Here is a 57,671-nt window from a genome sequence, read left to right as displayed (position 1 = left end):
CCATCGACGCGCGCCTCTCTAAAATCTCCTCCGACGGATATATAGACCGCGCCACCTCCGACCTGCGCTCGTTCTACACCTCTGCGGCCTACATTTCGCGGAAAACAGCTATCCGCCTCAACGTTTTTTCCGGTAAAGAAAAAACCTACCAGGCGTGGAACGGCGTGCCGGAAGCACTGCTCAAAACAAACCGTACCTACAACTCCGCCGGCACCGAAAAACCCGGCACACCCTATAACAACGAAACAGACAACTACCAACAGGACCACTACCAACTGTTCCTGAACCAGGAAATCAATTCCAGCCTTAATTTCAACGTAGCCCTCCATCTCACCCGCGGCCGTGGCTACTACGAAAACTACAAAGCCAATAAAGCCCTCGCGGATTACGGTCTGCCTCCGTACCAACACAACGGCGTTACTATAGATACCACCGACCTCGTGCAACAACTATGGCTCGACAACTACTTCTACGGCAGCGTATTCTCCGTCAACCGTACCGGCAACAAATTCAACTGGAGCCTGGGCGGCGGCTGGAACCGCTACACCGGCGACCACTACGGCAAAGTGATATGGGCCAAAGCCGGCATCGACAAAGACCATGAATACTACCGTTACCCCGCCGATAAAAACGATTTCAATATCTACTGGAAAGGAGAATATAAAATCACCGAAGCACTGCGCGCCTTCGCCGAACTGCAATACCGCAATATCGCGTACAACATGGACGGCTTCGAAGCTGCACCCACCTACATGCCGCACGTGAACTACAACTTCTTCAATCCCAAAGCCGGTATATCTTATTACCTCACACCGCTCAGCCGTGTGTTCGCTTCTATCGCCATCGCGCACAAAGAGCCTAACCGCGTGGACTTCGAATCCAACTACGGCGTAGCCCAGCCCAAACCGGAAATACTCCGCGACGTAGAAGCCGGTTACTCCTGGAGCAACAACATCGCTTCCCTGCAGGCCAACGTGTACTATATGAACTACAAAAACCAATTGGTACAAACCGGTATGCTCACCGATGTAGGCGCCTACGTCCGCACCAATATCCCTAAGAGTTATCGTGCAGGCGTGGAAGTGAGTGGCAACGTGAAACTAAACGAGATCTTCACTGTCGGCGCCAACGCCGCCTTCAGCCAGAACAAAGTGCTGGACTACAACGCCGTTGCCTACGACGACAACAGTGTTGCCCATACCCAAACCTACAATAAAACAGATATCTCCTTCTCCCCTTCTTTCGTAGGCGGCTATACGCTGACTGCCCGTCCGCTGAAAGGACTGACCGTAGACCTGATCGGCAAATACGTCAGCCGTCAGTATATGGACAATACTTCCAGCAAAACCGCCAGCCTGAACCCCTACTATGTGAACAACCTGCGCTTCAATTACGTAGTGCCGCAGCCGTTGTTCCGTGAGTTAGGTGTGCAGCTGTTGCTCAATAATATATTTGATGCGAAATATGAACCGAATGGTAGTACTTACAGCAGCTATGACCTGCAGCAGAACAAGGTGGTGTATAGCAATTATTATTATCCGATGGCAGGGTTTAATTTCTTTGTGGGGGTGAATGTAGGGTTTTAAGTAACAAATTTCTATCAAAACATAAGGCCAGCTTGCGGAACAAGCTGGCCTTGTGTTTTGTACAAAAGGTAAGTCACTCCAATAACGTCTTTAGCGTTCTTTGGGCTTTTGCCATGTCCATTTGGGTTTCTTTGACATCCAATCATATAGGAAAGTATGCTTTACGAGCGTTGAAAATTCACTCATCATCTGATCATCTTTCCTATTGATGTTCCATCTCGATTTCGAGTTGAATGCCAGCGCATATCTGGGATTGTCGTATGGCATATTCGCCTCATACGAAGTTTCAATACTCAGAATACTATCGGCAGCTTTCGTTAAGCTCTCCCATTGACTTGAATCGACATAAAAACTAAATCCTTCGAAATACTGAGGCTTAGATATCGGTTTATTGATTTCGGTCTCCATTTGATAGTATGGTAAGGCTACCTGATATACAATACCATAGATATCTTTTGTACGTTTCTTAATATGTACCAGCATAGAAGTATCGAATCTATTACTATAAAAGAATACCAATTCATTACTGTCGGCTACAATAGGTTCGAATGGCATTGAAAACAGCTCCGCTTCAGCCTTCATGTAATAAAACACGGAGTCTATAGCTGGCTGTTTATGCTTATCGCTTTTAGCAGGTGCTTGTGGTCGGCAGGAAATAATGAAAATACTTGACAATAACAAAAATAAAAGTCTCATTATTTTTTAAAGCTTTTATATACAGGTAACTATTGGCTGATGGTGTGACATCATTTTCAAGAATAGGGCGGCGAGCGTTATATGGATTAGGCGTAATTGAGGTGGCTGTGCCATAAACAGTGAATCCATATATAGTTGTTATAACCGCAGGAGACGCACTTTTTGTTTCAGCATTTCCATCTTTGGACAGTGCTGGCTTTTCCTGTTTGCGGTCTCTTTTTTATAAGTTTTATTGAGATTTTCTTCTGTCGATACATTTTATCAGGAGTATTCATCAATACAGTCGTCCTTCTGGTTATCTGAGTCTAACCATCAAATTCATTATTGTTGTTTCGTCAGGATTCACATTAGGAACCTTCTTTATTTTGACTTTTCTTTTTAAATACTCAGATATAAAAGGATAATATCGCCTAACACTCTCATTCATAGGCTGTGCTTTATAGTAATTAATTACACTTTGACCATTATGACTTGTTAACAACTTTACAATCACAAAGCTATCAATTACAGCGTTCCTATTTATATACAAATTCAACATAGCCAATCCTTTCCTATTATTTTCTCCTAAGCTGTCCGGCAGTCTTACATACATATTTTGTCGATAAACATGAAAAGGTAGCACTTCTATCGGATCCGTTATAATACTATTGGTATCCCTCGTCTTATTATTTATTGATTGACTGACACAAACGTCCATGAAAAAGACGCTCAGTAAAGCAGCTAATATTAATCCATATCTCATATCTATCTTATTAAAGGAAAGATTTTTTTAATAACAGGATTAGTGTCGTTTTCCCACCTCAACATTAATCGTCGCTCCACTTTCACCATACTCATCCTGATAACCATGGTATAATTCGTGAGGAACTTTTTCCACTTTTTGTGATTCTGCAATTGTATTATTCATTAACATACCAGCATTTATATCACCACCTCCGCCTTCTGAAGGTCTATAAGTTAGTATCCTTAACATCCTTTCGGTTTCTTTCTATTGTCGTTCCTCTAGCGGCAGAATCAATACCACTTAACAGATGTACCATCAAGAGGCATAATTTTTCGATATTTAATCTCCTGTACTCCTATTTCCTTCAACCTCATATACCAGCTGCGGTATGCCTCAAACGCTTTATCTATTATCTCACCTGATACTGAAGCCTCCAAATTGTTGACTTTATTAACTAAAACAGGATATGAGGAATAAACAAAAGGGCGCTCAAATATCAATTGATTTATTATAAAAAGGGCCTCAACTTGTATTGAGTAATTTTTATTTGGCCCCATATAAATTTGTGACCTCAAAGGGTTGTAACTCATAATTGGAAGGGTACATATTCTTTCATTTCCTTTCAGAGATAGTAACTCCTCTATTGCCCCAAGTGTATCAATATGATATTTTTCAGTTATAAGCGGATAAGAAAAGTTTTTATCAAGACTATCATTAACTAATACTATTTTATAGTATTTATCCGCATTATCGAATACCGTGGCTTCCCCACTATTTCTACCTTTGGCTTCAACAAGCTTAAAAATAGTCTGAGCCAGTGAATCGCTGAAATTTAGTACGGTGATAATTAAAAGTAGAACCGCCTTCATCTTTATTAGGGTACCTGCCATATAAACTTTTTCATTTCAGGTTTGGTTATTTCGCGTACATCATCACTATTTACAGGTTCAGGTTTGACATCAAACACCCTTTCTACAACTTTGTGTTGCTATTACCGGGTTACATCGGCTAACTAGCAAATTAAGCACGAATTGCCCATTAATTAGGCGAATTTTCGGGTACGGCTTCCTTAACTCTAAGCTTATCACTTTCTCTAACTGGTACAATAGATAATATTTGTCTATCATCGTAAATCTTGTAGATAAGATCAACATCCTTATTTGAAAACGTATACTTAATATTGACTTTCTGTCCATTCTTAGTTGCCTTCCGCAATTTCCAACCTTCTCCCCAAAAAAATTTAATATTTACGGGAAGTAACTTTACCACTTCCTCAACTTGAATAGAATGATCATCTTGTAGTATATTCTTTGTTATTTTTTGGCCAATCGCCAACTCCTTTATATATTGAAGATCTTTTATGCTTCTATCGATCCTGTATCCATCCATATGATTTCTAGCTAGAAACCGGACATCAATTGTATCTGCCCACGGAAAAAAAAGAGCTTCTTCATTTTCATAATAAAAAACAATGTACCCCTTTTGATTTCGGATTACGTCTTTTTGAGGAACAAGTAGTGCCCTATTGCAGGACATCAATGCAAACAGAAAAATTATATAGACTTTCATAAACGGCGTTTATTCCGAAAAATGGTTCAAAATAAAGTTATTACCTTGTTGCTGTTGTCTGTTTCTAATCTCCTTCACCCAACTATTCCAATGCGTCTGATGAATAATCGGAGTGGTAGAATTAGAGTTGTTCATAACATCATTAGGCCCTACTATTCGTTGTGCAGCAGCACTTTTATACCAATCTTTTAGTCCAAATAGATGCATTACTTCATGAAAGGCCGTGTGGGGAGATCCATAGTAGCGGCCAGCAGCTGTATGTGAGTTTCCCATTCTTAATTTATAGTCAGTAAATGATTCGATACCTATCCTATCCCACTTTCCAGTTTCAGGGTTCTTTTCTTTAGCATATACCTCTTTAGTATATCCTCCTGAGGCCGACCGATATTCATTATCTTCTAATCTTATCAAATTATCTCCGTTACGCGTGTCTTCATCTTCGACCCGCTTTATATCTTCATCTGAAGCCATGACGTATTTAAAATCCAAATTAACGCTAGTTGTAGTACCATCTCCATTCTTAACGCTATTTTTCATTAAATCCGGATGATCTTTTAGATATTTATTATATTCTCCCACGCGTTCGCCTGCCTCATAGCCAGTCACGTAAATAGTTGAGGAAAGTGTAATAGTAACATTACCATCTTTGTCCTGCTGAACACTTATCCGTACATCCCTCCCGTCAGGATCCACATAATTCAATGGACTATTAAGTGTATAATTATAAGGAGAATAATTATGCCATTTATCAGCGAGGGGGTCAATGTTATGCCATCTTCCAATTTGTCCATCATACATCCTCGCTCCGTAATCATACCATTCTAATCCACTTCCATCTCTAAACTCCTTACTCTGCAACTCCTTTCCATTGTACCTTATCTTATTCTCCTGATACTTCGTTCCCATCAAAGCACTTGAAGAGATGCCGGCCATCGTCAACCCAAACGGATAATAATGCGTTTCCTCTACCACTGGGCCTCCATTGTGTGCCACCACCAGGTTATCAAAAAACACTTCCTGCTGGCTTTCATTACTTGTATAAACATACAAAAATCCGCTCTTTTTGATGACCATTTTACCCTGTGAAAGTGTCTGCAACTGATCTGGCTCTGCCTTCACTTGCTTCACTCCACTGTTTTCATTCACCATTTTAAACTGATCATCAAACAACACATAGTTCAGGTAGGCTTTTGGTTTTCCAGGCTGCTGGTCAGGGTTCTTTTCTTTTAACTGACGATAGTCATTATTGTAGAAATTGGTGTTAAATGGAGTATTGCCTACTAGCGCGGCATTACCGTGTGTGGCATCTGCGGAACCAGTACCACCGAATGCTGCAATCAGGTCAGCTACCATATTTTCCGCAGGTACGGCCGGGTTATTTTTATTAGCCGGGCCATTGGATTTATAAAACGCCTTGCTGCTGACTTGAATCGTATCACCGGCCATAACCCGTAATACCAAGGACGGTCCAATTTTCTTATCGGTGCCTGTTGCCGTTAATTTAGCCACGGATTCATTTTTACCCGCACTTTCATCTGCAGGATATCCCACGGGCTTGTTACTCCGGGTGTTGTCTATATTACTGAACAACAGATTTTCCTTAGCGGCACTGGGTGTTTCCATTGTAGCGGTATATAGAGCCGAGTTCGATCTGTCCGTCAGCACCAGTCTTGTATTGCCCAAATGGTCCTTCACAAAATAGTCAAACGCAAAATCAAGCGGCTGACCAGTTTGATAAACAGGCCTTATCCGCCCTTCTTCATGTCCCACAAAACGAAGACTGTCATTTTCATATACAAAACTACCCAAATAGTCAGTGGTGGTAATTTTTGTCATACCACCCGTATTATCGGTAACCGTTTTGCGGACTTTTTTACCGCCGGCATCATAACTGAAGCGGATATTTCCCTTGCCTGTAATGGTAATCAGCTCAGGTAAGTTAAGGTGGTTATAACTAATGAAGGTAATCTGTTTATTTTCGTCTTTGATAAGATTCCCAGCCCCATCGTAATTATAGTCAACGCCATCTGCCTGACTGTCTGTAAAATCACCCAGACCGGTATTAGCTAATCCGGCATCATACACAGACATCAACTGATTACTGTTGTCATTATAGCGATAGCGCAGCTTATCCACATCAGCGCGGGCGTTGTTGACCATGCCACGATGATTCATGCTTAATAGATTCCCATTGGCATCATAGGAAATATTGTTTGTTGTGAAATCCACCTCGCTATCTGACCAATTGCCGGATTTGATCTGAGAGAAAGCTGCGCCTGTCAGACGATTCCCCGGGTCATAAGTATATCCATATGCCCGTTGAGTAGTATCATTCCAGCCTTTCCAGCGTATTCCGGCAATATTACCGTTGAATGCCGGATTAGTAAAACCATAGTCGTAGTTCAGCTCCTGGCCAAAATGTGCTCCGCCTGTGCCATTATTCACGTATTCCTTGCTGATGCTGCGCAGCCAGCCGCGAAGATTATAATCATAAGTCTGCTTCTCCAACGGAGTACCATTGGAGACAATCCCCAACTCTTTTGTGGTCAGCTGCCCAATCTCGTCATAGGAATGACGGGATACCGTCCGCACAGTACCGGTATCGTTCAGTTGTTTATTTACCTCTTTCAGCCGCCCCTGGGCATTATATAACATAGCCGTTAAAACCGTTGTCTGTGGCGTGGCACCGCTCCGGTTGTTTTTATGGGCTTGATAAGTACTTATTAACTTACCATTAAAATCATAACGGTTCGTTATTACATCGGTGCCGCCGACAGCGTTATCCGATATTACCTGGCTTACCCTGCCTTTATTATCATAATGAGTCGTTGATGTCAGCCAGGTATCTGTACCCAAAATACGGATACGCGTTCCTGTAACCAGCCCTTGGGTAGGGCCACCCACACTCACCAGCTCAGCATATAGGTTTCCCCCTGTGGTAGGCTTATTAAAATACCCGCTCTCTGCTAACCGCGCACCTGAGAAACTATAATCATCATAAAAAGTAAAAGTTAATGGTGTAAGTGTGCCATTGTTGAAGATATCCGGTAACGGATTACTAACCGGTACATTGACACTTCCACCGGTCAGAGAGGTATTAATAACGATATCAACATCTGGATCTACGCCTGTGTCAAAACCGCCATCCAGTGTTACGCTGTTGGTAGCCTGATAAAGGGAATGAGGCGCATCATGAACGGCCACCACCAGATCAGCAATACCAGGGAAAGTATAGCTGCTGGTGCCGCTGTTATTCGCGGCTCCGTTCAACAATGCCTGCAGGCTTTCTCTGGAAATATCCCTGCTATACAGTGCTGTTTCTACCGGCCGGTTCAACTGGTCATAAAACATGGTAAGCCAGAGGTTCTGCGCTCGTTGATTAGCATCTCTGGTAAACACCAACCGGTCACGCACATCATATACCATTTCCACCACGCCGGCGCCAGGCACCTTCTTGGTTATCATCCTTCCTCTTCCGTCATACGTATATTGAAAACAAAGTCCATCGGCAATAGCAGCAAGGTTCCAGCTACCGGTGATCTTCTCCACACCCAGCGGCGGAATGACAAAACGAAGATTGTTCAGGTCATCATATACATAATAGGTACACAGCCATCCCATATGTGCAGGCCCCGCCGTAGGCGACATCCGTACTTTTTTGAGCACCACCTGTCCTGACTTATTTTTATATTCCACTACTTGCCCACCGTCTTCATCAATGGTAATATTGACCAATAATTGTCCGGCCCCATAAATCCTGGGACTTACTGGCAAACCGGTAGTGCCTATGCTCCACATCCTTACTGAATCCTGTACCGTATTCACCAGATACTGATGATTTACCGGCCGCGTTGCCCAGCTATTGCCCGGAGCGAAGGTCTTCAAAACCTGGTTTAAAGGGGAAGCTTCAAACTCAGTCTGGCTATAGAAGATCTTCTCATTGGGATAATTGCCGGAATTCTGATAAAACTGTTGCTGCTCACTGAAAGGAGATGTTTTAAACTTGCCATCGCTGGCTTCATGCTTATAGGGCAGGTACTTATACTGTTCCCGGCCAAAAGCGTCATAGACCACGGGAGCAACAATATCTTTCCCCATATCACTCATTCCTTTGGCCACCGTTTGTAACGGGCGTCCAAGACCATCAAAATATTGGGTTGTCTGCTTCACCTCAGCAACCTGTCCGCTTGTGATAACGGCAGCTGGGTCTGTCAGGGGCGCGGAAGGTTCCCAGGTACGAACATAGTTCACAACAGGGGTTGTATACGCAGGAGGCAAATTTACCGGCGTCGCAGTGGGCAACGGAGAACCTCCGGGTTGCTGGGCCAACACCGGTTTTCCAGCCAGTAAAAGAATAACAGCTAATAAAGTCGGGCAAAAACTGGCAAGGGTAACTCGTTTATCTTCACTCATAGGTTCATTTTTAGGTAACAACCAGGCTTCTAACAGGGATAACACTATCTGTACAGGAAATTTTAAGCTTGCTTATACAGTATACAGCAGATTAATCAGGGCACCACATTCGTAAATATAAGCAATTAACATTATTATTCACAGGCTGATGACTAGAAATCTTTCCGGGGATCACCACCAGTCATCAAAAAAAACTTTCTATATTTAGGGGCGTTGCATTCAAAATAATACGTCGAATCGACGCTTGAAATAGTAAAAAAAGATCCGGCATTTATTCTGTACCTGTAAATGCAGCTATCTATTTGGACTATGCCCTTGATATCACATGGGAACACATAATACAGATAGTGAAAATCATGCATATTTATTGGCTTACCATGCTTTAGTATCATCGTAATAGATTCATTCGAAAGATTCCATTCCCTACACTTTGAAATCAGTTCCTCGTATTTTGCCCCTTCTATGGTCTTTTGTGCGGATACTATTGTAATAGCGGATTGAGGTTTAATCTCTATTTTCTCAGGAATCAATTTCCCTACAGCAGCCTTATTGCCAAATTGAAATAAAGAATCAGCTATTGTTCTTTGAGAGTCTACTCTATTAGAACCGCCTCGCTTAGTCTCACCTGGTCCACTCTCGCAGGAAAGAAGAAAGCATGCTATTATTGTAAAGATGATATGATTCACAATTCTCATTTTACCTGGTTTATACTGCGACCTAAAAGCTATCATCTGCACAATATCTCGAAAACCATATCGCTTGGTCTTATTTCTAAAAAATCTATCGCCTTTCTATACACGTTTCCTTCAAGAAATAAAGATGAAAAATCGATACTATCCGCCATACTGGGTTGAATACTATTATCAATCAAAGAGAAGCCATCTATCCCTAACAAATCTATATTTTCCTTTCTGCACGCTTTTACAAATTCCAAGGCTGTTTCTCTGGAATAAAGAAATAGCCCTCCGCGCTCTAACACTTTTTCTATGAATATTTGTTCGACTTTATTCACAAGCAATAATTTTTGTTTATAGGTAGAGAGCATTAAATACATGCGGCTGGCTACATCCAGCGGGACATCAGCACTTTAAAATCGCCATAGCGAAGCCCGGTAACATCATCTACGTTGACAAAACTATACATGCTGGTATCTGATTTATACATCCCTACAACAGGATAGTACATCACTCTGCAGAAAAGACCGCTGCATTCATCGGGAGGACCTGCTTCCAATACAACAAAAGAAGATTGACCATACATGATTTTTCCTTCCTCCAGATAGCGGAACTCCTGCCTGTAATCAAAGGTATCTTTAACAAAAAATTTGCGCCCCAGCATCAGTAAGCTGTAGCGTGGCCACCAGTAAGCTTTTTCTTTAGTTGGAACATGTTGATAATATTGACGGACCAACCCCATATCACGTATACGGTCCCATCTGCCGCCACCTGGCAGGACGTACAATTTTTCTTTCCTGGATATTCCAAGTGCCTTTTTAACCACAGCATCTGGTTGATAGCAAAGACTATCCAGGAAATGGTCAAAAGACCCTCCGGGAGGCCGTTCCGGGCGGTTAAAGCCCGCAATCACCATCAATAACAGAGAAGTAAAGAGTATTTTCATGGCAGGGAAGCTTTTCATTCTATGTCAACGTTCATAAAAAAGCCATTGCTTCGTTCCGCCTTAGATAACGCCACACGTTTTAGCATTTGTGCATTTACCTGCGTGGAGCAAATAGTCAGCAACGCAGGAATTAATATGCTCCAACAAATCGTTGGTAACCATCCTACTCTATTTAATAGATGACTATTCATATCCACTAAAATAAAAAACCCTCTCCGCCTAATCGCGAAGAGGGCCAATATTTCTCATCAAGACAACTTTAACTCGCCAGCAACTGCTTTATCGCCTTCTCCACCGCGTCAAAAGGAAACCCTTTGATCACGCTGTCCATCTGCGCTGCAATCTCTGCTGTGCACAGGTTACCGATGCTACCGGCGTGGGTATGTTTCACTTCTTTTGAAGGGGCAAAAGTTCCATGCTCGATGTCCATGCCGACTTGCTTGTACGCTTCACGGAACGGGGTGCCTTGTAGTACCAGGTTGTTCACCACTTCCACGCTGAAGAGGTACTGGTATTTTTCATCATCGAGGATGTTCTCTTTGATGCGGATATTTTCCAGCATGAGGCGGCTCATATCGATGCAGTCACGCAGCGTCTGGAAAGCGGGGAACAGGTTCTCTTTCAGCAGCTGCAGATCGCGATGGTAGCCGGAAGGCAGGTTAGTGATCATCATGGCGATTTCATTGGGCAACGCCTGCAACTTATTACCATGAGAGCGGATCAGTTCCCATACATCGGGATTCTTTTTGTGCGGCATGATACTGGAACCGGTGGTCAGTTCATCCGGGAAACTGATAAAGCCGAAATTCTGGTTCATGAACAAACACGCGTCCATGGCCATTTTAGCGATGGTGGCGGCGATGCCGGCCAGCGCAAAGGCGACTATCTTTTCCGTTTTACCGCGGCCCATCTGGGCGTATACCACGTTGTAATTAAGCGCATCAAATCCAAGCAAACGGGTGGTCATCTCACGGTCAAGGGGGAACGAAGAACCGTAACCGGCAGCAGAGCCGAGCGGGTTTTTGTTCACCACTTTGTAAGCGCCTTGCAGCATGGTGAGGTCATCGACCAGACTTTCTGCATACGCGCCAAACCACAGCCCGAAAGAGGAAGGCATGGCGATTTGCAGGTGGGTATATCCGGGGATGAGATGATCTTTATATGCTTCACTTTTCTGTTGCAGCAGGTCAAACAGGGCTTTTACGGAAGACACCATCGTCTGCAACTCGTGACGGAGAAACAGTTTCAGGTCCACCAGCACCTGGTCGTTACGGGAACGGCCGCTGTGTATCTTTTTACCGACTTCGCCCAAACGACGTGTCAGCAATAATTCTACCTGTGAATGAATATCTTCCACCCCATCTTCCAGCACAAAGTTGCCATCCTGGATATCCTGGTATATCTTTTTCAGCTCCTGCTTCAGGACGGTCAGCTCATCAGCTTCTAGCAGCCCGATGCTTTGCAGCATGGTGATGTGCGCCATAGAGCCCAGCACATCAAACGGCGCCAGGAAAGCATCCATCTCACGGTCTTTGCCGACGGTGAATTTCTCTACGGCATCCAGCGATGCCTTGTCTTTTTGCCACAGTTTCATAAAAAGTATTTTATCAACAAATTACTGGATCATTTCAAGGATGCGGATATAACTATCGATACCGGCCCTGATTTCTTCCAGGTAGATGAATTCATCTGCTGTATGGGAACGGGCGGAATCACCAGGCCCCATCTTCACGGAGGTGGCCGGTATCAGCGCCTGGTCCGACGTGGTGGGTGAACCATACCACGTTTTACCCAGCGTGATGCCCGCCTGTACAAAAGGATGCTCCATCGGGATAAAGGAAGGCCGCATCCGCATGGAACGGGGCTTCACTTCACATTGCACATTCGCACGGATGATATCGAGCAGCTCCTCCAGCGTGTACTGGTCGGTAGCGCGTACGTCTACGACAAAACTGCAATCGGCCGGCACTACGTTGTGCGCTTTGTTGGAAGTATTGATAACGGTGACGCTCATCTTCACCGGACCTAACGTCTCTGATACTTTCGGGTAACGGAAATCGCGGAACCACGTAATATCGGGCAATGCCTTGTACAACGCGTTTTCGCCCTCTTCACGGGCAGCATGGCCCGCCTTGCCGTAAACGATGCAATCCAGCACCATCAGCCCCTTTTCAGCGATGGCCAGCTGTGTCAGCGTAGGCTCTCCCACTACTGCAAAATCGATAGCAGGCAGTTTGTCGAGGATGCTTTCGATACCGTTAGCACCACTAATTTCTTCTTCTGCGGTAGCCGCCAGCACAAAGTTGTATTCCAAGTCTGTGCGGTGATAGAAATGCAGGAAAGTGGCGATCAGGCTGACGAGGCAGCCGCCGGCGTCATTGCTGCCCAGGCCAAACAGTTTGCCGTCTTCCACATCCGGACTGAAAGGGTCGCGGGTATACTGCGGGTTAGGCTTCACGGTGTCGTGGTGGGAATTCAGCAGGATATTACGTTTGGACGGATCAAAATGTTTATTGACAGCCCACACGTTGTTAAGGTGCCGTTCGTGTGGTATGTCCATGGCGGTCAGGAAGTCACTGATCACCTGGGCGGTACCGTCTTCCTCCCGGCTTAAAGAAGGCGTGGCTATGAGCTGTTTTAACAGCGCCACAGCCACGTCATATAATTTTTCGTTCCACATAGACTAGCATATTAAAGTGCCCGCCACTGTATCAGTGGTATTGCTCAGCACATCATCGGCGTGTCCTATCAGCACTTCCTTCACACCGTTATCGATGGCGGAGAAGGCGTTCTGTAACTTAGGCAGGATGCCGTCCGTCAATACTTTTTCGTCGAGCAGCTGCTGGTAGATTTCTTTGTTGATCAGGTTGATGACTGCGTTGTCGTCCTGCGGATCACGCAGCACGCCTTTTTTCTCGAAGCAGTAGATCAGCCTTACCTGGTAACTGGCAGACAAGGCAATGGCCAGCGAAGCGGCGATCGTGTCTGCATTGGTGTTCAGCATCTGACCGTTACCATCATGAGTAAGCGGTGCAAACACCGGCGTAAGGCCGGCTTCCAGCAACGCCTTGAGCGCAGTGGCCTGTACCATCTCCGGTTTTACGTCGCCTACAAAACCGTAGTCGATTTCTTTCACCGGTCTTTTGGTGGCAGGAATGATATTGGCATCTGCGCCGGTAAGCCCGATGGCGTTACATTGCGCGGCCTGCAGTTTGGCGACCAGTTGTTTGTTCACCAGCCCGCCATATACCATGGTCACTACATCGATGGTGGCAGCATCGGTGATGCGGCGGCCATCTACATATTTGGATTCGATGCCCAGTTGGTCACCGATACGGGTAGCGATTTTACCACCACCATGTATCAGTATTTTTTTACCGGGTATCGTTGCAAACTTTTCTAAGAAAGCCTGCAACAATACCGGGTTATCGATGACGTTTCCGCCTACTTTGATAATAAACAGATCAATCATGATTATCCTTTCAATATTTCGCTTAATACCGCCTGTGCAGCCCATACGCGGTTGCCCGCTTCAGGGATCACAATGGATTGAGGCCCGTCCAGCACTTCGTCTGCGATCACCACATTTCTTCTCACCGGCAGACAGTGCATTACCTTGGCGGTATTGGTATGTTTGAGTTTATCATTGGTCACCATCCAGCTGGGGTCTGTGCAGGTGATCTTACCGTAATCCCTATACGAAGACCAGTTTTTCACATACACAAAGTCAGCGCCTTCCAGTGCCTTGTCCTGGTTGTGTTCTATGCGGGCGTTGCCGGAGAACTTCTCGTCCAGTTCATAGCCTTCAGGATGCGCGATCACAAAATCCACCTCTCCCCAGGCATTCATCCATTGTGCGAAAGAGTTGGGAACAGCCTGTGGCAGCGACTTTACGTGCGGTGCCCAGGTCATCACCACTTTCGGTTTGCGGGGCTGCTGCCAGTTTTCCTTGATGGTGATCACATCGGTCAGGCTCTGCAAAGGGTGCAGGGTAGCGCTTTCCAGGCTCACCACCGGTACGCCGGCGTATTTAATGAACTGGTTGATATATTTTTCGGTATAATCTTCCTCTTTGTTTTTCAACCCCGGAAAGGTGCGGATAGCCAATATGTCAAAGTATTGCCCCATCACAGCGGCAGCTTCTTTTACGTGTTCGGTGGTATTACCATTCATCACTACACCATCATTCATCTCCAGTGCCCATCCCTCTTTGTCGATATTGAACACCACTGCTTCCATGCCCAGGTTTTTAGCAGCTACCTGTGTACTTAAGCGTGTTCGCAAACTGGGATTCAGGAAAATCATTCCCAACGTTTTGTTTTTTCCCAATTCCTTATCGATAAAAGGATCTTTCTTGTAGTTCATGGCAATGTCCACCAACCGCGGGACACTGGGCACATCTGCTGTTGAAATAAACTGCTTCATTATTGCTATTTGACTTCTTTTCTAAACGCTTCCAAAAACTGATCTGCATGGGCTTTGGTCAATGCCAGGGAAGGCAGCAGCCGTATTACGTTCGGCTTGGCTTCTCCGGTAAAGATCTTATGAACGCCGAGCAGGTTCTTTCTAACATGGGCCAGTTCTTCCGGCATCTCGATACCGATCATCAGACCACGTCCCCTTACTTCTTTTACCTGGGAGAACTTCCGCAGCTCATCCATCAGGTACGCGCCTACGCTGGCGGCGTTGTCGATCAGCTTTTCGCTTTCGATTACTTCCAGTACGGCGAGGGCTGCTGCGCAGGCCAGGTGGTTACCACCAAAAGTGGTGCCCAGCATACCATGCACTGCTTTGAATTTCGGGGAGATGATAATGCCACCTATCGGGAAACCGTTACCCATGCCTTTTGCCATGGAGTAGATATCAGCGTCTACACCTGCAAAATCGTGAGAGAAAAATTTACCGCTTCTGCCGTAACCACATTGCACGGAGTCAGCGATAAATACGGCGTTGTGCGCGTCGCACAGGCTTCTGATCTTCCGCAGGAAAGATTCGCTGGCCACGTTGATACCGCCTACGCCCTGAATACCTTCAATGATAACAGAAGATACTTCATGTTGTTTGAAAGCGGCTTCCAGCGCAGCTTCGTCTTCCCATGGCAGAAACACGATGTTGCCGGTTTCATTCACAGGCGCTACTATCTTCGGATTGTCTGTGGCTGCTACAGCGAGGGAAGTCCTTCCGTGGAAAGATTTGCGGAAAGCGATCACTTTCTTTCTGCCATTGTAGAAAGATGCCAGTTTCAGGGCGTTTTCATTGGCTTCGGCGCCGGAGTTGCAAAGGAACAGCTGATAGTCTGCTTTGCCGGAAACCTTGCCCAGCAAAGCGGCCAGCTCTTCCTGCAGCGGCATCTTCACAGAATTGGAATAGAAGCCTACTTTATGCAGCTGGTCTGTCAGTCTTTTTACATAGTGCGGATTCGTATGGCCGATAGAAATAACGGCATGGCCACCATACAGGTCCAGGTATTCGGTGCCTTTATCGTCCCATACGTTGGAACCGGCAGCTTTATCTATAACGATGTCGTTTACTGGATAAACGTCGAAAAGTTTCATGATGTCAGGTAAAATTGAAAATGATAAAAACGGTTAGAACACGATGGACTTCAGTTTCAGTCCGGCCGTTTCATCCAGCCCGCACATAAGGTTCATGTTCTGTACAGCCTGACCGGAAGCGCCTTTTACCAGGTTGTCTTCAATAGAGTGGATCACGAGTTTGTCGCCCACTTTCTCGAGTTGCAGCAATACCTTGTTGGTATTCACCACCTGCTTCAGGTCTATCTGTTTTTCGCTCACATGCGTAAAAGGATGACCGGCATAGTAGTTTTTGTATAGCTGCACTGCTTCTTCCAGTGTCAGGTCGCATTGCAGGTAAGAGGTTACCCAGATGCCTCTGGGGAAATCACCGCGTACCGGTACAAAATTGACCGCTTCTCCGAAGCCGGGCTGCAACTGCACCAGGCTTCGTCGTATTTCTTTCAGGTGCTGATGGTTCAGCACTTTGTAAGTGGAGATATTGTTAGCCCTCCAGGTGAAGTGGGAAGTGGCCTGCAGGCTCTGGCCGGCGCCGGTGGAGCCGGTGATGCCAGTGGTATGTACTTCTTTCAGCAGACCGGCTTTGGCCAGCGGCAGGATGCCCAGCTGGATAGCCGTGGCAAAACAACCGGGATTGGCCACGTTGCTGGCTTGTTTGATCTGCTCACGCTGCAGTTCCGGCAGCCCGTACACAAATTCCCTTCCCTTAACGCTTTCGCCTAAACGAAAATCCTGGCTCAGGTCTATGATTTTTATGTGAGGAGCGACATCGGTCGCTTCCAGGAATTTTTTGGATTCACCATGCCCAAGGCACAGGAACATCACGTCAATATCGTTGCTCAGCTCGGCGGTGAAAGACCGTTCTGTTTCGCCCAGCAGGTCGGCATGTACTGCGTACAACGGATTACCTGCATTACTACGGCTATGCACAAACGAAATGGATACGTCCGGATGGTTCAGCAACAACCGGATCATTTCTCCGCCTGTATAGCCTGCCCCACCAACAATGCCTACTCTTACCCTTTTATCATTCGCCATTTTTCGATGCTGATTTTAGAGAGAATTTTTAACCTGATGCCAGATCATTGTCTGATTACCAAAGATTTTGCTGAAGCCTCTTACGTCTTCACCGGACCAGCCGCTGTTCATTTCGCCGTACTTGCCGAACTTGCTGTTCATCAGGTCGTAAGGTGACTGAATACCGGTTACCTGGAAGCGGTAAGGCATCAGGGTAACGAACACTTCACCGGAAACATTTTCCTGTGTGTGTTGCAGGAATGCTTCGATGTCGCGCATGACCGGGTCCATGATCTGTCCTTCGTGCATCCAGTTGCCGTAAAACTGTGCCAGCTGGTCTTTCCAGGTCAGTTGCCATTTGGTGAGCACATGTTTTTCCAGGGCGTGGTGTGCTTTGATGATCACCATCGGCGCAGCAGCTTCAAAGCCTACACGGCCTTTGATACCAATGATGGTATCGCCTACGTGAATGTCACGGCCGATGGCAAACGGTCCTGCGATCGTTTGCAGATATTGGATAGCTTCAGACGGGTGACCGAATTGCTGGTCGTTCACACCAACCAGTTCACCTTTTTCGAAAGTCAGTTTTACCTGTTCTTCACCCTGTTTGGTCAGCTGGGTAGGCCATGCTGCTTCCGGTAACATACCGTTGGAAGTCAGTGTTTCCTTACCGCCTACGGAAGTGCCCCACATACCTTTATTGATGGAGTACATTGCTTTCTCGAAGTTCACGTTCACACCTTTGGACTGCAGGTAGGAAATTTCTTCTTCACGGCTCAGCTTCATATCACGGATGGGCGTGATGATCTCCACACCAGGGATCATGATATGGAACACCATGTCAAAACGCACCTGGTCGTTACCGGCGCCGGTGCTGCCATGTGCTACTGCGTCAGCGCCTACTTCCTTCACATATTCCGCGATGGCCAGTGCCTGGCTCATACGCTCCGCGCTCACGCTCAGCGGGTAGGTGTTATTTTTCAGTACGTTACCGAAAATCAAATATTTAATAACGCCGTCGTAGTAGGAGCGGACCGCGTTAACAGTCTTGTGACTTTTAACGCCCAGGTTATAAGCGCGTTTCTCAATTTCCTGCAGCTCCTCTTCAGAAAAACCACCGGTGTTGACGATTACGGAATGCACCTCATATCCTTTTTCTTCGGTCAGATATTTAACGCAATAGGAAGTATCAAGTCCTCCGCTAAATCCCAGTACTACTTTTTTCATTTTTACGACATCATTTATATATTCAGAACAATTATTTCAGACAGTGTGTGGCAGACTTCAGAACAGGAAGAATTTTTTCCTGGTGCCGGTAGCGCCGCCTTCTTTTTTGCTGTTAAGCAAAACAAATCTTTTAAATCTTAACCAGCGTTCGTAGAGCTTTATGTTTCCTTTAAATCTCCGGCGTCTTTTCTCGTGATGGATTTGGCCGGCAGCGGTCACAGACAGCTGGTTGACAGGCTGCGCGGTGGTCGCTGCAGCTTCCTGTTTGGCTTTAGCGTCAGCTATGGCCCGCTCTTCCGCTTCTTTCAGCTTCTCTGCCGGATCATACAACATCGCGGTGCACAGGCAGTTCTTCCGCTGTTTGCTGGTGAGGATATCAAAGTTCACACAGCTGCGGCAGCCTTTCCAGAATTCTTCATCGTCGGTCAGCTCGGAATAGGTAACAGGCTCGTAACCCAGTTCAGAGTTGATCTTCATCACGGCAAGACCGGTAGTGAGGCCAAAGATTTTGGACTCAGGATATTTTTCTCTCGACAGTTCAAAAATTCTCTTTTTGATAGACTTAGCCACGCCATGCCCACGGAAGGCAGGATTCACGATCAGCCCCGAGTTGGCGACAAATTTTCCATGGCCCCAGGCCTCTATATAACAAAAGCCTACCCAGTCGCCCGTTTCGGTTAACGCAATAACAGCTTTGCCCTCCTGCATTTTAAGCTCCACGTAAGCCGGTGAACGTTTGGCAATACCGGTCCCACGCGCTTTTGCAGACGCTTCCATCTCATCGGTGATGGTTTTTGAATAGTGTATATCGTCAGGTGTGGCTACCCTAACGATGATATGCTGATTTTCCAACTTTTAAAATTGAAATCGTGAATCAATAAACAGATTGAAGTATTCCATTACGGAACATTCACCGGACATGGGGATATCCGGTGCGATAGCGGTTGTATGACAAGCGCTATCAAATCCTGGGTCGTCGGGAAAGGAATCTAAAGACATTGAACCCAACAGAATATACCCCTTTATTTAAAGCGGGATGATATGCAGAGATGTTGGTATGAGTTGCGGTTTTTTCCAACTTCAGTTCAGCGTTAAATTGTTATAAATATTGTCTTTAGTTTAGATTAACCGCAAAGTTATAATAATATCTTTTTAATCAATCGAATTTTTTTTGGGGAATGCCGATTTTTTTCAAACCGTTAACAAAAAGGCGGCCGTACCCAACTCGTCAGGGTCCAGCCGCCTTATACTTTAGTTTTTTATATACTATTTGGTAATAATTCCCAATTCGGCCACACTGGCCTGATTATCTTTTTCTGTAGCGGGTGTGAGCGCCACCAACCGGATAAATCTGGCTTTCACCGGGGTAAAGGTAACGGTTTGCTGCACCGGGTTGTTTTTGATATTGGCGAAACTGCCGGTAGCTGCCGGTTGTCCCCAGCTTTTACCATCATTGCTGGTATAGAAAGCGTAACCGTAGATCACGCCACCAACGTGCTCATTGGTGGTAGGCGTATAGGTAAAGCCTCTCAGTGTCAGCGTTTCACCAAGGTCAACGTCCAGCTGATGTGGGTATTGTGTCGATTTTTTGTCAGATGCCCACACGGTAGCAGGATTCCCGTCGATAGCCCTGGCTGCTTCCGCAACAGCAGGAGCCACCACCTGCCATTTGGCGGGCGCTACATCGAAACGGGCTTTTACTTCCGGACTGGCCGCATTCGTTTTGCGCAGGAAAGCGCGGGCTTTCACCTCGCCGCCCTGTAGCAGGTTAATAACGGTCTGCGGTGTGTATAACGGAGACTGGAGCGTAGGCGCGGTGCCATCTGTCGTATAATGTATTTCCGGATCGGCAGAGGCGGCGGTGATAGTCACCCTGCCGTCTTTGGCACGATGGATCTCTGGCGTGGCCAGCATACCAGGCGCTTCATACAGCTGTACTTCGCTGATTACCGGCGCCGCCTTGGCGTCTAATATATTAATATATACTTCGGTAGTGGTATAGTCTGGCAGGCGCAGAATGCGCTTGTGCCCGATAGTGGTTTCCCGGGCGATCTCCTTCTTCACGCCCTTGTCCAGGATTTCTACGCTGAAAGCGCTTACCCGCTGTCCCAGCGCGATGTACTCCTGCAACACCACCCGGTTGAAAGTCACCGGCTTTTTAAATGCCAGTTTCACCGTCGTTTTGGTGACGTTGTCCGGCGTAGCCCAGTAGGTAGCATTGGTACCATCCGTGAGATGGGACACTTTCACTTCAGGATTATTTTTACGTGTATCCGTTGCCGTTACTACCGCATTTTTTGCGAGATTAGTTTTGAAGGAAGCGTCCAGCACGCGGCGCAGCTCCATCAAACGGGTGGAATCATTCGGATGGATCACCCCTTCCCGGTCAATCGGCACATTCAGGATCAGGTTGCCATTACGGCCTACGGAACCATAGTAGATATCCAGCAGGGTATTGACAGATTTCACCTTGTCATCGGTATCCGGGCTGTAGAACCATCCCGGGCGGATAGACACGTCGCATTCTGCGGGTATCCATTTTTCTCCGTCTTCATTGCCTTCGTTGAGCGATTTGGTGGGAGGACCGCCGGCACCGGGCGTAAATCCTTTCACATTCAGCGTGCTCCAGTTGGTAGTGCCAGCAATGCCGTTTTCATTGCCCACCCAACGGCAGCCAGGGCCTACGTCGCTGAAAATAACGGCGTTGGGCTGATGTTTATAGACTACTTTATGGAACAAGTCCCAGTCATAAGGCTGTTTGATGTTACCTCCGTTGGCGCCATCGAACCACTGCTCAAATACAGGGCCGTAGCCGGAAAGCACTTCTTCCAAAGTATTGGCAAATACCTGGTTGTAAGTGGCGGTACCATACTCAGGATGGTTCCGGTCCCACGGCGACAGGTACACGCCGAACTTCAGGCCGTACTCCTTACAGGCGGCAGACAGTTCCGCGAGCACATCGCCTTTCCCGTTTTTCCATGCGCTCTCGCGAACAGTATGGGTACTGTACTTGGAGGGCCACAAACAAAAACCGTCATGATGTTTGGCGGTGATCACAATGCCTTTCATGCCGGCCTGTTTGGCGGTACGTGCCCATTGACGGGCATCGAGGCGGGTAGGATTAAACACCTTCGGGTCTTCATCACCATGTCCCCACTCCTTGTTGGTAAAGGTGTTGGGCCCGAAGTGGATAAACATGTAATATTCCATGTCATTCCAGGCCACCTGCGCTTTGGACGGCAACGCGCCATAAGGCTGGATCTTCTGTGCCGAGGCCATGCCACAAGCCAATAAGCCGGCGAATAATAAACTGGTCTTTTTCATTTCACTGGATAAATTACGGATTACAGGTCAGCTCCAAAATCTTTCCCTGTTTCATGCTGAGCGAAGATAATCTCCATCCTTTATCAGAGGTGATCGGGTATTCTCTATTCATAATTGAATATTAACCAACAATCGGTTGCGTTTTCGCCGTTTATCACAAAAATGTAATAAAAAAGATATCCGGGTTGGTTTACACGGGGCAAATTTTATAAATTTATTCCCTTCACAACGTATCATTATACGATATTAAAAACTGAACAATGAATAAACAACCACTGCATCGCAGAAGTTTTCTCAAAAACACGGCGGCCGCAGGTATAGGCCTCTCTATGCTCGGCTCCTCTGCTAAACTGTTTGCCAATGAAAAGAAACCCAAGGTAAGAATTGGTCTGATCGGCGTAGGCGCCCGCGGCCTGAGTCACCTCAGCCTTTGCCTGCACCGCGAAGACGTTGACGTGGTAGCTTTTGCAGACCCCGACACGGCCTACACCGTTCCCAAAGCAAGAGACATGATCACCAAGGTATACGGCGGCAAAAGAAAAGTGGCTGAATACACCAACGGTCCGGAAGATTACCATAACCTGCTGAAAAGAGATGACATCGATGCGGTGATCATCGCCACCCCCTGGGAATGGCACTCCATCATGGCCATTGCAGCGATGAAAGCCGGCAAAACCCCTGCTGTGGAAGTATGCGGCGCCTCCGACATCCAGGAATGCTGGGAACTGGTAAACACCAGCGAAGCTACTGGCGTTCAGGTTTTCGGTATGGAAAACGTGTGCTACCGCAGAGATGTGATGGCAGTACTGAACATGGCGCGCCAGGGCCTGTTCGGCGAAATCACCCACCTGCAGGGCGGCTACCAGCACGACCTTCGCGGGGTGAAATTCAACAACGGCAAACAATACTATGGCGGTGGCGTAGAATTCGGCGAAAACGCGCTGTCTGAAGCCAAATGGAGGACCAACCACTCCGTTCACCGTAACGCTGACCTTTACCCTTCTCATGGCCTTGGCCCTATCGGTAACGTGATCAACATGAACCGCGGCAACCGCCTCATGACCATCACTTCCGTGGCAACCAAATCCCGCGGCCTCCACAAATACATCGTGGACAACAGCAGTGAAAGCCATCCGAACGCAAAAGTGAAATTCAAACTCGGCGATATCGTTTCTTCCCTGATGACCACCAGCAATGGTGAGACCATCATGCTGTCCCACGATACCAACTCTCCCCGCCCTTACTCCCTCAACTTCCGCGTTCAGGGTACTAACGGCCTGTGGATGGATGATCAGGACTCCATATATATCGAAAAGAAAAGCCCGTACGACCAGTGGGAAAAAACCGGCAAACCGGAAGATGCTGACAGCTACTTCGGTAAGTACGACCACCCGCTGTGGAAACGTTACGCCAACGACGCTAAAGGCGCAGGCCACGGTGGTATGGACTGGTACGTGCTCAACTCCTTCGTGGAGAGCATCAAACGCGGCGCTCCTTACCAGCTCGATGTATACGATATGGCTACCTGGTACGCTATCACCCCGCTCAGCGAACAATCTATTCTCGAAGGCGGCAGCGTGCAGTACATCCCTGACTTCACCCGCGGTCGCTGGATGAACAGGAAACCGATCTTCGCACTGGACGATCAGTACTAGTGATCAGCATAAAAGAAAATCGCCCGCTGGCAATTGCCGGCGGGCGATTTTCTTTTAATACAATAATACAATATGAACAATAACCTTAGGTTATCCATCTTTATACGCGCGCATCAGGCGCGGCTGCGGCAACTTTCTGCACCGTAGTGCCGTTTTCTATCGTCGTCACATAAATCTCCGGCACTTTGCCAAATTGTTGCTGGTAGCGTGTTGTCACAAAATCACGGAAAGCATCCACCTTATCCTGTTTTACCAGGTTGATGGTGCAACCGCCGAAACCACCGCCCATTACGCGGGCGCCGGCCACCTCCGGTCTCTCTTTGGCAAGAGACACCAGGAAATCCAGTTCCGGGCAGCTTACTTCGTAGAGCACGCTCAGGCCTTCGTGGGTAGCATACATCAGTTGACCGAAAGCCTGCAGGTCTCCTTTTTTCAACAGCGCTGTGGCGTCCTGCACACGCTGAATTTCTTCGATCACATATTTACAGCGGTCATATACTTTGGCGGACAACTGTGCTTTTACAGCTTCCAGCATGGGCATGGTGGCGTCGCGGAGCGATTTCACTTGCGGATGCTGTGCCTGGATGGTTGCTACGCCTTCCTCACATTGCTGGCGGCGAACATTGTATTCTGATGAAGCGAGGGAATGATGCACCATGGAATTACACAGCACAATGCGGTATTCCGGGAAGTCGAACGGGAAATATTCGTATTCCAGGCTGCGGCAGTCCAGTCGTACCACCTGGTCCTTTTTACCATGCAGATTGGCAAACTGGTCCATGATACCGCATTTCACGCCAGGGAACGAGTGTTCTGCCCGCTGGCCCAGCAAAGCCATGTCCATGCGGCTCATGCCATATTGGAAAATTTCGTCCAGCGCCGCTACGAGTCCGCCTTCCACAGCTGCGGAAGAAGACATGCCTGCACCTACCGGAATATCCCCTGCGATCACACAGTCAAACCCTTCCACCGGATAGTTGCCCTGTTGCAGCTGGTATACCACACCCATCAGGTAGTTGATCCATCCGGGAGTAGGCACTACATTGTCGAGGCTGAAAGACACTGTTTCATGCGTGAACACCGCGTGTGCGTTACATTGACGGGTGCCGTTCAACGCTACCGCATAAACGATTTTTTTATCAATAGCGGCTGGCAATACAAAACCATCATTATAGTCAGTATGTTCACCGATGAGGTTAATTCTTCCCGGGGAAACTACGATCAGAGGCTCTTTTCCAAATAACTGGATGAATTTCTCCCTTGTTTGCTGTATCATCAGAAATTTATTAAACGTAAATTTTACACCTAAAAATATAAAAAAAAGCAGAAAAGAGAAGAATGTTGTGCAGAAGATGAAATTTTTTTTCAACACAGCCTGAACAAACCATAGTCGGGGGCTTCAGCCCTGGCGCTGCGAAAAACGACATCGGCCTGCACATGATAAATCATTACCATATGCAGGCCGATGTTGTGTATCATTTACTATCCCTGGAATAAACCCCGGGTATCTTTTTTATATCGCCTTGACGCCGGGCTTGTTTTTGCCGATCTTATCTCCTACCAGTGAATAGAACAGGATATAGAGATAGCAGGGCACCATGCAGTACAGGAATGCATGTCTGAAATCGATGCTGCTGCTGTACAGGAAGCTGAACATGCTGTGCTGATCGAACATGCCGCTGTATATCTGCGGTATTACACCACCACCTGCGATACCCATTACAAGGAGGGCGGAACCGATTTTAGTGAAGCGGCCCAGGCCGTCGATGGCCATTGGGAAGATGGCGGGCCACATCAGTGCATTGGCCAGGCCAAGTAATGCGATGAAGGTCACTGCAGAGAAGCCGGTGTTCAGGTAGGCGCCGATGGTGAAAAGCACGCCCAGTATTGCTGAGATCTGCAGGCCTTTTTTACCGGTGAGATATTTCGGAATGGTGGCAATACCAATTACATATCCTGCCAGCATGGCCACCAGGGTGAAGGTAGTGAAGTAGCGGGTGTCTGCAATGCTCATGCCCAGTGCTTTACCATACTGTCCGATCACGTCGCCGGCCATTACTTCCACACCTACGTAAACGAAGATACAGATCACGCCCAGTACCAGTTGCGGGAACTGGAACACGTTGGTTTTGCCGTTGGTGGCGGCGGCAGTGCCGGCATCTTCAGCGTCGGTGTCTATTTCCGGCAGAGAGGAGCGTTTCAGCAGGAAAGCGAGGATGGTCAGTACAATGGCGATGGCCACATATGGACCGATCACGCGGGAAGCGAGGCTGTCGAGCAGCGCCGACTTCTGTGCGGGATCTACTGCGGCAGCGATGTCTGCCTCCAGTTTCTCCGCGCCTTTCAGGATGATGGAGCCCAGGATGAGCGGCGCCAGTGCGCCGGCGGTTTTGTTACAGATGCCCAAAATGGAAATGCGTTTGGCCGCACTTTCCTTGGGGCCGATGATACTGGCGTACGGGTTGGAAGCTGTTTGCAGCAGCGCCAGTCCCGCGCCCTGTATAAACAGTCCGGTGAGGAACATGCCAAAGCTGCGGGCGTTAGCCGCAGGAATGAATACCAGGGAACCGATCGCAATGATCAGCAGCCCTAACGCCATACCGTTTTTGAACCCTGTCTTGTTCAGGATAAAAGAAGAAGGAATCGATAAAAAGAAGTAAGCCATGAAAAAGGCCATCGTCACCAGCAGCGCCTGCGACACGTTCAGTTCACACACAATCTGGAAAAACTGGATCAGCGTTCCATTAAGCCAGGTAACAAAGCCAAATACGAAAAACAAAATACAGATGATCGCCATCGCCTGGCCGTACCCCGCCTGTTTGGGTATATTCATTGTTGCTGTTTGGTTGGACATAGCTGTCTGTTTGATTTTAGATAAACGCGAACATAGTGAAACTCCGTTATATTTTATGCTATAATTCATAAATATATTAGCTAAAACGTTTTACTATCGAAAAAAAATGCAACGGTTTATTGGGTTTTTTAGAAATTCCTTAAAAAAATATTATACATTTATCCGGCAAAATTTCACTGTAACTTAACACGTTTATGGCTCAGCAAACAAAGCAAGGCGCACAAAGTACACACCCGTCGTTTTTTGTGCTAATATTGGTGTTCTTTTTCTGGGGTTTCCTGGCTGCATCGAACAGTATATTTATCCCTTTCTGCAAATCTCATTTTAACCTTACCCAACTTGAATCTCAGCTGATTGACTTCTCCTTTTACAGCGCCTACTTTATCGGCTCTCTCATCCTGTATCTGGCATCTGCGGCAAGAAAAGTGGACATCCTTAATAAAATAGGATATAAGAAGGGTATTATTTACGGTTTATTAATCTCTGTACTGGGGTCCGCTATCATGATCCCCTGCGTCAACAAAGAAAAGATCGTTCCCATTCAGGAAACCCTGAGCGATATCAGCAGTTTCCAGGTGGAACAACAACTGCAAACATCTGACCGCCAGGTGAAAATCCGCCGCGAAAAAGAAAAAGACACTTACGCGCTGCTGATCTCCGGTAATGAAGCGGCCGACAAATACATTAACAACCCGCATCTCCTTGCAGAAATACCGCAGGGATTCACCAAAGACGAAGAGCATCATCAATACGCCGGCATCTTCCATAAATCCAGCCTGGAGAAAGTGATCAACGCCCTGTCTGCCGACCACCAGCAAACAGTTACCTTCGGTTACTTTGCCCTGATCCTGATGGCCCTCTTTATTGTGGCGCTTGGTTTCTCCCTGCAACAAACAGCGGCCAACCCGTTTGCCATCCTGCTGGGCGACCCTGCCAAAGGCGCTCACCGCCTCAACCTCGCCGGCGGTATCAACTCCTTCGGTACTACCATCGGCCCCATCATCGTGAGCATGCTGCTGTTCGGCAACATCAAGGGCGGCGATGTCAGCACAGACATCAGCAAAATCAACACACTGTATATCCTGCTTATCGTACTGTTCCTCGTTGCTGCAGCCATCTTCGCTTTTGTGAAAATGCCGGAAAGCCAGGACGACGAAGTATTCGAAACTTCGCCCAAAGCTACGAAGTCCATCATCGGCATCACCCTCATGTTTATCCTGATCCTCCTCGGACTGTTCCTGAAATATGAACTGCCTTTCTTCGTGGCTGGTATCGTAGGTATCATCGGTATCCTCTTCTTTGCCAAAATGGCTTCTGCCGGTGGCAGCGAAGGATGGGGCGCCATGAAATATCCGCAGCTTACCCTGGGCATGCTGGCCATCTTTATTTATGTGGGCGTGGAAGTGACCATCGCCAGCAACCTCGGCGCACTGCTGAAACATCCGGGCTTCCTCACACCGAAAGGTCTGGCGGAATCTGAACTGGACCCGTACGTGTCGCTCTTCTGGGGCAGTATGATGATCGGCCGCTGGACAGGCGCCATCAGCGTATTCAATGTATCCAAAACCACCCGTAAAATACTGTGCGTGATCGTGCCTTTTGTTGCCTATGGCGTGATCCTCGGTGCCAATGTGATCAAAGGCAACGACGTGAGCGGACTGTATCCATATGCCATCTGTATCGCTATCCAGATCATCGGTTTCTTCGCCGGTCAGGATAAACCAGCCAAAACCCTCATGATATTTGGTTTGCTGGGCGTAGGCACTGTACTGGTAGGTCTTTTCACCAGCGGTTCACTGGCCACTTTCGCTTTCATCAGCGGCGGCCTGTTCTGCTCCGTAATGTGGCCCAGCATATTCGCCCTCTCTATCGGCGGCCTGGGCAAATACACCGGTCAGGGCTCTGCTTTCCTGATCATGATGATCCTCGGCGGCTCTCTCGTACCTCCGGTACAGGGCGGTCTGGCAGACATCCCAAGCATCGGCATCCACGCCTCTTATGTTATTCCGGCGCTGTGCTTTGCTTATCTTGCATTTTTTGCATTCAGAGTTAAAAACATATTAAAATCTCAAGGAATCGATTATGAGTCAGCAACTAGTGGTGGGCATTGATATCGGAGGGACTAATACCAAATTCGGCATTGTAGATCGCAGAGGTAATATTTTGTGTGATGGTCGTATGTTAACGAATAAACATGAAGATGTAAACTGCTTTCTGGATGAACTTCACCAACAGTTATCTGGTTTGATAGCACAGGTAGGAGGAATCGAAAATATCAAAGGTATTGGCGTTGGCGCTCCCAACGGCAACTATTACAATGGTAATATTGAATATGCTCCGAACCTGCGCTGGAAAGGCGTAGTTCCCTTAGCCAGCCTGCTCGAGAAAAAATTCGGGCTACCGGCTGTATTAACCAATGATGCCAACGCTGCCGCCCTGGGCGAACTGATCTACGGCGCAGCACGCGGCATGAAAGACTTTATCGTGATCACCCTCGGCACCGGCGTAGGCAGCGGTATTGTTGCCAACGGACAGCTGATCTATGGTCACGATGGTTTTGCCGGCGAACTGGGTCACATCATCGTGATCCCTGGTGGCCGTTACCACCCGGGCACCGGCGCCTACGGCTCCCTTGAAGCCTACGCTTCCGCTACCGGCGTTACCAACACCGCGATCGAATTCCTCGCCACCCGGCCGGACGTGCCCAGCATGATGCGCGAGCACACCAAAGAGGAAATCAATTCCAAACTGATCTACGAAGCTGCCATGAAAGGCGATCCGCTGGCCATGGAAGTATACGAGTTCACCGGCCAGATACTGGGTGCCGCCCTGGCCAACTTCGTGATGTTCTCCAGCCCTGAAGCCATCATCCTCTTTGGTGGCCTCACTCAGGCAGGCGATGTGATCATGAAACCGGTAAGAGAGCACATGGAAAAAAATCTGCTGCCCATCTTCCAGAATAAAGTTAAATTGCTGTTCTCTGAACTGAAGGAAAGCGACGCCGCCATCCTCGGTGCCAGCGCCCTGGCCTGGGAAATGAAAGACTAGCCCATGGCTATCTGACAGCTAATAAAAATAATATGAAAAATAGAAGAAGTTTTCTGAAAACAGCGGCCCTTGGTGCCGCTGTTTTCTCTTTAGACAGTGTAACAGCTACGGCTGCACGCGCGCAGGCCAAAGCGCCTGTAAAAGGAAAACCCATCGTGCTCTCCACCTGGGATTTTGGTCGTGCTGCCAATGAAGCCGCATGGGAAATTCTTAAAAAAGGCGGTCGCGCCCTCGATGCCGTAGAAGCCGGCGTACGCGTGCCTGAAGCCGATCCCAATAACCACACCGTAGGCTACTCCGGTTATCCCGACCGCGACGGCCGCGTGACCCTCGACGCCTGTATCATGGACGAACACGGCAACGCCGGCTCCGTGGCTGCACTCGAACATGTCACCCACGCCATCTCCGTGGCACGCCTCGTCATGGAAAAAACGCCACATGTGATGCTGGTCGGCGACGGTGCCCTGCAATTCGCACTGGCCAACGGTTTCCAAAAAGAAAACCTGCTCACGCCGGAAGCGGAGAAAGCCTGGAAAGAATGGCTCAAAACATCCGAATACAAACCGGTCATCAACATAGAAAACAAATCGTACTCACCCACCAACGGCGCTACGGCCTTCAATCCGCTAATGCTGCCGGGGAACGTGTACAACCACGATACTATCGGCATGGTGGCCATGGACGCGGAAGGCAACCTCTCCGGCGCCTGCACTACCAGTGGTATGGCCTTCAAACTCCACGGCCGCGTGGGAGACTCCCCCATCATCGGCGCCGGCCTCTATGTGGATAACGAAATAGGCGCCGCCACCAGCACCGGCGTCGGCGAAGAAGTGATTAAAATCGTCGGCAGCCACCTCGTCGTGGAACTGATGCGCCAGGGATATCCACCGGAGAAAGCCTGTAAAGAAGCCGTAGAGCGCATCGTGAAAAGAAGCCCTTCCAAAGCAAAGGAAATACAGGTAGGCTTCCTTGCCCTCAATAAAAAAGGACAATACGGCGCTTATTGCCTCCAGAAAGGATTCAGCTATGCTGTGCTCAGCAAGGATGTGAACAACACGCTGATAGACGGGAAACACCATTTTTAACCGGAATTACAAATTATGAATTACGAATTACGAATGAAACAGTAATTCGTAATTCATAATTCGCAATTCGTAATTGTCATGACATGTCTTTTGTCCTCGAAATATGTGCGGCCTCTGTTGCTTCCTGCATCGCAGCCGAAGAAGGAGGCGCCAGCCGCATTGAACTGTGCGATAACCTGCTGGAAGGCGGCACCACCCCCAGTTACGCTACCATCGCGGTGGCCCGCGAAAAAGTCAAAATAGACCTCTATCCTATCATACGCCCCAGAGGCGGCGATTTCCTCTACTCCGACCTGGAATTTGAAGTGATGAAAAAAGATATCGTCCTCTGCAAAGAACTCGGCTGTAATGGCGTCGTAATCGGTATCCTTACGCCGGACGGGCGGGTCGACAAAAAACGCTGCAAAGAACTGGTAGACCTGGCATGGCCGATGGGCGTCACTTTCCATCGTGCTTTCGACATGACCGACAACCCGTTTGAAGCACTGGAAGATATCATCGGGATCGGTTGTGAGCGCATACTCACCTCCGGCGCCCGCAATACCGCCGTGGAAGGGGCATCCCTGCTGAAAGACCTGGTGGAACGCGCCAACGACCGCATCGCCATCATGGCCGGCTCCGGCGTCAGGGCCAATAACATCGCAGACCTGGTCAAAACCACCGGCGTAACAGAATTCCATACCACCGCGAAAGCCTATGAAGAAAGCGGCATGGTGTACCGTAATCCCAATGTCAGCATGGGCGGCATTCCCGGCGTACCTGAATACGGCATCTCCCAGACTCAACGCCAGGAAGTATTATTAATTCGTGAAAGAGGGGAAAAAGCCTTGCAGGAGATCAACCAGTAGTCTATATTAGCAGAGAATATACAATATATGCTGCACGGCCTCTGTACGGCCGTGCAAGCCTTTTAAAAGTGAACAACGAAATGAAAAAACTGATCATCGCAACCGGACTGTTGCTGGGCGGTCTATTCGCGCAGGCACAGGTCAAAGGCGTAAAACATGTCATCCTGATAGGCATGGACGGCTTTGGCGCTTATTGTTTTCCGAAAGTGGACAATCCCAACATGAAACAGCTGATGAAAGAAGGCGCCTGGACACTGCAGGCACGCAGCGTACTTCCCTCCTCTTCCGCTGTCAACTGGGCTTCCATGGTGATGGGCGCCGGACCGGAAATACACGGCTATACCGAATGGGACAGCCGTAAACCCGAACTGCCGTCCCGCACACTCGATCAATACGGCATGTTCCCTTCTATCTACACCATCCTGCGCGAACAAAAACCCAAAGCGGAAATTGGCGTGATCTACAGCTGGGAAGGAATCGGGTACCTCTTCCCCAAAGCGGCGGTCAATAAGGACCTTGGCACCAAAGACAATGACAGTCTGGCTACCGAAGCATCTGTAGCCTATATCAAAGAGAAAAAACCGGACTTCCTTTTTATACATTTTGATCAGCCGGACGGTGTTGGGCACAATATTGGTCACAATATCCAGCCTTACTTCGACCAGGTGAAAAAGAACGATGAACTGCTGGGCAAAATCCTGCAGGCTGTCAAAGATGCCGGCATCTGGGATAACACCATTATCCTCCTCACTGCCGATCATGGCGGTATCAAAAAAGGCCACGGCGGCAAAACCATGGAAGAAATGCAGATTCCCTGGATTATCCGCGGCCCGGGCGTAAAGGCAAACAAAGAGCTTGGCACCAGTGTTGTTACGTACGATACCGCTGCCACCATCGCCTGGATCTTTGGCTTGAAAACACCACAGGTATGGACCGGAAGACCTGTAACTGAAGCTTTTAAATGATTTTCGATTTTTTGATTTTCGGATGTTGGGATTTATTTGATGATTTGTTATTGAATCCCGAAATCCGTAAATCAAAAAATCGAAAATCCCTAAATCATATATGTTATGAAAAGATTGCTGCTCGTCACCGTCGTTTGTCTGACAGGATTATCACTCACAGCCCAGGTGCAAAAAGTGAAAGTACTGACCTACAACATCCATCACGGTGAAAACATGAAAGGCCTGCTCGACCTTCAGGGGATTGCCAACGTGATCCTCGCTACCAATCCGGACCTGGTAGCCCTGCAGGAAGTCGACAGTGCTACCCAACGCACTAAAAACACCGACCAGCTTAAAGAACTGGCAGCGATCACCGGCATGTACACCTACTTTGCCAAAGCAATGAACTTCGATGGCGGTGGCTATGGCACCGGTATCCTCTCCCGCTTCCCTATCACGGAAGCCATTACGCTTCCTTTGCCTTCTGTCACGAAGGAAGAAGTGGAGCCGAGAGTGGCCGGCATCATCACCGTAAAACTGCCTGGCGACAGCCTGCTGCACTTTGTCAGCGCCCACCTCGATGCAGAAAAGCCCGCGGCCAATCGTATCGCACAGGCCAACCAGCTGGCGGCATACTTTAAGGAAACAAAAACACCTGTCATCCTCGCCGGCGACTTTAACGCGCTTCCCGCCAGTAAAGAAATAAAAACACTGAAAAAGATATTCACTGACGCTACCCAACAGATGGGGCCTACCTTCCCTGCCGACTCTCCACGCGTAAAGCTGGACTATATCATGGTCCACCCGCAAAACCGCTGGAATGTCACCGGGGCAAGGATCATCGAAGAAGCGGTAGCTTCCGACCACCGCCCCGTGCTCAGTGAACTGGAACTGAAATAACTATCATCGAAATGCTAAAAGTGTCAATGAAAAAATTGTTCTACCTGTGCCTTCTGGGTGGCGCCGCCGCCCTGGGCAGCTGCTCCGGCTCCCGCCATGCAGATGCGCCCAAAGGAAAAGTAAGCATCATCCCGATGCCGGCCAGCATAACAGAAAAACAGGATTCATTCCTGCTCGACAAACACACCGTGATTGTCGCTACCGGCGAAGCTGACCGCAAAACAGCGGCCCTCTTCAATGCCTGGCTGAAGGAATTCACCGGTTATGAACTGGATATCAAAGAAACAGGCGACAGAAACGCCATTACCCTGCATACCGGCAACGACAGCACTAACGCCGAAGGTTATACGCTGAATGTGGACAACAAGGGCGTGACCATCAACGGTAACAGCGGCGCAGGCACTTTTTACGGCATACAGTCGCTCATCCAGCTGCTGCCCGTACAAAAGGCTGATGCCATGTACATCCCCGGCGTCAGCATCACCGATGCTCCCCGCTTCGCCTACCGTGGCCTCCACCTCGATGTGGGCCGTCACTTCTTCCCGGTGGAATTCATCAAAAAATATATCGATCTGCTGGCGATGCACAAATACAACACCTTCCACTGGCACCTCACGGAAGACCAGGGCTGGCGCATCGAGATCAAAAAATATCCGCGCCTGCAGGAAGTGGCCTCCAAACGTAAAGAGACCATGGCCGGACATTACACCGAGAACAACCAACAATATGACGGAAAGCCCTATGGTGGCTTCTATACACAGGAGCAGGTGAAAGAAGTGGTGAAATATGCCACTGATCACTTTGTGACCGTCATCCCTGAAATAGAAATGCCCGGCCACGCGCTGGCTGCCCTCACCGCCTATCCCAACCTGGGCTGTACCGGCGGGCCCTACGCTGTAGGCACCCGCTGGGGCGTGTATGACGACGTGTATTGCGCCGGCAACGACAGCGTGTACGCCTTCCTTCAGGATGTGCTGGACGAAGTACTGCCGCTGTTCCCCAGCAAATACATCCACATCGGAGGCGATGAATGCCCCAAAGTGCGCTGGGAAAAATGCCCTAAATGCCAGGCCCGCATGAAACAGGAAGGCCTGAAAGACGCTCATGCCCTGCAGAGCTACTTCATACAGCGCATGGAAAAATACCTGAACAGCAAAGGCCGTCAGATTATCGGCTGGGACGAAATCCTGGAAGGAGGCCTCGCCCCTAACGCCACCGTCATGAGTTGGCGCGGCATTGAAGGCGGTATCGCCGCCGCAAAACAGCATCACGATGTGATCATGACGCCAGGCAGCTACTGCTACTTTGACCATTACCAGTCACAGGGCCACAACGAACCACTCGCAATCGGCGGCTACACCCCTGTCAGCAAAGTATACAGCTACGAACCCGTGCCCGCAGAGCTGAGCAAGGAAGAAGCTAAATACATCAAAGGCGCACAGGCCAACCTGTGGACCGAATACATCGCCAATACCGATTACCTCGAGTACATGGTGTATCCCCGCGCTTCCGCACTGGCAGAAGTATTGTGGACGCCGGCCGGCAAACGCAACTACGATAACTTCGTGGACAGGCTTAAAGTACATGTAAAACGCCTCGACCAGAAGAAAGTGAACTACGCCAAACATGTGTTTGAAGTGACAGGCGCCGTGACCGACAATAAAAAAGGCGGCGTAGAAGTAAAGCTCGACAGCAAGCTGGATGGCGGCAAAATCGTGTACACCCTCGACAGCACCGCTCCTTCCCTGCAGTCAAAAGCCTACAGCGGCCCAGTGCAGATACAGCAGTCAGGTACCCTGCGGGCGCAGGTATTCGAAGGCGACAAACCTTTCGGTAATGAATACAGCCAGCATTTCATCTTCCACAAAGCACTGGGCAAAAAGGTGACGCTCGCAGCACCGCCCAGCAAGGATTATGATCCGGGCAGCAGCTTCGCGCTGGTAAATGGCATTGAAGGCATCGCTTCCTATAATGACGGCCAATGGTTTGGCTACAACGGCAAAAACATGGAAGCCGTGGTGGAACTGGACAGCATCCAGGACATCCGCCTGGTAGGCCTGAACACGCTGAACCTGCGGGCCAACTGGATATATCCTCCCAAACAGGTCACCTTCTCCGTTTCAGAAGATGGCAAGACCTATAAAGAGATATATAAACAAACTGCCTTCAATCAAACCGGTATCAACCAGGTACGAGGCAAGGTAGAGGCCCGTGGCCGTTTCGTGAAACTCAGCGCTGCCAACTTCGGTACTATTCCTGCCGGAGGAGAAGGCGCCGGTAACCCGGCCTGGCTCTTTGTAGATGAAATGATCATACAATAGTTGTCCCCCCGGGGCTTCAGCCCCGGGAAAATAAATTTAAATTAAATAAGAGCTAAATTTTAGCGAACATTAGCAGTATTTTATTTAATTTTCCGGCTCGTTTTTAAACCGCATCTAATCAAAAACGTTTACAAATGACGATTAATCATCAGGAAATCGAACTGATTGACAGCTTTGAGCAAATTGCTGTGGAAATCCACCCTTCTGCCAAAGAGGGTTCCAAAGCAGTAGCGCAGGAAATAGCCGCGTTAATTCGCGAAAAGGCGGCTGCCAATCAAAAATGCGTACTGGGCATGGCTACAGGCTCCACCCCTAAATATCTCTACGCCGAATTAGTTCGTCTGCACAAGGAGGAAGGACTGAGCTTCAAAAATGTGATCACCTTTAACCTCGACGAATATTATCCCATAGAGCCGGATGCGCTGCAGAGCTACAACCGCTTTATGAAAGAACATCTCTTCAATCACATCGATATCCCGGAAGGACAGTACCATATTCCTGATGGCACTATACCGAAAGATCAGATCAAAAAATATTGCGCTGATTACGACAAACGTATTGAAGACGCCGGTGGTATCGACATCCAGATCCTGGGTATCGGTAACAACGGCCACATTGGTTTCAACGAGCCGGGTTCCAACATTAACTCGCACACCCGCCTGGTAACGCTGGACAACAGCACCCGTCTGGCTAACGCCTACGAGTTCCCTAATATGAGCCAGGTGCCTCGTCTGGCCATCACCATGGGCCTGAGCACCATCTTCAAAGCCAAAAAGGTTATCCTGATGGCATGGGGCTCCCACAAAGCTAAAATCGTTTGCCGCTCAGTAGAAGGCCACAGCTCAGACCAGGTGCCTGCCTCCCTGCTGCAACAGCACCCTAACTGCACATTCGTGATCGATGAACAGGCTTCTGCCGAGCTTACCCGCTTCAAAGAACCCTGGCTCACCGGCGACTGCGAATGGACACCCAATCTGATCCGCAAAGCCGTGACCAGTCTGGCCCTGAAGCTGAACAAGCCCATCCTGATGCTCACAGACAAAGACTATAACGAAAACGGTCTCAACGATCTGATCGTACAATACGGTTCTGCCTATGAGCTCAATATCAAAGAATTCAACGCTATCCGCGATACCATTACCGGCTGGCCTGGCGGCAAACCCGGTCCTCAGTTGCCTAACCATCCTGAGCGCTCCGAGCCTGCCAAAAAACGCGTGCTGATCTTCTCTCCGCACCCGGACGATGACATCATCTCCATGGGCGGTACCTTTATCCGTCTGCACGAACAAGGCCACGACGTGCACGTAGCCTACCAGACTTCCGGCAACATCGCCGTTACCGACGAGTTCCTGCTCCGTTTCATCGATTTCGCCGTAGGTTTCGAAGGCATGTTCGATATTGATAAAAGCAAAAGCTCCCAGATCCTGGATGAAGCCAAAGCCTTTATCCGCGGTAAAAAACCAAGCCAGAAGGATACGCCGGAAAACCGTGCTATCAAAGGCCTGATCCGCCGTTGTGAAGCCAAAGCCACCTGCCGTTACGTAGGTATCGCAGAAGAAAACGCCCACTTCATGAACCTGCCGTTCTACGAAACAGGTCTCGTGGAAAAGAAACCAATGGGTGAAGAAGATATCCAGCTGACAGTAGACCTGCTCCGCAAAATAAAACCTCACCAGATCTATTGCGCCGGTGACCTCGCCGATCCGCATGGTACCCACAAAGTATGCCTGGACATCATCTTCGCGGCCCTCGACAGGCTGAAACACGAAGAGTGGATGAAGGACTGCTGGGTATGGCTCTACAAAGGCGCATGGCAGGAATGGGATATCCACGAAATCGAAATGGCGGTACCCATGAGCCCCGACCAGGTGCTTCAGAAACGCCTCGGTATCTTCATCCACCAGAGCCAGAAAGACGTGGTGCCTTTCCAGGGTACCGACCTGCGCGAATTCTGGCAACGTGCGGAAGACCGCAACGCCAACACCGCTAACCTGTACGACCAGCTGGGCCTGCAGAAATACTCCGCGATGGAAGCGTTTGTACGTTACCACTTCATGTAATACCGTACTCTCCATAAAAAGCGAAGACCATCACCGGATGATGGTCTTCGCTTTTTTATTATCTGGTGTAACACGAAAAATACTACATTTACGACATGGATCTAACCCGTGCAATCGCTATTGCCACTGAGGCCCACCAGGGCCAGGTGGACAAATATGGCCAGCCTTACATCACCCATGTGCTCCGTGTCATGCAAATGGGACGTACCAACGAAGAGAAAATCGTTGGTGTATTACATGATGTAGTGGAAGACAGTCCATGGACCTTTGAAGACCTTGCCCGTGAAGGCCTGGCGCCCCACCTGCTGGAAGCGCTTCGCTGCGTCACCAAAACATCTGAAGAAGAGGATTACGAACATTTTGTAAACCGTACCCTGCAAAACCGTTTGGCCGCTACCGTTAAGCTCAACGATCTGACAGACAACATGGACATACGCCGGATGACGACCGTGCAGGACAAAGATGTTACCCGGCTGAACAAGTACCTGAACGCGTACCGCAAGATCGCTGCAGCGCTTATCCAGGAGAAATAATTTAAATACCTTTCCGATTAAACCATTAAATTACAGTATAAACGAAAAGCCATCAATGGAAAACGATATCCTCATTGACTTCCGGTTTATTGCCAAAGAGAAACCCCGCTTCAGCGAACTGTTCCTGATTACCGGGGAAGAACATCCGAAGTTTCCCGCCCGAAGCCAGACCTTTGCCCAACTGGCCCCGCTCGGATTTGAGCAGCTGGACGACTTTTTTGGTATCCTGAATGACGAAGAAACCGGAGACGACGTTCTGATCTGGCTTTTCCCGATGTTTAACGGCGAAGAAGTATTTCACAACAGCGGCCCTTTTGACGCTATCCGGCTTTCCTACAGCGCGCTGCGTAATGCACCGGCCAACATCACCCTCCTGGAGACATGCTTTAACGCCATTAAAGCACTCCCCGATGTGGAAGTCCGCTTTGAAGATGCAAAAATCACCAGCTTCGATGCCGTACAGAAAAAAAATGATGAAATAGTGGCCCACTGGCGCGCCAACAACATCGAACCAGGTTCCGATGAAAGCCTCCTGATCGAAGAAGATGAAGATGACTGGGACGAAGACGAAGACTGGGACGAAAGCGAAGAGTGGGAAGATGATACCGAGACCAAGAAAAAGTAATAACTTATTGATACAAAGCAGGCTTACAGCCTGCTTTTTTTATTCATATATTTTCGTACATTAGAGCATTACCTATACCACCACAACACACTGCCAACGATGAATAACAAAGCCAACACCAAAGGCCCGGCTACGCTGTTAATTGTAGCCTGTTTTGTGCTGATACTGCTCATTTCCGGCATCCCGTCCACCCGCCGGCTCAGTAAAGCCAGTTGCAAACCCGTTACCGGCCAGGTAACAACAATCACCAAGAGCTCGCCCGGTTACGTTATCCATCTCAAAAATGACCCAAGGATCTACTATATCAAACCCGCTTCCCTGCCATCGGCCACTATGAGCAGCCTGGAACAACAACTGCAGGGCCGCCCGGTGCAACTGTTCACCTCCTCTGCATGGTCGCCCCTCGATCCTTTCTCCAGCATGAAGGAAATCCGCCGGCTTCAGATAGGCGACAACGTTATCTTCTCCGAATACTGATATCAGGACAAACGACGAAAGTCAAAATGCCGGGCAATGATATAGTCGCTGCCCAGGAATAATACTTCCTTTACCTCACCGTGTAGGTGCGGCTTATGATTTCCTATAATGGACCAATGTATTCCATGCCGTTCCAGACTGGCGGTATAAGCTTCCAACAATGGCACAGGGCCACTGGAAAGCAAGCCGGCAGGGCTGTTCAGCACTCCTGAAAAATGATTAAACCGAGACCAGCCTCCTGTTTGTTCCTCATGTACCCGCAATAAATCAATAGTCAATGCTGATACATCAGCCGCTGTTCCGGAAAAATACAAGCTCGCATGCTCCATAGAATATTCCCATAACAAAGGATGGTCATCTTTACAAAACAAAGTCTCGAAATAGCGCTGGGTAAATCCTCCCCGCACATATCCATCAATCACTATCTCCCACTCCTGTGTGAGCGGATCTGAAAATCCAACAGCGATGGCTATGGTGATAACAGGATTTTCGGTTGTAAAATCCACTTTCATCAGCTGAAAACGATAAGCATCTTCTGCTTCCCAATCCAGTAAACTCAATAATTCCACAGGTATCAACGTTAAAAATTTTTATCCGCGTAAAATTATCCAATTCCATCACACCACCGGACATTAAACCGCGATTGGATAATTTTAACTATCTTAGGCTCCTGTGTACCAATCAATTATGAAGAATTTTTGTTATTTGGCGCTGGTGATGTTGTTGTTTGCCTGCCATTCAGATAAACACAGCAGGTTTGGTAATGAAGACGAAACCACTACCGGTGCTGCCACCACAACTGCCAAAAAGAAACCTGCCAACAAAAAGCTCGCTGCCAGCGTTGGCGCGGCTGTCATCGGGGAAAGAGTATCTCCCGGTACGGTCATCCGCTCCGGTCCAAAAGGCGATGTCATCGCCACCCTCAACGACTATATACCGGTCCACTGCGCCCCGGCGAAAGACGGCTGGTACCCTGTCAGCGTAGATATTGACATCACCTCCACGGAATATACAAAACCGCTGTTCCGCAAAGGCCGCAAACTGAAAGTCAACGGTACCGACGCCGGTGTGCTGGAAAAAGATATACGCCTCCCCGTAGCCACCAACGGCGAAAGAATGTGGGCTAACCTCAGCGGCTATACGGAAAAGAAAAACATCCGCGGCGGTACCGTCATAGAAACCGCGCTGATCAACTATCTCCGGGAACACAAAGATCACCGGGAAGAAGATATGCAACCCTTTATCCGCAATTTTAAACTGGAGGAAGATAAAACCCTGCGCCCCTATACGCTGTATTTCAACTACGAAAGCGGTATCGATGATCCCAGTCCGCTGTACCGGCTGGTACTGGTTTGTCAGGGCAAACAACTGATCGGCGTGATTCATTCCCGTCCTCTCGAATTGCCTGGCACCACCACTCGCAGGCTGCAACGCAACTTTGCCATACAATACTTCAGCGGTATTGAAAAGAGCCTCCAGGAAGATTTTGCAGGCAAGTTCAATAAATTTATCCTTTCTGTGGATTAATCAAGGTCATAACTATAAGTTATGGAAGATCACTTTTGACCATTTGACTCCGGCAGCAAATGAACAGACCTTTGTGTCTGAAAAATCAATGCTGCCATGCAATTACAAAAGACAGGACATACACACAAAGACCTTCCTTTAGCTAAAATTATATTTATCGCTGCAGCAGCCGCCACGCTGCTGCCAGTGGTACAACCACCCATTGCCCTGCTGCTCGGGCTGGCGCTTGCACAAACCACCGGCAACCCTTTCGCGCACATCACCCCTAAAATAACCCATTGGCTGCTACAGCTGTCTGTAATAGGACTGGGCTTCGGCATGAACGTGCATGCGGCCTTACAGGCCGGTAAAGCCGGTTTCCTGTTCACGGTGGTCTCCATTACCGGCACACTGTTGCTGGGGCTTATCACCGGCAGACTGCTGAAAATCGAAAAGCCGACTTCCCACCTGATTGCCTGTGGCACAGCCATCTGCGGTGGCAGCGCTATTGCCGCCATTTCCCCGGTGATCAAAGCAGGGGAAAAACAGATCTCTGTGGCGCTGGGCATCGTGTTCCTGCTCAACTCCCTCGCCCTGTTTGTATTTCCCGCGGTAGGACATTGGTTAAACCTCTCCCAGCAACAGTTTGGTATGTGGAGCGCTATTGCCATCCACGACACCAGTTCTGTAGTGGGCGCCGCCAATAAATACGGCGAAACCGCCCTACAAATAGCCACCACCGTTAAGCTCTCCCGCGCCCTCTGGATCATGCCTGTGGCTTTTATTACCACCCTGCTTTTCCGGAACAGCAACGGTAAAATAAAAATCCCCTGGTTCATTGGCCTGTTCCTGCTGGCTATGGTACTCAATACCTGGGTGCCGGCTGTCAGTACCGTTGGGCCTTTGCTGGTACACAGCGCCAAAACCGCCCTGTCCCTCACCCTCTTCCTGATCGGTACAGGCCTTACCCGGCAGGCTTTCCGGGGCATCGGCTGGCAGCCGCTGTTACAGGGTGTTTTGCTCTGGGTATGTATCAGTGTTGGCGCCCTGATCGCAATCCTCCAATTGGTGGGATAATAAGGGGGTGATTTTCCCGGACTCAAATTGATTATTTTACAATATATTTGATATCCAAGTCAAGTGAAAAATAACCAATAGACGACCGAGATCTCCCCGAAGAACTATTCACCACACCACCAAGTTAAAGTCCTTATGAGTAAGGCGCCATCTACCAGGTCCGGAACCTACATGGCTGTATTCCGGGCCATTGAGAGTACCAAACCAGCTGAAGAGCGGCTATTTCATGATCCGTACGCAGCGGCCTTTTTATCAGGTTACCATCAGACGCTGGTCTCCGGTTGCCGTATTCCGTTTTTCCGGAAACTGCTGGCAGCCTATATCCAGCTACGATGGCCCGGCACGCACACCGCCGCCATCGCCCGTACCAAACTGATAGATGATATGGTGGTACAGGCGGTCCGCGAAGAAGGGATCAATCAGATCATCATCCTTAGCGCCACCTTCGATACCAGGGCATACCGTCTTAATATCGATAAACCGGTCAGTTTTGTTGAGGTAGACCATCCGGACACACAAAGCTTCAAACGGACACGTCTCTGGGAACTGATCCAGTCACCAGCTGTACATCCGGATTATGTGAAACTGGATATGAACAAAGAACTTCTCGCCGACGTCATCTCCCCTTATTTTGTCAACCAGCGGCATTACAACAAAACGCTCTTTCTCTGGGAAAATCTCACCACACATCTGGAAGCCCGTCACGCTGAAGCTATGTTCGGCTTTATCCGCAGCTTTCCTTCCGGCACACAGGTAATCGTCACCTACCCTGACAAGGCCGTACTGGAAAACCCAAAACAGTACCGCGGCTTCTCCCGGATCAACGACACCCTGCGCCGTGCCGGAGAAAACTGGGACTATGGCCTCGACCCGCGAAACATCACTGCGTTTATGCATGAACGTAATATGATCGTCCGCTATGACGGCGGCGCCGATAAGTACCGTCAGCAATATTTTGGTGAGAAAAGCAAAAAGATGAAAGGCTACGAATACTTCAGGGTCGTGAAAAGCGAGCTGAGATAACCATCTCTCCGCTGGTAAATTCGGGTTGCCAAACTTCAGGATTGCAACGTATCTTCGGGTAACCATTTACCAGCACTAACCATGCATATCCACTATTTTCAACACGTGCCTTTTGAAGGCCTGGCCAGCATTGCAGACTGGATAACCCAGAGAGGGCATACTACCAGTCATACCCGCTGGTATGATGACGGTCCTGATATCAGCGGACTGGAAGAAGCGGAGCTGCTGATCATTGTAGGAGGCACCATGGGCGTATATGAACCATATCCGTGGATACCGACCGAGACGAAGCTCATCCAAAAAGCGATAGACAGCGGAAAGAAAATACTGGGCATATGCCTCGGAGCACAGCTACTGGCCCACGCACTGGGCGCTAATGTATACCCGCAAAAACAACCTGAAATAGGCTGGTTCCCAATAGACATCACGTTCCAGGAACAGGCCGCACCATTGGAAAAAGTGCTGCCTCACCACCTCAATACCTTCCATTTCCATGGCGACACCTTCGATATACCCACCGGCGCCACCCGCTTCGCCGCATCGGCCGCATGCAGCAACCAGGCGTTCATATACGGCAACCGTGTCATCGGACTGCAGTTTCATATGGAAATGAACAGCGTGGCCATCCTGGAGATATTGCGCAACTGCTTCAGCGTTTTTAAACATCATGCGCCCTTCGTGCAGCAACCGGAGAAAATAGAACAATACCTGCACCTGGCCAACGAAAATAATCAAACCATGTTCCGGCTGCTGGACTACCTGGCCGGACTATAAAAATAGACGACATTATGATCGCTGCTTACGACGTACTGATAATAGGAGGAGGACCCATCGGAATAGCCTGCGGACTGGCCGCAAAAAGAGCAGGGCTCAGCTATGTCATCATCGAAAAAGGTTGCCTCGTCAACTCCCTCTACAATTACCCCCTGTACATGACTTTCTTCTCTACTTCAGAAAGACTGGAAATAGGCGGTATTCCTTTTGTGTCCATCAATCCCAAGCCCTCACGGCCGGAAGCGCTGGAATATTACAGACGTGTGGCCACCTCGGAAGCACTTAATATCAACCTGTTTGAAGAAGTCAGGGAGCTGCAGCCCAATGGCAACGAGTATTTCATCACTACCACCAAAAGCGCGTATCATGCCCGGCATGTGATCATCGCCACCGGTTTCTATGATATCCCCAACCTGCTGAACGTACCCGGCGAACAGCTGCCTAAAGTGACACACTACTATAAAGACCCGCATTACTACGCTACCCGCAAAGTAGTAGTGGTAGGTGCTCATAACTCTGCCGTAGACGCTGCACTGGAGACCTATCGCAAAGGCGCGCAGGTGACCATGGTGGTCCGGGAAGGAGAGATCGGCAAAAGAGTAAAATACTGGGTCAAACCGGACATTGAAAACAGGATCAAAGAAGGGTCTATCAAAGCATATTTCCACTCCACCATCAAAAGCATCGACGAACAATCGGTGACCATCGATACACCGGACGGAGAAGTATCTTTCGCCAACGATTTCGTGATCGCCATGACGGGCTACCAGCCTGATTTCTCACTGTTGCAAAAAGCAGGCATCCAGCTCTCCGACGATGCTAAAAAACTGCCTGTGTACAACCCCCTGACCATGGAAACCAATATGCCGCACATCTATCTGGCCGGCGTAGTCTGTGGCGGCATGGACACACACGTGTGGTTTATCGAAAACTCCCGCGAACACGCAGACAAAATCATACAATCAATTACGAATTAAGAATTACGAATTACGAATTAAGGGCTGTTTTATTGGGAAAGTTACTAAGTAATCTCACCATAAAACAGCCCTTAATTCGTAATTCGTAATTCCTAATTTGTAATTTGTAATTAGACTATATTGACCTCCCGTTCCAGTTCCACTCCAAATTTCTCCTGCACGCTATCCACTACCCGTTGAGACAGCGCATAGATCTCACTGCCTTTGGCATGACCATAATTCACCAGCACCAGTGCCTGTTTGGCATGCACCCCGGCATCGCCTTCACGGTAGCCTTTCCAGCCGCACTGTTCTATCAGCCAGCCTGCCGCCAGCTTGAAATGCCCGTCAGCCAACGGATACGCCACTATCTGCGGGAAGGCCGCTTTTAACGCTTCATATTGGGCCGCATCGATAGACGGGTTCTTGAAAAAGCTGCCGGCATTACCGATTTTAGCGGGGTCAGGCAATTTGGATGTGCGGATATTGATCACCGCCTGGCTGATAGCCTGTATGGACAGCTCTTTTACGCCCATACGATCCAGCTCCTCGTTGATAGCGCCGTAGCTGGTATTAAAGCGGGGTGTTTTATTGAGCCGGTAGGTAACGTTCAGAATAGCAAACTGGTTACGGTATTGTTTTTTGAAGACGCTTTCACGATACCCGAACGCACAGTCATTGTTCGTAAAAGTGACAACCCTGCGATCTGCCAGGTGCAAGGCTTCCAGTGAATGGAACGTGTCTTTTATCTCCACGCCGTAAGCGCCGATATTCTGCATGGGACTGGCGCCTACATTACCTGGTATCAGCGACAGGTTTTCCAGGCCAGCCATATCGGCGGCCAGGCAGTACTGCACAAAACCATGCCAGTTCTCGCCGGCGCCGGCTTTCACATATACGTGGTCGTTATCCTCGTCTACCACCTTCATGCCCTTGATTTCATTTTTGAGCATGAGCCCATCAAAATCCTGTGTAAACAGGATGTTGCTGCCACCACCGAGGATCATCCGGGGCAATCCCTTTACCCGTGGCTCATCCAGCAGGGCCAGCAACGCAGCTTCACTGTCAAACGAAGCGAAATAACGGCTCATTGCCGGGATGCCAAATGTATTATAGGATTGCAGCAACACATTTTCTGATACCATAATAGCTTAACTTTATATAGCAGCAAATATATCAGAAATTGTATGAAAACAGCTATCGTTATCGGAGCAACAGGTCTTACCGGTACCCATCTGGTAGCCGCACTGTTGCAGGACAACTACTTCAGCAAGGTGAAGGTGCTGGTACGGCAGCCCTGGGCGCATCAGCATCCGGGACTGGAAAGCATCATTGTTGACTTTGATGACGAAAAAAGCCTGGCGGCGGCCATTGATGGAGACGTGTTTTTTTCCTGCATCGGCACCACCATCAAAAAAGCCGGCACACAGGAGAATTTCCGCGCAGTGGATTACGGCATCAACGTCAGATGCGCCACCATCGCCCGCCGCAAAGACATTCCGCAGTTCCTGATGATCTCTTCCATTGGCGCCAATCCAAAGTCTTCCAATTTCTACCTGCGCACCAAAGGACAAACAGAAGAAGCTGTACTGGCCATGGGCTTTGTCGGCACCTACATTTTCCGGCCTTCTTTTCTTCTCGGTGAACGAAAGGAATTCCGCTTCGGAGAATGGCTGGGCAAGTATCTTATCCAGCTGTTTTATTTCCTGCTGCAGGGCCGCTGGAAGAAATACCGGGGCATTAAAGCCGCTACTGTGGCCCAGGCAATGGTGAGGGTCGCCAAACAGTTCGATCCCGGCATTCATATCTTTGAATCCGATGCCATACAAAATTTAGGAATTTAGATACCTTCGCTATCATGAAACGACTTATATTCTTTCTCTCCGTTATATGCATTGCCAGCTTGCCATTGTTAACATCCGCCCAGATTAACAATTACTATCCCGATACCTGGAAAGACAATGCACAGCCTGAAACGGTTGCGCTCACCGGCGCCGCCGCGGAAGCACCTTATTACATCACCAGCTACAAAATATCACGCGACTTCAATATCACGAACCGCGATAAAGCAGAAGCCGTCACACACTATAAAACTATTTACAAGAGAATACACATCAATACCGCCGCTGCTGCCGACAGCCTCACCCAGCTGGCGCTGACGCTGGAAACCAATGAACTATTGCGTGGCTTTCGTATCCGGTCCCTCCTCCCCGATGGCAAAACCATCAACCTGACAGACCAGACCAGGTCGCTCAAACTCAATGATGGCCGCACTGCGGTGGTAGTCAACAATATCCGGGTGCAGGCAGGCGGAGAACTGGAATATGAACTGAGCCTCAAAGAGCTGTTCGACTACGCCGGCGCGGATTATCTCCAGTCAGGCATCGCCAGCGGGCAGATACAGTTTATGCTGGTAGCGCCCCGTAGCTTGCAATTCAACTTTCATGCGGCCAACGGCGTACCAGGGATTACCGACAGCGTGGCCGGCAACAACCACTACCACCGCGTAGCACTGCAGCAGGTGCCGGCACTGCAAAACAATGATTTCTATTACTTCCTGCCACAGCTGCAACGCATCGATTTTGCCCTGAGCACAGCCACAGAAGGCAGAGACACCACCCGCCTCTCCTGGCAACAGTTCGGGCAGGACCTCTATATCCCTTATGTGTCCGTTAATAAAAATGAACAGAAACAACTGGAGAAAGAACTGGACCGCTGGCCCTTTCTGAAATACCGCCTCCCGGTACCACAGCTGATCTACCTGGTAGAACAATATATCAAAACAAACTATAGCCTCCGGCCTGCCAGCGATTTCTTTGAGCCACAAGACCTGAGCACTATCATCCGTACCAAACAGACAGACCGGAACGGCATGGTGAAGCTCATGATGGCAGCATATTACACGTTGAATATTCCCGTGCAGCTGCTGGCTACCGCTTCGCGCGATACCATCCCCTTACAGAAAAACCTGGTAAACCGTGCCGCGGCCAATAATATCCTGCTGTATTTTCCGGCCCAGCAACAGGCACTGGCCCCAACGGAGATGAATACACGTTATCCGTGTTATCCGCCCCTGTGGAGCAATACGCTCGCGCTTCGCTGCCGCGATACGCTGGTGGGTACAGAAAGCAAAGTGCTCACCGATTTCATCATGACGCCGCAACCGCAGTACACCTTCAGCAACAGCACGCTGGAAGCCAGCCTCAGCTCATTGAACCACCCTGTATGGAAAGTAACACAATCCTTCGGCGGCTATGGCGGCAGCAATGCTAAAAACGCTTTCATACAGGCCACTACCACAGAGGCACGCAACAATATCTTCAACGCGCTGCTGCCTTTTATGCCAGGCGCACGCACGATCGTATCTGTGGAAGCACAGAATGAAAAGTTCACCAACACGCCACTCGACAAACCGGTGGTGATCAACAGCACCCTGGAAACACCCGCCCTCATTGTGCAGGACGGCGATCATTACCTGCTCAGCATCGGCCAGTTACTGGCCGGCGTTCAGAACTACCAATACCATCTCCCGGAAGGCGACAAACCGGTGCAACTGGCCTTTCCCTACTACCAGGAAAAGCGTGTGCACATTGATCTGCCGGCAGGATATACCCTGGCCGACAAAGCAGCCTTCACGGCAGATATCTCCCATAACAATGTACTAGGGCTCAAAATGAGATGTGAGGAAGAAAACAGCCGGCTGCATATTTTTATCATCGAATGGTACAGCCAGAGCGAGTTAAAAGGAGAAGACAAAAAAGTATTGGGAAATATTCTTGACCGGTTCAAAAAACTACAGCTTCAACAGCTGACGCTGGTGAAAAAACAATAGTTATACACAGTCTACGTCCGGCACAATTACCACAGAGCGGAAACGTTTCTCTGCCAGCAACTGCACGAAAAACTCACGCAACACCTGTTTCACATGGGCGATCACTCTGCTGTCACGGGGAAGTTTGATCAGCATCTCCTGCAGGTAATTGTTCCGGACCCTTGCCACCAGTGGCGCCGCCGGTCCTACCAATTGCGCGCCGATATGCGGCTGCAGCCAGCTGGCCAGTATCTGCGCGGCCTGCTCCACTACCTGCTGGTTTTTATGTCGCAACGTGAGCTTCAGCACCCTGAAAAAAGGTGGATAGCCAAACTGTTGCCGCTCGGCAATCTCCGCTTCATACATGCTCCTATAATCGTGTTCGCTCACAAAATGCAATATAGGATGACGGGTATTGCTGGCCTGTATCAACACCTTTCCCATTCCGTGTTTACGGCCGGCACGGCCGCTCACCTGCTCCATCAGTTGAAACGCCCTTTCATTCACCCTGAAATCGGGATAGCTCAACAGGCTATCGGCACTGAGAATGCCCACCAGGTTCACGTTATCGAAGTCCAGTCCTTTCACCACCATCTGCGTGCCTACCAGGATATCGATCTCCTGCTCTTCCAGCAAACGGATCATTTTATTGTGACTGTCCTTATTACGGATAGAATCCACGTCCATACGCGCAATACGTGCTTCAGGAAACAGTTGCTGCAGATCGTCTTCTATCTTTTCGGTACCAAAACTTTTCGGGATGAGCGATTGCGAGCCACAGGCTTCGCAGGTATATACATAGGGATAACGGGTGCCGCAATAGTGGCAATGCAGTTTATCCTGGTTACGGTGATAGGTCAGTGATACATCACATTGTTTGCAATGCGGTATCCAGCCACAGGTGGTGCATAGCAGGAACGGCGCATATCCGCGGCGGTTCTGAAAAAGGATCACCTGCTTTTTCTCTGTGAGGCTTTGGGTGATCGCTGTTTTTAATGCCTGCGTGAAATTGCCGTCCATGGTTTTTTCGGCCATTTCCTGTTTGATGTCCACCACTTCGATGGCAGGCATCTGTATGCCGCCGAAACGTTCGTTCAGCTCTACCAGCCCATACTTGCCCTGCTGTGCGTTGTAATAGGATTCCAGTGCCGGTGTAGCAGAACCCAGCAACACTTTGGCTTTGAAGAGGCTGGCATAATAGATGGCCGCATCACGCGCATGATAGCGTGGCGCGGGGTCCTGTTGTTTATAGGAAGCGTCGTGTTCTTCATCAAGGATGATCAGTCCCAGGTCGCGGAAAGGCAGCAGCAGGCTGGAACGTGCGCCCAGCACAATCTGCACTTCGCCGTTTTTGACTTTGTTCCATATCTCCACTCTTTCGTTGTTGCTGAAGCGAGAGTGATAGATGGCAATGCTGCTGCCGAAGTGTTTCTGCAGCCGTGTGATGATCTGCGCGGTAAGCGCTATTTCGGGCAACAGATACAGCACCTGCCGGCCGGAGGCCAGGCATTCTTCCATCATCTTCACATATATCTGTGTTTTGCCACTGGAGGTAACACCATGCAACAGGGTTACCTGCTTCTCTTCAAAATGACGGCGGATAGCCTGCAAGGCCACGTCCTGTGAAGGGCTCAGGCTAAAGTCGATCTGTGCGTCCACCTTGTCGGTACGGATTCTGTCGACTGTCCTTTTTTCTATCCAGAGAATATTTTTGTCGACCAGCCCTTTCAGCTGGGCCGTGGTAGCGCCTGATTTCTTCAGCAGTTCATTTTGTTTTACGCTGCCTTCCGTTTTCTGCAGGTGCAGGTAAGCCAGTAGCAGTTCCATTTGTTTGGGTGCGCGGCCCATATCGTTGAAGAGCGCTGCCAGCTGTTCTTCGTCGTGATAGTCGGCATGCAGCTGTACGAAATTTTCCTTTTTTTCCCGGTAAACTTCTTTCAGCTCTTCATAAATGAGACATACTTTTTTCTCGATCAGTTTTTTGATGACGGAATACACTTCCGATTTATCGAGGATCAGCTGCACTTCTTCAATGCGCAGTTCTTTACGGATATGCAGCGCCTCCGCGATGAGATATTCGTCATCATCGAGGGCGGTAAAATCATCACCGTAGGCATCATTATATAACAACAGTGTTTCGCTGGAAAGCTTCAGGTGCGCGGGAAGCGCGGCGTTGAGCACTTCTCCTTCGCTGCACATATAATAGCTGGCTATCCATGACCAGAAGGCTAACTGTGTGGGATATATGACAGGGTCTTTGTCCAGCATATCCAGCAGTGGCTTGGTCTTATAGGCAGGCGCCTGTTCGTGCACCGCTTTCACGATGCCCGCATACTTTTTTTGTTTTCCGAGCTGTACTGCCACACGGCTTCCCGGCTGTAAAGCATGTTCCATGCTTTCAGGGACTGCATAAGTATAATTTTTAGGAAGGGCCAGCGGCAGTATTACATCAGCGTACTTCATCCTACGGGTTGCAATGTTGGATAATGACGGTATTTCCGGAGTTCCCGGTCCATGATGTCATAGGTCTGTTGTTTCAGGCTGTTGATATCATCGAGGGTAAGCCCTGTCACCGGGATGGCAGGCAGAAACACCACGCGGCATTTGCCGGGATTGAGATGCATAGGGCCGGTATGAGGCAACCGGTCTCCTGCATCAACGTATAACACTGGTTTGATAGGAATCTGCATTTCGATGGCCATCCGGAAAGCGCCGTTGTGGAACGGGCGCAATGGCTCATTGGATTCGTTGGTGGTCCCTTCAGGGAACACCAGGATGGAGATCCCGGCCTTCAGGGCGCTCATCATCTCTCTCACGCTTCGTGCACGGGCCGAGGCGTTGGACCGGTCCACGGACACGACAGAGTTTTTATAAATGAAGCCGAATGCGGGTATTTTGGCCATTTCCACTTTTCCCAGCGGGCGGAACGGCAGCCGCATTACTTTTACGGCAATGGCCGCGTCCAGGTAGGAACGGTGGTTCACCACATAGATACAAGGTTCTTTATCTTTATCTTTCTCTTTTTCACAGTCATATTTACGGGTAACCCTCATCCCTACTGCCGGAAACCACACATGCGCCCAGAAACGCAGGAAATAAAAAATGATATTTCCCCCCTTTTCCTTCCCCAGCAATGACGCCAGAAAAATTGGCGGCAGGATCAGGAACATGATGGACAGGAAAACGATAGCGGCGTACACAACATAAATTACACGCAACGGTTTCAGTAGAAAATTCATAAACGCCTTGTAAATGTGAATGATGGCGGAAAACTACGACTTTTTTCTGTCTTATCCGCCTTTGCGTGTACTACTCGCAGGCACAGGTCCAGTCTTTTTCCAGGTCAATACAGGTGATCACTTTCGCGTGCTGTTGGTCACAGGGAGCAAAGACAATACGGAGGTGCTGCCCTTCATGGGAATAGCCTTCCAGTGCATAGGTAGGGCATGGTTGGTCGTTCGGATTGGATTTTGCCGGATTTACAGTACCGGTGGACAGGATTTCCTGCACTTCTTCTTTTGTCACATGACGGCACTCCATCCGACAAATGGCATGCTTCGTATATTCCAGCTGTGCCTGCCGGTTGAGCGCTCCTTCAGGTACATCGGCAGACATTCTGCCGGAAGGGGTTACTACGGGCTTGTCCGTAATTGGCGCAGAAGCTTTTTTATCGCTTCCTTTCCACCACTCCTGATGCCAGCCGGCAAACAATAATAATCCCAGTAAAATAACGGGCAGGTACTTTTGCAATGATCTCATAATTCGATTAACAGACTCACCTTTTAAGAAAAGCGGCCCTAAATTACTTAATAATTACTTACCAAACTATGACATAAAAAGTTCCTACCTTTGCCCTCCTTTATGGAACAGGTTAAAACAGTAGCATTTCATACACTCGGCTGTAAGCTGAATTTTTCAGAAACCTCCACTTTGAGCAGGTTGCTGGAACAGGACGGGTTTGTTAAGACGGATTTTGAGAATACGGCAGATGTGTATGTCATCAACACCTGCTCGGTGACAGACAATGCCGATAAGGAATGCCGGCAGCTGGTACGTCGTATCCAGCGCCGCGCACCGGAAAGCATGGTGGTCATCACCGGCTGTTACGCCCAGCTCAAACCACAGGAAATCGCTTCTATTGAAGGGGTGGACCTGGTACTGGGCGCCGCTGAAAAATTCAACATCACCGAGCACCTGAAAACGCTTACCAAAGGCAACAGCGCCAAAATATGCTCCTGCGACATCGAAGATGTCAATACCTTCCATGCCTCCTATTCCGTTAACGACCGTACCCGCACCTTCCTGAAAGTACAGGACGGCTGCGACTACAGCTGTACCTTCTGCACCATCCCCATGGCCAGAGGCAAAAGCCGCAGCGACAGTGTTAACAGCGTAGTGGAAAATGCCGTTCAGCTGGCAGCCAGCGGCGTAAAGGAAATCGTGCTCACCGGCGTTAACCTGGGCGACTTCGGCAAAGGCCTCCACGGTGGCAAAAAAAGAGAAGAATCATTTTATGAACTGATACAGGAACTGGACAAAGTGGAAGGCATCGAACGTTACCGCATCTCTTCCATAGAACCCAACCTGCTCAGCAATGAGATCATAGAATTTGTGGCCAACAGCCAGCGGTTCATGCCTCATTTCCACATACCGCTGCAGAGCGGCAACAACGAAATACTGGGCCTCATGCGCCGCCGCTACCGCCGCGAACTGTACGCGGAAAAAGTAGCGCTCATCAAACAGTTCATGCCACACTGCTCCATCGGGGTAGACGTGATCGTTGGCTTCCCCTCTGAAAGCGATGCCCATTTCCAGGACACCTACGATTTCCTTCACAACCTCGATGTGTCCTATCTGCATGTGTTCACCTATTCCGAAAGGGCCAATACCCCCGCACTCGAAATCAATCCTGTAGTGCCGGTCAACATTCGCCACGAACGCAATAAACAACTGCGTAACCTCAGCCACAAAAAACAACAGTACTTCCAGGAACAACACCTGAACCAAACCCGCAAAGTATTGTTTGAAAGCCACAGTAAAGACGGCATGATGGAAGGTTATACCGATAACTACATCCGTGTTACCACCCACTTCCGCGAAGAATGGGTGAATCAGCTGGTGGACTGGGAACTGCGATAAATCCGCTATCAGGAAGGCTTACGGCGTAGTATATCCCCCCCAGCTTCTGAAAAAAGATACAGAGAGGGTTCAATGATAATGCCATCTACATCGGACTGATGAACGGCTATTTCGGGAAACCCGGATCAGCCTTCACTTCTTCGATTTGTTTGGTATGCCTGACAGCGTGGGCGGCATCAAACAGTAATAACTGGTACGCATCTACAGTACCGATGTTGGGATTGTCTGCAATATGTTCCCGCAACTGGTCTTTAGTGTTGGTGACATAATCAATCAGCTGGTCGCGCTGCGTCACAAAAGCATTGATGGCGTCCGCCGGCGAAGCATAACTGTGTTTGGGCTGGGCAAAAGGCGGCGCTTTGAACTTATGGCTGCGGTCTTCCACCCCTTGCAGGATCTGGTCGTCAGTCATCTTCATATCCTTTCTGCGCTCCGGGTTGGCCGGTTCACTCACCATCTTCTTTTCCTCGTCGATCATCGCCTTTTCAATGATGGTGATATGTTCCACACAATCGATCACCGACCAGCGATCAGCTGCAGGCTTGAATTCCAGTTGCGCGTCCGTAAGGCCGGCCACAGCTTTCAACAGGTTGTCCTTCGATTCTTTCAGCTGATTGATCAGCAGCGTCCTGTCTTCCAGCCTGACAGTATACAGCGGGGGTAGGGTGAAGCCGGAAAGCAACACCACGGCCAGTGATAAAAACAGTTTTTTCATGGAATTAAGTTTTGGTGGAGAGATGGGGTTGTAAGTCACACCAAAACTATACAAAAATCAGGGTTCCTGTATCAGGTCAAGAAAAGTTTCCCGGGAGATGAAACCTGCGCCCAGCGAGGCGAGATGTTCCGTTTCCACCTGGCAGTCGATCAGCTTCAGCTCCTTTGCATATGCCTGTACAAAAGTGATAAAAGCCGCCTTGGAGGCGTTGCTGACGTCTGCAAACATGGATTCGCCAAAGAAGCAGGGTCCTATTTTAACACCATAGAGGCCGCCAACCAGCTGGTCGTCCAGCCAGCTTTCCACAGACATGGCATAGCCGGCCTGATGCAGGCGGATATAGGCCTGCTGCATCTCCGCTGTGATCCAGGTGCTGTCCTGGCCGCGGCGGGGAATACGGCTGCAACGTGCAATAACAGCAGGGAAATCGGCATTGTAGGTAATGCGGAACTGTTGACGGCGCAGCACCTGCTTCATACTGGAAGACACTTTCAGGTCGGCCGGAAACAATACAAAACGGGGATCGGGGCTCCACCAGAGTATGGGTCGTTCGTCAAACCAGGGGAAGATACCGGAGCGGTAAGCCAGCAGCAGCCTTTCCACGGAAAGGTCACCACCTACGGCAAGCAGGCCATCCGGCTCGGCAAGATGTACCGGGGGAAAAAGCAGTTGTTTATTGAGACGGAAAACGGGCATGGAAAACAAAATCGGTTAGCGGTCCGCCATCTCCTCGATAGTGGCGCTGATACCTCTTTCCACCAGCGCTTCCCACATAGGGCGCAGCTTGTGGTATTCCCCTTCCTTCACAGCATATTTACCATTGTGATGTATAATAAGGGCACATTGCTCCGCCTGCTGGTGGGTATGGCCGCATACTTCAATCAGGGAAGCGATCACCCAATCGAAGGTATTGACATCGTCATTCCACACCACGAGGCTGAAGGGAAATTGTTCATCTTCGGCCACCAGGATGTCCTCTAACTCTTCCGTAAATACCTCTGTATTAGTTCTTTCGCTCATTTTTAAATAAAGCTTTACGCAAAATTACATGGATTATTCGTTAATTTATTCATATTTGACCCAGAGAAATGATTATTTAAGATTTGTTTATTTTCATATTACCTGCTTCGCGCCACCTGCGGCGCAGTAAACGGTGAACAGATAATAAACAAAATAACAATGTGTTTATGGTCCATAGCTTGGTTTTATTGATGGATACCCATCTGCCCCTGAAAGATCCGGTACCTATTTTTTCATTGGTACTGTTTATTATTCTGCTGGCCCCGATCATCCTCCGCAAATTCCGCATCCCCAGTATCATCGGACTGATACTTGCTGGTATGGCCATTGGTGATCACGGCTTCGGCATTATCGAAAAGGGCAGTATCGATCTGTTTGGCAAGGCAGGCCTGCTGTACATTATGTTCCTGGCCGGCCTGGAGCTGGACATGACGGAGTTCCGCAAGAACCGTTACCGCAGTATGGTGTTTGGCGCGCTGACCTTTTTCATCCCGCTGCTGCTGGGTTTTGTGGTATGCACCTATGTACTGCATTTTAATTTCAAGGCCACCCTGCTGGTATCCAGCATGTTCGCCACGCATACGCTGGTAGCCTATCCGCTGGCCAGCAGGCTGGGTATTACCAAAAACGAAGCCGTGACGGTGGCCGTAGGCGGCACCATCATTACCGATACCGCCGTGCTGCTGATACTGGCCGTTATCACCGGGGCGCAGGCCGGCAACCTCAACACCACCTTCTGGGTGAGACTGGGCATATCCCTGGCAATATTCGCCCTGATCATCCTCTGGCTGATGCCTATGCTCGGACGTTGGTTTTTTAAGAAGATCAAGGACGATAAAACCTCCCACTTTATCTTCGTAATGGCCCTCGTGTTCGCCTCCGCTTTCCTCGCGGAACTGGCCGGCGTAGAAGGCATCATCGGCGCGTTTCTCGCCGGGTTGGCGCTCAACCAGCTGATCCCGCACACCTCCCCGCTGATGAACCGCATCGAGTTTGTAGGCAACGCGCTCTTTATTCCGTTTTTCCTGATCAGCGTGGGCATGCTGGTAGACCTACGCGTACTGCTCAAAGGTCCCGAAGCACTTATCATTGCAGGGGCGCTCACCATTATGGCCCTCAGCAGTAAATGGTTTGCCGCTTTCTTCACCCAGCTGATCTTTAAATACAGTCCTACCCAACGCAATGTGATCTTCGGCCTGAGCAGCGCGCACGCCGCCGCCACCATCGCCGTGATCCTCATCGGTTTTAATATGGGCATTGTCGATGAACATGTGCTCAACGGCACCGTAGTGCTCATTCTCATCACCTGCCTGGTAGGCTCTTTCGTTACCGAAAATGCAGGACGCCGGCTGGCACTGCAGGAAGCAGAACAAAAACCGGAACTGCCGGACCAGCCGGAACGTATACTGGTGCCCGTTTCCAACCCGGACCGTATCGAAGCGCTGCTGGACTTTGCCGTGATGATCAAAGATGCCAACGTCCCCACGCCTATCTATCCGCTGGCCGTGGTGCAGGACAATGACGAAGCACGCGACAAGATCCATCTGACCAATAAAATGATGGAAAAAGCCATCATACACGCCGCGGCCACCGAAAGCAACGTGCAGGTGGTCACCCGCATCGACCTCAACGTGTCCGATGGCATTGCCCGCGCCGCCAAAGAACTGATGATCAGCGACGTGGTGCTGGGATGGACTGACAAAACCAGCACTACCGACCGTCTCTTCGGCAACATCTTCGGTACCACCATGGACAACGTGTTGCAGAGTGTATGGGAAACGGTATACGTGTGCAACTTCCTGTACCCGCTCAGCACTACCAAAAAGATGGTACTGGTACTGCCGCCTAATACAGAATATGAACTGGGATTCCTGCACTATATGCAGAAAATGTTTCTGCTGGCCAAACAGGCCGGCGCCAAGCTGCTGGTGTTCTCCAACGCCAGAACACAGTCCCTCACGGAAGCCTTTATCACACAGTCCAAACTGAGCGTGGAAGTCACTTTCAAACAATTTGAAACGATCGAGGATTTCCTTGTCCTTTCCCGCGAAGTGACCCGCGACGATCTGGTGGTAGTGGTGACAGCCCGCAAAGGCACGTTGTCCTATCACGCTTACCTGGAAAACATTCCGGCTAAAGTGAGCCGTCACTTCAAAGACAATAATGTGATCCTGCTGTATCCGGAACAAACAGAAATAGACTACCTGGAAGCCGGACTGCAGCCCGAGGACCTCACCCTGGCACCTATACAGGAGCAACTGGCCAATCTGAACAAACTCGGCAAAGCGTTCAAACGTATCTTCAAAGGGCCTAAAAAATAACGGTCATCATCACACGTTATGTATACAATCCATCCGCCATATCAAGAATGTCAAATATTTTCACCCGCTTCAAACCCTTTATTGTAAAGGGTTTGAAGCGAACACCTTCATAAAGTTTCAAAAAATATTTGGTAGAATAAAAATAGTTTATACCTTTGCAATCCCATCGAACGAAAGGCTCGGCGGTAAACAAGAAAGAAGGGAGCTTAGCTCAGCTGGTTCAGAGCATCTGCCTTACAAGCAGAGGGTCACTGGTTCGAATCCAGTAG

The 57,671-nt window shown here is 49.1% G+C and carries 49 protein-coding genes and 1 pseudogene (1 of these 50 cut by a window edge); 22 read left to right on the top strand and 28 right to left on the bottom strand.

What is annotated here, in order from left to right:
* A protein-coding gene (locus tag ACTJJS_RS01255; RefSeq protein WP_440662108.1) for a TonB-dependent receptor crosses the window boundary here: on the top strand, positions 1-1,586 show its 3' portion. Its footprint begins 790 nt before the window's first position; the window shows 1,586 of its 2,376 coding nt (coding positions 791-2,376); its start codon lies off the left edge, out of view; it ends in the stop codon at positions 1,584-1,586.
* 90 nt (positions 1,587-1,676) lie between these two features.
* On the opposite strand, the gene ACTJJS_RS01250 is transcribed toward ACTJJS_RS01255, so the two are convergent.
* The 18 genes from ACTJJS_RS01250 to ACTJJS_RS01165 form a co-directional block, all read right to left on the bottom strand.
* Positions 1,677-2,282: a hypothetical protein gene (locus ACTJJS_RS01250; RefSeq protein WP_440662107.1), complete on the bottom strand. Its 606-nt coding sequence runs from the start codon at positions 2,280-2,282 to the stop codon at positions 1,677-1,679.
* Positions 2,283-2,577: 295 nt separating this feature from the next.
* Positions 2,578-3,024 (bottom strand): hypothetical protein, encoded by a 447-nt coding sequence (locus ACTJJS_RS01245; RefSeq protein WP_440662106.1) that lies wholly within the window; start codon positions 3,022-3,024, stop codon positions 2,578-2,580.
* 39 nt (positions 3,025-3,063) lie between these two features.
* The gene (locus ACTJJS_RS01240; RefSeq protein ID WP_440662105.1) at positions 3,064-3,255 is read right to left on the bottom strand and encodes a hypothetical protein; all 192 of its coding nucleotides are present in this window, start codon (positions 3,253-3,255) and stop codon (positions 3,064-3,066) included.
* 41 nt (positions 3,256-3,296) lie between these two features.
* The gene (locus ACTJJS_RS01235) at positions 3,297-3,896 is read right to left on the bottom strand and encodes a hypothetical protein (protein ID WP_440662104.1); all 600 of its coding nucleotides are present in this window, start codon (positions 3,894-3,896) and stop codon (positions 3,297-3,299) included.
* Between the two features lie 148 nt (positions 3,897-4,044).
* Entirely contained in the window at positions 4,045-4,575 is a 531-nt protein-coding gene (locus tag ACTJJS_RS01230) for a hypothetical protein (RefSeq protein ID WP_440662103.1), read from the bottom strand.
* 9 nt (positions 4,576-4,584) lie between these two features.
* Entirely contained in the window at positions 4,585-8,988 is a 4,404-nt protein-coding gene (locus tag ACTJJS_RS01225) for a DUF6443 domain-containing protein (RefSeq protein WP_440662102.1), read from the bottom strand.
* A 152-nt stretch (positions 8,989-9,140) separates the two neighbouring features.
* Positions 9,141-9,683: a hypothetical protein gene (locus ACTJJS_RS01220; protein ID WP_440662101.1), complete on the bottom strand. Its 543-nt coding sequence runs from the start codon at positions 9,681-9,683 to the stop codon at positions 9,141-9,143.
* Between the two features lie 32 nt (positions 9,684-9,715).
* The gene (locus tag ACTJJS_RS01215) at positions 9,716-10,000 is read right to left on the bottom strand and encodes a hypothetical protein (protein WP_440662100.1); all 285 of its coding nucleotides are present in this window, start codon (positions 9,998-10,000) and stop codon (positions 9,716-9,718) included.
* Between the two features lie 50 nt (positions 10,001-10,050).
* On the bottom strand, positions 10,051-10,608 hold the full coding sequence (locus ACTJJS_RS01210; RefSeq protein WP_440662099.1) for a hypothetical protein: 558 nt from the start codon (positions 10,606-10,608) through the stop codon (positions 10,051-10,053).
* 259 nt (positions 10,609-10,867) lie between these two features.
* A complete protein-coding gene (gene argH / locus ACTJJS_RS01205) occupies positions 10,868-12,202 on the bottom strand; it encodes an argininosuccinate lyase (protein WP_440662098.1) in 1,335 nt (444 codons plus the stop codon).
* A 21-nt stretch (positions 12,203-12,223) separates the two neighbouring features.
* Positions 12,224-13,288, bottom strand: coding sequence for a M20 family metallo-hydrolase (locus ACTJJS_RS01200; RefSeq protein WP_440662097.1), 1,065 nt, complete (start codon positions 13,286-13,288; stop codon positions 12,224-12,226).
* 3 nt (positions 13,289-13,291) lie between these two features.
* Positions 13,292-14,080, bottom strand: a complete 789-nt coding sequence (argB, locus tag ACTJJS_RS01195; RefSeq protein WP_343745239.1) for an acetylglutamate kinase — start codon at positions 14,078-14,080, stop codon at positions 13,292-13,294.
* A 2-nt stretch (positions 14,081-14,082) separates the two neighbouring features.
* Complete coding sequence (locus ACTJJS_RS01190) at positions 14,083-15,033, bottom strand: N-acetylornithine carbamoyltransferase (RefSeq protein ID WP_168869691.1); 951 nt, start codon at positions 15,031-15,033, stop codon at positions 14,083-14,085.
* Positions 15,034-15,038: 5 nt separating this feature from the next.
* Entirely contained in the window at positions 15,039-16,163 is a 1,125-nt protein-coding gene (locus ACTJJS_RS01185; protein WP_440662096.1) for an aspartate aminotransferase family protein, read from the bottom strand.
* 33 nt (positions 16,164-16,196) lie between these two features.
* Positions 16,197-17,180 (bottom strand): N-acetyl-gamma-glutamyl-phosphate reductase, encoded by a 984-nt coding sequence (gene argC, locus ACTJJS_RS01180; RefSeq protein WP_440662095.1) that lies wholly within the window; start codon positions 17,178-17,180, stop codon positions 16,197-16,199.
* A gap of 15 nt (positions 17,181-17,195) precedes the next feature.
* Positions 17,196-18,386: an argininosuccinate synthase gene (argG, locus tag ACTJJS_RS01175; RefSeq protein WP_343745242.1), complete on the bottom strand. Its 1,191-nt coding sequence runs from the start codon at positions 18,384-18,386 to the stop codon at positions 17,196-17,198.
* A 57-nt stretch (positions 18,387-18,443) separates the two neighbouring features.
* Positions 18,444-19,238 (bottom strand): GNAT family N-acetyltransferase, encoded by a 795-nt coding sequence (locus ACTJJS_RS01170; protein WP_247654829.1) that lies wholly within the window; start codon positions 19,236-19,238, stop codon positions 18,444-18,446.
* 414 nt (positions 19,239-19,652) lie between these two features.
* Complete coding sequence (locus ACTJJS_RS01165; protein WP_440662094.1) at positions 19,653-21,710, bottom strand: alpha-L-fucosidase; 2,058 nt, start codon at positions 21,708-21,710, stop codon at positions 19,653-19,655.
* Between the two features lie 260 nt (positions 21,711-21,970).
* On the opposite strand from ACTJJS_RS01165, the gene ACTJJS_RS01160 reads away from it, so the two are divergent.
* Positions 21,971-23,365 carry a Gfo/Idh/MocA family protein gene (locus ACTJJS_RS01160; protein ID WP_440662093.1) on the top strand — a complete coding sequence of 465 codons (1,395 nt, stop codon included), beginning with the start codon at positions 21,971-21,973 and terminating at the stop codon, positions 23,363-23,365.
* 100 nt (positions 23,366-23,465) lie between these two features.
* On the opposite strand, the gene galK is transcribed toward ACTJJS_RS01160, so the two are convergent.
* Together galK and ACTJJS_RS01150 are read right to left on the bottom strand one after the other, a co-directional pair.
* Positions 23,466-24,641, bottom strand: coding sequence for a galactokinase (gene galK, locus ACTJJS_RS01155; protein ID WP_440662092.1), 1,176 nt, complete (start codon positions 24,639-24,641; stop codon positions 23,466-23,468).
* Between the two features lie 237 nt (positions 24,642-24,878).
* Positions 24,879-26,219: a sugar MFS transporter gene (locus ACTJJS_RS01150; protein WP_440662091.1), complete on the bottom strand. Its 1,341-nt coding sequence runs from the start codon at positions 26,217-26,219 to the stop codon at positions 24,879-24,881.
* A 194-nt stretch (positions 26,220-26,413) separates the two neighbouring features.
* Between ACTJJS_RS01150 and ACTJJS_RS01145 the strand changes: the two genes are divergently transcribed.
* From ACTJJS_RS01145 to ACTJJS_RS01095, 11 genes and pseudogenes are all read left to right on the top strand, one after another.
* Positions 26,414-28,330 (top strand): MFS transporter, encoded by a 1,917-nt coding sequence (locus tag ACTJJS_RS01145; RefSeq protein WP_440662090.1) that lies wholly within the window; start codon positions 26,414-26,416, stop codon positions 28,328-28,330.
* Complete coding sequence (locus ACTJJS_RS01140) at positions 28,302-29,267, top strand: ROK family protein (protein WP_168869699.1); 966 nt, start codon at positions 28,302-28,304, stop codon at positions 29,265-29,267. The genes ACTJJS_RS01145 and ACTJJS_RS01140 overlap by 29 nt, the downstream gene beginning before the upstream one ends.
* Before the next feature lie 32 nt (positions 29,268-29,299).
* Positions 29,300-30,352 carry a N(4)-(beta-N-acetylglucosaminyl)-L-asparaginase gene (locus ACTJJS_RS01135; protein ID WP_168869700.1) on the top strand — a complete coding sequence of 351 codons (1,053 nt, stop codon included), beginning with the start codon at positions 29,300-29,302 and terminating at the stop codon, positions 30,350-30,352.
* An 83-nt stretch (positions 30,353-30,435) separates the two neighbouring features.
* Positions 30,436-31,200, top strand: a complete 765-nt coding sequence (locus tag ACTJJS_RS01130; RefSeq protein WP_168869701.1) for a copper homeostasis protein CutC — start codon at positions 30,436-30,438, stop codon at positions 31,198-31,200.
* A gap of 80 nt (positions 31,201-31,280) precedes the next feature.
* The gene (locus ACTJJS_RS01125; protein WP_168869702.1) at positions 31,281-32,165 is read left to right on the top strand and encodes an alkaline phosphatase; all 885 of its coding nucleotides are present in this window, start codon (positions 31,281-31,283) and stop codon (positions 32,163-32,165) included.
* 105 nt (positions 32,166-32,270) lie between these two features.
* Positions 32,271-33,044 carry an endonuclease/exonuclease/phosphatase family protein gene (locus ACTJJS_RS01120; protein ID WP_168869703.1) on the top strand — a complete coding sequence of 258 codons (774 nt, stop codon included), beginning with the start codon at positions 32,271-32,273 and terminating at the stop codon, positions 33,042-33,044.
* 26 nt (positions 33,045-33,070) lie between these two features.
* Positions 33,071-35,365, top strand: coding sequence for a beta-N-acetylhexosaminidase (locus ACTJJS_RS01115; protein ID WP_440662089.1), 2,295 nt, complete (start codon positions 33,071-33,073; stop codon positions 35,363-35,365).
* 128 nt (positions 35,366-35,493) lie between these two features.
* Positions 35,494-37,425: pseudogene (gene nagB, locus ACTJJS_RS01110) on the top strand (glucosamine-6-phosphate deaminase); the annotation flags it as partial.
* A gap of 95 nt (positions 37,426-37,520) precedes the next feature.
* Entirely contained in the window at positions 37,521-37,958 is a 438-nt protein-coding gene (locus ACTJJS_RS01105) for a phosphohydrolase (RefSeq protein WP_440662088.1), read from the top strand.
* Positions 37,959-38,013: 55 nt separating this feature from the next.
* Complete coding sequence (locus tag ACTJJS_RS01100; RefSeq protein ID WP_168868725.1) at positions 38,014-38,583, top strand: hypothetical protein; 570 nt, start codon at positions 38,014-38,016, stop codon at positions 38,581-38,583.
* A 99-nt stretch (positions 38,584-38,682) separates the two neighbouring features.
* Positions 38,683-39,060, top strand: coding sequence for a hypothetical protein (locus tag ACTJJS_RS01095; protein WP_440662087.1), 378 nt, complete (start codon positions 38,683-38,685; stop codon positions 39,058-39,060).
* Positions 39,061-39,062: 2 nt separating this feature from the next.
* Here the strand turns inward: ACTJJS_RS01095 and ACTJJS_RS01090 are convergent, their stop codons facing one another.
* A complete protein-coding gene (locus tag ACTJJS_RS01090; RefSeq protein ID WP_440662086.1) occupies positions 39,063-39,629 on the bottom strand; it encodes a hypothetical protein in 567 nt (188 codons plus the stop codon).
* 118 nt (positions 39,630-39,747) lie between these two features.
* On the opposite strand from ACTJJS_RS01090, the gene ACTJJS_RS01085 reads away from it, so the two are divergent.
* The 5 genes from ACTJJS_RS01085 (at position 39,748) to ACTJJS_RS01065 (ending at position 44,417) form a co-directional block, all read left to right on the top strand.
* Positions 39,748-40,587 (top strand): hypothetical protein, encoded by an 840-nt coding sequence (locus tag ACTJJS_RS01085; RefSeq protein WP_168869709.1) that lies wholly within the window; start codon positions 39,748-39,750, stop codon positions 40,585-40,587.
* Between the two features lie 96 nt (positions 40,588-40,683).
* Positions 40,684-41,643, top strand: coding sequence for a YeiH family protein (locus ACTJJS_RS01080; RefSeq protein WP_440662085.1), 960 nt, complete (start codon positions 40,684-40,686; stop codon positions 41,641-41,643).
* 135 nt (positions 41,644-41,778) lie between these two features.
* Positions 41,779-42,666 carry a class I SAM-dependent methyltransferase gene (locus ACTJJS_RS01075; protein ID WP_168869711.1) on the top strand — a complete coding sequence of 296 codons (888 nt, stop codon included), beginning with the start codon at positions 41,779-41,781 and terminating at the stop codon, positions 42,664-42,666.
* Positions 42,667-42,747: 81 nt separating this feature from the next.
* The gene (locus ACTJJS_RS01070) at positions 42,748-43,440 is read left to right on the top strand and encodes a type 1 glutamine amidotransferase (protein WP_440662084.1); all 693 of its coding nucleotides are present in this window, start codon (positions 42,748-42,750) and stop codon (positions 43,438-43,440) included.
* Between the two features lie 14 nt (positions 43,441-43,454).
* Positions 43,455-44,417: a YpdA family putative bacillithiol disulfide reductase gene (locus ACTJJS_RS01065; protein WP_168869713.1), complete on the top strand. Its 963-nt coding sequence runs from the start codon at positions 43,455-43,457 to the stop codon at positions 44,415-44,417.
* 110 nt (positions 44,418-44,527) lie between these two features.
* On the opposite strand, the gene murB is transcribed toward ACTJJS_RS01065, so the two are convergent.
* Entirely contained in the window at positions 44,528-45,541 is a 1,014-nt protein-coding gene (murB, locus tag ACTJJS_RS01060) for a UDP-N-acetylmuramate dehydrogenase (RefSeq protein ID WP_440662083.1), read from the bottom strand.
* A 42-nt stretch (positions 45,542-45,583) separates the two neighbouring features.
* Here murB and ACTJJS_RS01055 point away from each other — a divergent pair, with 42 nt between their 5' ends.
* A complete protein-coding gene (locus ACTJJS_RS01055; protein WP_440662082.1) occupies positions 45,584-46,240 on the top strand; it encodes an oxidoreductase in 657 nt (218 codons plus the stop codon).
* Between the two features lie 14 nt (positions 46,241-46,254).
* A complete protein-coding gene (locus tag ACTJJS_RS01050; protein ID WP_440662081.1) occupies positions 46,255-48,228 on the top strand; it encodes a hypothetical protein in 1,974 nt (657 codons plus the stop codon).
* On the opposite strand, the gene priA is transcribed toward ACTJJS_RS01050, so the two are convergent.
* The 3 genes from priA to ACTJJS_RS01035 all read right to left on the bottom strand — a co-directional run bounded on the left by priA (position 48,229) and on the right by ACTJJS_RS01035 (position 51,966).
* On the bottom strand, positions 48,229-50,670 hold the full coding sequence (gene priA / locus ACTJJS_RS01045; protein ID WP_440662080.1) for a replication restart helicase PriA: 2,442 nt from the start codon (positions 50,668-50,670) through the stop codon (positions 48,229-48,231).
* Positions 50,667-51,446, bottom strand: coding sequence for a lysophospholipid acyltransferase family protein (locus tag ACTJJS_RS01040; protein WP_440662079.1), 780 nt, complete (start codon positions 51,444-51,446; stop codon positions 50,667-50,669). The genes priA and ACTJJS_RS01040 overlap by 4 nt, the downstream gene beginning before the upstream one ends.
* A 70-nt stretch (positions 51,447-51,516) precedes the next feature.
* On the bottom strand, positions 51,517-51,966 hold the full coding sequence (locus ACTJJS_RS01035) for a DUF4258 domain-containing protein (protein WP_440662078.1): 450 nt from the start codon (positions 51,964-51,966) through the stop codon (positions 51,517-51,519).
* 102 nt (positions 51,967-52,068) lie between these two features.
* Between ACTJJS_RS01035 and mtaB the strand changes: the two genes are divergently transcribed.
* Complete coding sequence (gene mtaB / locus ACTJJS_RS01030) at positions 52,069-53,346, top strand: tRNA (N(6)-L-threonylcarbamoyladenosine(37)-C(2))-methylthiotransferase MtaB (protein ID WP_440662077.1); 1,278 nt, start codon at positions 52,069-52,071, stop codon at positions 53,344-53,346.
* Between the two features lie 106 nt (positions 53,347-53,452).
* Here mtaB and ACTJJS_RS01025 read toward each other — a convergent pair whose 3' ends face one another.
* The 3 genes from ACTJJS_RS01025 to ACTJJS_RS01015 are packed head-to-tail and all read right to left on the bottom strand — an operon-like array spanning position 53,453 to position 55,081.
* Positions 53,453-54,061 (bottom strand): DinB family protein, encoded by a 609-nt coding sequence (locus ACTJJS_RS01025; RefSeq protein WP_440662076.1) that lies wholly within the window; start codon positions 54,059-54,061, stop codon positions 53,453-53,455.
* Between the two features lie 57 nt (positions 54,062-54,118).
* Positions 54,119-54,757 carry a leucyl/phenylalanyl-tRNA--protein transferase gene (aat, locus tag ACTJJS_RS01020; RefSeq protein ID WP_440662075.1) on the bottom strand — a complete coding sequence of 213 codons (639 nt, stop codon included), beginning with the start codon at positions 54,755-54,757 and terminating at the stop codon, positions 54,119-54,121.
* A gap of 15 nt (positions 54,758-54,772) precedes the next feature.
* On the bottom strand, positions 54,773-55,081 hold the full coding sequence (locus ACTJJS_RS01015; RefSeq protein ID WP_168869724.1) for an ATP-dependent Clp protease adaptor ClpS: 309 nt from the start codon (positions 55,079-55,081) through the stop codon (positions 54,773-54,775).
* A gap of 167 nt (positions 55,082-55,248) precedes the next feature.
* Here ACTJJS_RS01015 and ACTJJS_RS01010 point away from each other — a divergent pair, with 167 nt between their 5' ends.
* The gene (locus tag ACTJJS_RS01010; protein WP_440662074.1) at positions 55,249-57,402 is read left to right on the top strand and encodes a cation:proton antiporter domain-containing protein; all 2,154 of its coding nucleotides are present in this window, start codon (positions 55,249-55,251) and stop codon (positions 57,400-57,402) included.
* Positions 57,403-57,671: the final 269 nt, after the last annotated feature.

This window comes from Chitinophaga sp. 22308 (assembly GCF_052045305.1).
In the GTDB taxonomy this organism is placed as follows: domain Bacteria; phylum Bacteroidota; class Bacteroidia; order Chitinophagales; family Chitinophagaceae; genus Chitinophaga; species Chitinophaga varians_A.
The sequence above is the reverse complement of the archived record's forward strand: the minus strand, read 5'-3'. Positions and strand labels throughout refer to the sequence as shown.

Excerpts from the sequence above, each read along its gene's own strand:
- ACTJJS_RS01250 (WP_440662107.1), bottom strand. The coding sequence starts at position 2,282 with ATGAGACTTTTATTTTTGTTATTGTCAAGTATTTTCATTATTTCCTGC.
- ACTJJS_RS01245 (WP_440662106.1), bottom strand. The coding sequence starts at position 3,024 with ATGAGATATGGATTAATATTAGCTGCTTTACTGAGCGTCTTTTTCATG.
- ACTJJS_RS01240 (WP_440662105.1), bottom strand. The coding sequence starts at position 3,255 with ATGTTAAGGATACTAACTTATAGACCTTCAGAAGGCGGAGGTGGTGAT.
- ACTJJS_RS01235 (WP_440662104.1), bottom strand. The coding sequence starts at position 3,896 with ATGGCAGGTACCCTAATAAAGATGAAGGCGGTTCTACTTTTAATTATC.
- ACTJJS_RS01230 (WP_440662103.1), bottom strand. The coding sequence starts at position 4,575 with ATGAAAGTCTATATAATTTTTCTGTTTGCATTGATGTCCTGCAATAGG.
- ACTJJS_RS01225 (WP_440662102.1), bottom strand. The coding sequence starts at position 8,988 with ATGAGTGAAGATAAACGAGTTACCCTTGCCAGTTTTTGCCCGACTTTA.
- ACTJJS_RS01220 (WP_440662101.1), bottom strand. The coding sequence starts at position 9,683 with ATGAGAATTGTGAATCATATCATCTTTACAATAATAGCATGCTTTCTT.
- ACTJJS_RS01210 (WP_440662099.1), bottom strand. The coding sequence starts at position 10,608 with ATGAAAATACTCTTTACTTCTCTGTTATTGATGGTGATTGCGGGCTTT.
- argH (WP_440662098.1), bottom strand. The coding sequence starts at position 12,202 with ATGAAACTGTGGCAAAAAGACAAGGCATCGCTGGATGCCGTAGAGAAA.
- ACTJJS_RS01200 (WP_440662097.1), bottom strand. The coding sequence starts at position 13,288 with ATGTGGAACGAAAAATTATATGACGTGGCTGTGGCGCTGTTAAAACAG.
- argB (WP_343745239.1), bottom strand. The coding sequence starts at position 14,080 with ATGATTGATCTGTTTATTATCAAAGTAGGCGGAAACGTCATCGATAAC.
- ACTJJS_RS01190 (WP_168869691.1), bottom strand. The coding sequence starts at position 15,033 with ATGAAGCAGTTTATTTCAACAGCAGATGTGCCCAGTGTCCCGCGGTTG.
- ACTJJS_RS01185 (WP_440662096.1), bottom strand. The coding sequence starts at position 16,163 with ATGAAACTTTTCGACGTTTATCCAGTAAACGACATCGTTATAGATAAA.
- argC (WP_440662095.1), bottom strand. The coding sequence starts at position 17,180 with ATGGCGAATGATAAAAGGGTAAGAGTAGGCATTGTTGGTGGGGCAGGC.
- argG (WP_343745242.1), bottom strand. The coding sequence starts at position 18,386 with ATGAAAAAAGTAGTACTGGGATTTAGCGGAGGACTTGATACTTCCTAT.
- ACTJJS_RS01165 (WP_440662094.1), bottom strand. The coding sequence starts at position 21,710 with ATGAAAAAGACCAGTTTATTATTCGCCGGCTTATTGGCTTGTGGCATG.
- ACTJJS_RS01160 (WP_440662093.1), top strand. The coding sequence starts at position 21,971 with ATGAATAAACAACCACTGCATCGCAGAAGTTTTCTCAAAAACACGGCG.
- galK (WP_440662092.1), bottom strand. The coding sequence starts at position 24,641 with ATGATACAGCAAACAAGGGAGAAATTCATCCAGTTATTTGGAAAAGAG.
- ACTJJS_RS01150 (WP_440662091.1), bottom strand. The coding sequence starts at position 26,219 with ATGTCCAACCAAACAGCAACAATGAATATACCCAAACAGGCGGGGTAC.
- ACTJJS_RS01145 (WP_440662090.1), top strand. The coding sequence starts at position 26,414 with ATGGCTCAGCAAACAAAGCAAGGCGCACAAAGTACACACCCGTCGTTT.
- ACTJJS_RS01140 (WP_168869699.1), top strand. The coding sequence starts at position 28,302 with ATGAGTCAGCAACTAGTGGTGGGCATTGATATCGGAGGGACTAATACC.
- ACTJJS_RS01135 (WP_168869700.1), top strand. The coding sequence starts at position 29,300 with ATGAAAAATAGAAGAAGTTTTCTGAAAACAGCGGCCCTTGGTGCCGCT.
- ACTJJS_RS01130 (WP_168869701.1), top strand. The coding sequence starts at position 30,436 with ATGTCTTTTGTCCTCGAAATATGTGCGGCCTCTGTTGCTTCCTGCATC.
- ACTJJS_RS01125 (WP_168869702.1), top strand. The coding sequence starts at position 31,281 with ATGAAAAAACTGATCATCGCAACCGGACTGTTGCTGGGCGGTCTATTC.
- ACTJJS_RS01120 (WP_168869703.1), top strand. The coding sequence starts at position 32,271 with ATGAAAAGATTGCTGCTCGTCACCGTCGTTTGTCTGACAGGATTATCA.
- ACTJJS_RS01115 (WP_440662089.1), top strand. The coding sequence starts at position 33,071 with ATGAAAAAATTGTTCTACCTGTGCCTTCTGGGTGGCGCCGCCGCCCTG.
- ACTJJS_RS01105 (WP_440662088.1), top strand. The coding sequence starts at position 37,521 with ATGGATCTAACCCGTGCAATCGCTATTGCCACTGAGGCCCACCAGGGC.
- ACTJJS_RS01100 (WP_168868725.1), top strand. The coding sequence starts at position 38,014 with ATGGAAAACGATATCCTCATTGACTTCCGGTTTATTGCCAAAGAGAAA.
- ACTJJS_RS01095 (WP_440662087.1), top strand. The coding sequence starts at position 38,683 with ATGAATAACAAAGCCAACACCAAAGGCCCGGCTACGCTGTTAATTGTA.
- ACTJJS_RS01085 (WP_168869709.1), top strand. The coding sequence starts at position 39,748 with ATGAAGAATTTTTGTTATTTGGCGCTGGTGATGTTGTTGTTTGCCTGC.
- ACTJJS_RS01080 (WP_440662085.1), top strand. The coding sequence starts at position 40,684 with ATGCAATTACAAAAGACAGGACATACACACAAAGACCTTCCTTTAGCT.
- ACTJJS_RS01075 (WP_168869711.1), top strand. The coding sequence starts at position 41,779 with ATGAGTAAGGCGCCATCTACCAGGTCCGGAACCTACATGGCTGTATTC.
- ACTJJS_RS01070 (WP_440662084.1), top strand. The coding sequence starts at position 42,748 with ATGCATATCCACTATTTTCAACACGTGCCTTTTGAAGGCCTGGCCAGC.
- ACTJJS_RS01065 (WP_168869713.1), top strand. The coding sequence starts at position 43,455 with ATGATCGCTGCTTACGACGTACTGATAATAGGAGGAGGACCCATCGGA.
- murB (WP_440662083.1), bottom strand. The coding sequence starts at position 45,541 with ATGGTATCAGAAAATGTGTTGCTGCAATCCTATAATACATTTGGCATC.
- ACTJJS_RS01055 (WP_440662082.1), top strand. The coding sequence starts at position 45,584 with ATGAAAACAGCTATCGTTATCGGAGCAACAGGTCTTACCGGTACCCAT.
- ACTJJS_RS01050 (WP_440662081.1), top strand. The coding sequence starts at position 46,255 with ATGAAACGACTTATATTCTTTCTCTCCGTTATATGCATTGCCAGCTTG.
- priA (WP_440662080.1), bottom strand. The coding sequence starts at position 50,670 with ATGAAGTACGCTGATGTAATACTGCCGCTGGCCCTTCCTAAAAATTAT.
- ACTJJS_RS01040 (WP_440662079.1), bottom strand. The coding sequence starts at position 51,446 with ATGAATTTTCTACTGAAACCGTTGCGTGTAATTTATGTTGTGTACGCC.
- ACTJJS_RS01035 (WP_440662078.1), bottom strand. The coding sequence starts at position 51,966 with ATGAGATCATTGCAAAAGTACCTGCCCGTTATTTTACTGGGATTATTA.
- mtaB (WP_440662077.1), top strand. The coding sequence starts at position 52,069 with ATGGAACAGGTTAAAACAGTAGCATTTCATACACTCGGCTGTAAGCTG.
- ACTJJS_RS01025 (WP_440662076.1), bottom strand. The coding sequence starts at position 54,061 with ATGAAAAAACTGTTTTTATCACTGGCCGTGGTGTTGCTTTCCGGCTTC.
- aat (WP_440662075.1), bottom strand. The coding sequence starts at position 54,757 with ATGCCCGTTTTCCGTCTCAATAAACAACTGCTTTTTCCCCCGGTACAT.
- ACTJJS_RS01015 (WP_168869724.1), bottom strand. The coding sequence starts at position 55,081 with ATGAGCGAAAGAACTAATACAGAGGTATTTACGGAAGAGTTAGAGGAC.
- ACTJJS_RS01010 (WP_440662074.1), top strand. The coding sequence starts at position 55,249 with ATGGTCCATAGCTTGGTTTTATTGATGGATACCCATCTGCCCCTGAAA.